This is a genomic window from Mycobacterium sp. 4858, from assembly GCF_900240975.1.
Taxonomy (GTDB): domain Bacteria; phylum Actinomycetota; class Actinomycetes; order Mycobacteriales; family Mycobacteriaceae; genus Mycobacterium.
The window spans coordinates 2,425,644-2,477,080 of the sequence record NZ_LT968776.1 but is presented as its reverse complement, the minus strand read 5'-3'; the positions used below and the strand labels follow the sequence as shown (position 1 = coordinate 2,477,080).

Here is a 51,437-nt window from a genome sequence, read left to right as displayed (position 1 = left end):
GCGCGGGGGGGAGGGGGCCCCAGCACGGGGCCGGCCCGCCCCCCGCCCCGCGGGGCCCCCCAACCCCCCCCCGCCCAAGGGGCCCGGCCGCGCCCCCAACCCCCGCGGGCTCGCGGGGGGGCCCCCCGCGGGCCCCCGCGCCAGAACCCCCGCCGATGCCGGTCGACTTGGCCGCCCCGCCACCCGCGGCGGCGACCCGACCGCCCATTCCCGTCGACTATGACCGGCTTTTCGAGTCGCCCGCCGACACCGACACATCGGACGGGCTCGGTGCGGACACTGCCTACGACCCCGATATCCCGGCGCCGACCCCGCCCATGCCGACGGACGCGCCGAAGCCCAACGGGCAGGCACCGCCGCCGATGCCCGTCCACTGGCCCGAGCAATCCCCAGCCGAGCACCCGCCGATGCCGGCCGACCTGACCGCCGCGCCACCCCCACCGGTACGGCCTCAACCACGCGGGCCCAAGGAACGCAACCGGGTCGCCAAACAGCCTCCGCGGCATGCGCGTCAAGACCCGGCCGAAGGGCCCAACCCGCAACTCGGCCGCGCCAAGTCGCAAAACAGCCACCGTGCCGGACCCCAATCCACCAAGGGCAACGCGCCCGGCCCCTCCCTTCCGTTGCGCCCATCCACCGCACCACCCAACGGCGGACCGCCGGAAACGCGGGGGCGAGGCGAACCAGCGGCACCCGCCGCGTCGGCGTCCGCCCCGGCCCGCGCGACGCCCGAACCCGCGGCGAGGCCGACGGCCGGCAAACCAGCCGCGCGACCGGTGTCGCGGCGGGGCTGGCGGCGCTGGGGCCATATCCTGACCCGGATCAACCTCGGGCTGTCGCGCGACGAAAAATACGAGCTCGAACTCCAGAACCGAATCCGCCGCCCCATTCACGGTTCGTACGAGATCGGAGTGCTGGGTCTCAAGGGTGGCGCCGGTCGGACGTCCGTGACGGCCGCGCTGGGTTCAGCGTTCGCTCAGTTACGCGGCGACAGGATCCTGGCTGTCGACGCGGACCCCGTTTCGGGAGACCTCGTGAACCGGGTCGGACGTCAGACCGCCGCGACCGTCGCGGACCTGGTGGCGAATCGAGCGCTGTCGCACTACAACGACGTCCGCGCCCACACCAGCATGAACGCCGTCAGCCTCGAAGTGCTCTCTGCCCCCGACTACAACGGGACGCGGCCGTTATTGAGCGCCGAGGAGTGGAAACGCGCTCTCGGGATGGTGCCCAGGTATTACAACCTGGTGGTGTCCGACTGCGGAGCCGACCTGTTCAGCCCGGCGGCGCATGGCGTGCTTGCGGTGGCGTCGGGGTTGGTCGTTCTGTCCACCGCCTCAGTCGATGGCGTCCGGCAGGCCGCGGTCGCGCTCGACTGGTTGCGCAACAACGGCTACGGCGATCTGCTCGATCGTGCATGTGTCGTCATCAATCACGTCGTGCCGGGAGACTCCACAACCGCGGACAGCGACGTGGTGCGACAGTTCCAGCAGCACGTCCACCCGGGCCGCGTTATCGTGCTGCCGTGGGACGAGCACATCGCCGCAGGCACGGAGGTGCAATTCGCCCTGCTCAGCCCGCCCTACCAGCGTAAGATCATCGAACTAGCCGCAGCACTGTCCGACGATTTCGACAGGAGTGAACGTCGTTGACCGCGTCGACCGCCAGCGCCGCTGCCGCGGCCCCGGCGACCGCCGCGGCACCCCCGCCGAAGCCGGCAACCACCCGGGTCACCATCCTCACCGGGAAGCGGATGACGGACGTCGTGCTGCCCTCGGTGGCGCCGATCGAGACCTACGTCGATGACACCGTCGCGGTGCTCGCCGAATTGCTCGAGGACACACCGGCGGACGTGCTGGCCGGCTTCGAGTTCACCGCGCAGGGTTCATGGACGTTCGCCCGCCCGGGGGCCCCGCCGCTGCCGGTTGACCAGTCACTGGACGACGCCGGAGTCGTCGACGGGTCACTGCTGACGCTGGTGTCGGTGAGCAGGACGGAGCGGTACCGGCCGCTTGTCGAGGACGTCATCGACGCGATCGCGGTCCTCGACGAATCGCCGCAGTTCGATCGGCCCGCGCTGAATCGCCTCATCGCGGTGGCGATCCCGGCTGTGGCGCTGGTGGTCGTCGTGCTGGCGACGCTGACCTGGGAGCACACCGGACGTCACCTGTGGTGGGCGCTGGGAATCGGCGTCGGGGGACTCCTCGCGCTGATCGGCGGCTGGGCCGCCAACCGGTTCTACCGGAGCGCGAACCTGTCGGAGGGTTTGCTGGCGGCGGCGTACCCCCTGATAGCGGTCGCCGTGGCGCTGGCCATCCCCCGGCCGCACCGGGTCGACTCGCTGGGCGCACCCCAACTCGCCGGTGCCGCTGCCACCGTCCTGTTCTTGACGCTGATGGTGCGCGGCGGCCCCCGGCGGCGGTTCGAACTTGCATCGTTCATCGAGGTCACGGCGATCGCGGTGACCGCGGCGGCCATCTGCTATGGCTACGGCTGGCAACAGTGGGTGCCTGCGGGTGCCATCGTGTTCGGCCTGTTCACCATCACGAACGCGGCCAAGCTCACTGTCGCGGTCGCGCGCATTGCGCTGCCACCCATCCCCGCGCCCGGCGAGGCCGTCGACCATGACGAACTGCTCGACGCGGTCAAGGGCGACGAGGCCGGCGATCAGGGCGAAAACCGGACCTGGCAAGCGATCATCGCGTCGGTTCCCGACTCCGCCGTGCGCCTCACCGAACGAAGCCACCTGGCCAAGCAACTGCTCACCGGGTTCGTGTTGGCCGGCACCCTGGTGTTGACAGTCGGGACGATCGCGCTGGTCGTGCGCGGCCACTTTTTCGTCCACAGTCTCGCCGTTGCCGGCCTCGTCGCGGCGGCGTGCGGGTTCAGGTCCCGACTCTATGCAGAACGCTGGTGCGCGTGGGCCCTGCTGACCGCCGCCATCGCCGTGCCGACCGGAGTGATGGTCCGGCTAAGCCTCTGGTATCCGGCCAAGGCGTGGCTTTTCCTGACGATGTACCTGGCGGTGTGCCTGGTCGCGGTGGCGATCGTCGCGGCGACGGTTGCCGTCCGCCGCATTTCGCCCGTCACGAAGCGGATTCTGGAATTGTTGGACGGCACCATTGTCGCCGCCATCATCCCCATGCTGCTATGGATCGCCGGCGTCTACGACACCGTTCGCAATATTCGCTTCTGAGCCACTCGGGCGACACCCCAATATCTCCGAAAAACTGGCGCAGTTCGGATGCGGCCCATTCACTAGGATTGTTGTAACACCGTCGACAGAGGATTGGGCAATGACTGAGCCACTGGTGGTCGATCCCTCGCGTTTGAAGGCTGCGGGTGCGACGTTGCGGGCGCTTGTTTTCCCGTCGGTGCCACCACCCATATCCGTGCCGGGTGCGGACGCGATATCGGCGGCGATCAACGAAACTCTTCCCGTGATTGAATCGCCCGTTATCAAAGGATTACCCGCCGTTGAATCGGCGGTCGTCAGAACCGGCTCGAGCATCGTCTCGGCGGCCGGAATGTATGCCGAGACGGATCAGGCCCTGGGCGAGCATGTAGGCGGCGCCCGGTTCCTCGCCGCCGTGCAAGCGCCGGCCGCCGGCCCGCCGACCGGTCAGCAATTGCGTGCCACCGCAGACGAATCGAAAGACAAAGACGGTCAAAAGCCCAAACCCGAGCCGAAACCACAGCCCGACAAGAAGGGTCAGCCGACAGACATCGCTGCACCGATGGCACAGCTCAGCGGAATGGGGCAGGCCCTCGGGCCTGTCACGCAAGGCATGCAGACCATCATGTCGAGCGTCCAGCAGGCCACGGGCAACATGGGCGGGGCTGCGGCGGCACCGGCGCAGCTCGCCGACGACACCACGAAGAAGGACCAGCCGGCCGACGGCCAAACGCAACTGGTCGACCAGACGAAGCCCGACGGGGACCAATCGCTGGGCACCGGCGCCGCGCCCGGTGACCGGGCGTCGGGGACCGCCCCGGTGCGGCCCACGACTGCGCACCGCGCAGAGCCGTCGGAGGTTGGGCTCTGAGCCGGCCGCGGTGACGTCGGCTCGCTTGTGGTGCAAGCGATTTCGAAGCGGGGCCGGGATGTCCGGCCCGTTCTAGGATGCGTCGGCCAGGGCTTCGTCGAGTAACGCGGTGATGCGCTTCCAGTACAGCCAGTCGGCGACCGCGGAGCGCTGGACATCGAGGTCGACTTCGGTACGCGCCTCGGCGAGCAGCGCTTCTTGAGCGTACGCAGCGTAAGTGCGGAATGCGCGCAGGTGGGCGGCTGAGCGGCCAGAGGCCTTGCTGGCCAACGGCTTTACCACGTCAAACCACAACATCGGGCGCTCGTCCACCGGCGGACTCGGTTCCGCCGGCGCCGCCGGCAACGTCGTCAGAAGTTGCTGCGCGTCGACCGTCCCCGCGTCGACCGAGGCCGCCAACTCAGCGGCCCCCGCGGGATCCACCACTTCGGAAGTGGGGTGTTGCCCGGCCGGCTCGGCCCCCGCCGGCGCTGCCGGCATCAGGTCGACCAATCGCGCGTCGCTGGTCGCCGCCAACTGTTCCGCCGCCGAGGGATCCACCACTTCCAGCCGGGATCGGCCGACCATGGCACCGCTGTCTGGGATGTCCTCCGGCGTCAACACAATCTTGGCGGCGCCGGGATCGGACTTCGCGAACTGCTCCTCGGTGGCGATCACCGCTCGCAGCTTCTTGTCATGGTGGTTCGCCCAACCTTGCACGGCCATCACGGGATAGGTGGCCCACCGCGCCCGCTCGTCAGCCGGGATCGCGTCGTCGGCGCTGGCCATGTGCACCTGTTCGGGCAACTGCACGCCGTCGGGTATGTAGGCCACCCCATAGCTGTTGGCCACCACGATCGAACCGTCGGTGGTCACCGCGGTCACCCAGAAGAAGTTGAGATTGGCCATCCCGCCGCTGCCGGGGGCGTTGAGCGCCGCCCCTATCCGCCGCGCCAACTGCAGCGGGTCGGTCCCGCCGCGCCGGGCCGCGTCGGCGGTCGCGGCATCGGCGATGGCGTCACGTTCCGCTCGCGCCGCTGAAACCGGGATGATCGGCAGTGGCACAACAACATCCGCCGTTTCCGCCGGGTCGGGGGACTGCACCTGCGCGGCGGCCGCCGCCCGCGGCGTCGTCCGCGCGGCCGAGGCCGGTCGCATCGTGGGNGGAGTCGTCGACGACGGCCGCACCCGCGGGAGCGACCGGCATGCCGGTCGCTCCCGCGGGTGCGGCCGTCGTCGACGACTCCTCCGCACGAGCCGCCGTCGAGGACGACGTCGCCGACGCGGGGGCCATGCCCTTGCTGCCCCCACCCGCGGTGGGTTGAGCCGCGGCCGCCGGACCCAGCGGAGCGGCGGGAGCCGCCGGACCCAGCGGGGCCGCGGGAGCCGACGGTCCACCACCAGGCCCCCCCGGGGCGCCCGGCGTCGCGGGGCCGGGCGCCCCGGGGGCTGGGGCACCGGGAGCGGGCGCCCCGGGCACAGGCGGCCGGTCGGTGGCGGGCGGCGCTACCGGAGTGGGCTGAGGACCGCCGCCGACGCCGGCGCCACCGCCCGGCGTCGGCATCCCGGGCAGCGAGGGCGCGGGCGTCATCGGTGGCGCCGGCGCCGGCGGTACCGTGCTCGGTTGCTCGGGGACGGGCCGCGGTCGATCTTCCTCGACCGGCGGGGTCTGCGGCGTCGCGTCGGGAAGCGTGAGGGGGGGCGGCGTCTTCTGGTCGAGCAGGTCGTCCAGGGCGTTAGGCGGTGGCTTCCACGCCTTGCTCGCCAGGATTCGCTCCGCCGTGCCTTCCATCGTGCTGACGTTGGCCCCGAGCGTCGTTGCGACCACGTTGTTGATGGCCGTGGTGCGCTCGGCGGCGTCCAGGCCGGAATCGCTTTCCAGAATGCTGATCTGCTGCTGCGCGGTTTCGACGTTCTCGGTGATGTCCGACTTGGCCTGCTCGATCGACTGGGCGGTATACCGATCCCAGGTGATGATGGTGGCCAGGCCGTTTTGCAGCGTCATCAACTCGTTGATGTTCGTCCCCAGCTCGCCGTCCGCGGCGCTCGCCGCGCCGCCCGACCAGACACCGCCACCGAAGATCTCGTTCCGTTGATACCGGCAGGTGTCCAAGACGTCTGTGACTTCCCGCAACACCTGGGTGTACTCCACGGCCCGGTCGTAGAGGGCATCCTCATCGACTTCCGGCCACCCGCCCGGCTCGAGCATCTGCTCGGAGTATGCACCGGTCGGCTTGGCAATACCCATCGCCTACTCCTCTCCCCTCTCCGAACATGCCGCCGGCATGGGCGAACCCGGGAGTTGGCGGGTGCCGAAGCTCATGGGTAATAAGCGTAATCGACGTGGGGACAGGCTAACTGCGGCAAAATGACCGACCGGCCGGGCGTTGATTACTTGTCAGGGCCACCGGCCTTGCGCGGTCGATTGCCGATGACGCCCTCCGTCCATTGCCGCTCCTCGGTGTACATCGACTCGTCCTCGGACTGCACGCGCTTGCCCTTGCCGGCATTTTGTTGGCCTTGACCGCCCATGGGCGCCATGCCGCCCATGCCCCCGCGCGGCCCCCGGGGCCGCCGACGCGGGACCGGCGGCCGCGCCGGTTTCCGTCGCGGGCTGTAACGGCATCGAGGGCATGCCGGCGCCGCCACCCCCGAGCGACGCCGGTTTGACCCCCCCTTTCATGCCGGCGGCCCCCTTCTTCAAGTCCTTCACGGCCTGGTCCAGCTTCGCGGTGTCCGCCCCCGGCGGCGCCGTGGGCATGCCGGGAACCGACGGGACGGTGGGCGCGGCGGCCGGCGGAGAGCCCCCGTCGTTGAGGGGGTTGTTCGGGTCGAATGGGTTGTTGGGGTCGAACGGGTTGTCGGGATCGAACGGGTTGTCGGGCTTGCTGGGGTCGTCGGTGCCGTCGTCGGTCTTCGGGGCGTCAATGCGTGTGGCCGGCACCGGGTTGTCGGGAACGATCTGCGCCAGCGGTATCTGTCCGCTCGAAACGTATTGGGCCAGCGCCGATTCGGACTGTGCCTGCAGCTTCTCGTACCATTCGATGGCGAGCGATATGTACCACTGGCTGTATTGTGTGTAGCGCTTGTACCAATAATCGCACTGCGACACTTCGTATGTGGTGGGATGCGCGCCTTCCTGCGCGTGCTGGTTTTGGTAGCCGGTCGTGAGGGTGGCCTTTTTGTGGGCGTCCACGACGATGTTGGCCTGTTTGGCAAGCTGGCGGCACTTCGCGACCATCGAAGATATCCATTGCCGCTGTTGGGCGAAGTTCGTCTCAACGGCGGTCCTGGCGTCGCCCTCCCACGAGACAAAGGGGCGGAACCGGTCGCTGGTCTCCCGCTGGAAAGTCAGCTGGAACGTATCCCATTCGGTCGCGAATGCCCGGAAGGCTCTGCCCTGGTCGCCGGCTTCGATATCCTTCGCGGCCTGGCGGACCTCGTAATAGGGATATTGGAACGCCGGTGGCGGTGGCGGCGGCGGTGGCAGATATCCGCTGTAATCCTCGTCCGGATCGCACAGGGCCGAGACTTGTTCGCTTGCGCCCGCGGAAGCCGACGTCCCTCCCGAGCCGTCGTTCATGGTCTTGTCGATGGCCGCCGCGGATCCCTCGTCGGCCTCTTCGTACGCCTTGGCCGCATTCCGCAGCGATTTCGCCAGGGTCCGCCATTCCCGTTGGCACGCCTTGAGGTACGTCCGCATCTGGTCCGCGTTTTGCGCGAGCTGTACGGCGGCATCCTTGACGAAAGAGATCTCGCACGGTCCCGGTGGGTTGGTGGAAGGGATTGCGGGAAGGGGTCGCTCGATTTCGTCCGCGCGCGCCATGAGCTCTTGGTATTCCACGTTCAGCGTCTGCGTCATGTCGGCTCATTCTCCTTGTGCTGAGGCCAGCATCCTCGGTTGCTCATGTCCTGGGTACGCCATCGAGGGAACGGTCGTGCGCGGGTCCGGAAAACGGGCGATCCCGCAATCGGCGGTGCGACACAGCGCCGGTGTCGCCGAGGAGCACGCCCGCTCCGGCGACACCGGTAGGCAGAGATGGCGTAACCACCGACCACCACCCCTCTCGTCTTGCCGGCCATGCGGGCGGTGCAGTGACGCCGCAGCCACTACCGTGTGCCATCCTATTCCACCGAACAGGGCCCACGCGCGGCGATTTTTTGCCTGATGACGCCGGTTGGTGCGGCTTTGCGGTGCACCGAATCGGGTGCCGGAGCGCACCGGGAATTCGGATTACGGCAACCGCGGACCGAGGTGGAACGCCGTGTGACGGACCGGTTCTCGCCGTTCGGCCCGAGCGGGGGGCGCGCTCGACCGGCCGCCGCAGGTCAGCGGGCCGCGAACCGGTTCCCCGACCATTTCGGATCATTCGCCGCCACGGAGAAAGACCCCGTCGGCCTGCAATACTCGGCCATCGCGTACGTCGATAAAGAATGGTAGATACCCCCTCAGGGTGAGACCCAGGGATTGCACCAGATCAAGGGCCTCTTGGGCGAGCATGCCACCTTCGTACAACGGCACGAAGGTCAATTCGAGTTGCACCCCCGCGCAATGGCGATTGACCGTTGACTCGCCCCCGGCGATCACCTGTTTCTCAAAGCCCTGCACGTCGATCTTGAGAAAGGCCACGTCGCCCGGCCCCAGCAGAGCCGGTGCGACGGAATCGAGTCGGCATATCGCCACGTCCTCGGTCCCGACATAGTTCGCCTGAGGATAGACATCCCGGTGGCTCTCCAGCATGGGTAACACCGAACTACTGGCACCCGAGTTGCCTGCGACGTTCATCTCGATCGTCCCGTCATGATCGCCGAGCGCACACTGCCGGCAATCCCAAAGCGGATCGCCCGATGCCGCGCGTTCCAACACGGAGAACGGCCCGGACAGCGGCTCGAAAGAGATTATGCGGCCCTCGAAGCCGGCCGAACGGAGCCCGGCAGCGTATTGTCCTGAATTCGCGCCGACATCAAAAACGGTGTTCACCCGGCGGGATTGGAGTTCTCTGACCAGAGTGCGGTTCCAATCGGATTCGGTAAAATGGCGTCTCACCGCGATGTCGGGACCATTCGCGATCCAATACACCGCGTTACGCTAACACGCTGTCAGTGCCTCCCCGGAGCATCCGGCACAAGACAGGCTGGGCCCGAAATCGGCTACGCTAGCCGGCAGTGAAACTCGACATACACCTTCAGACCCATTCCGACATAAGCGTGCACGGGGCGCACCGATACGTCGGCGCCCCGAAAAGCGAAATCATGCTGCGCTGCGCGCGGTCGCTCGTGACATCGATCAATCAAGCCGACGGCGACATCGTCTTGCGGGTCTTCGATGACCACTCGTCGGCCGAGACCGTCTCGATTCTGCGGCGGATACTTTCGACATGCAGCTATCCGGTTGAATTCGTCGCACTCGAGGACAGGGGCTACAACGCATCCTGCCTGGCATCGTTTTCCCGTGCGCGCGACGATGCTCGCGAGGTGGTCTATTTCGTCGAGGACGATTATCTGCATACGCCTTCGGCCATCGAGGAGATGCTGGCAGCGCACGCGTTGTTCAAGGACAAGCTCGGCGGGCGGGAAGTGGCCCTGCATCCGTACGACGATCCCAAAAATTATTGGAGCATGATATTCAGTCGTGAGGATTGTCGCGTGGTGTACGGCACGAAAAGGCATTGGCGCACCAATACACATACCACGAATACCTGCTGGGTCGAAGTGGGCACGTTACGGAGGAATTGGGAGCTTTTCGACCGGCTCGCGCGATACTCGAGCACTCCCTACGGCGTGGCGAATCACATCTTCGAAGCGTCGACGATCAACGAGATCTGGCGGGAGCAGGTGACACTTTTCACCCCGATACCGTCGCTGGGGCTGCACCTTCAATACGAAGAGCACAAGGACCCGTATCTGGACTGGGAAGAATGGTGGAACTCGGCGGCCTATTGATCCGGGCCGTCACGCGTCGCGGGACTCGAACAGCGCACAGTAACCTCGCTGATCTGCCGACTTGAATTGCCTGTACAGCTTGAATCTGAGGTCGCCGTCTCGCATCCGGGTGAGGAACCGCTCGAGCCCGCGTAGGAGGTCGTCGTACTGCTCCTCGAGCACTCCGAGGTGCGAGGCGCCGTGTTCCGATCGGTTCGTGTGCAAGATCCGCAGCGTCAGGACGGAAAGTCGGTCGACGATTGTGCCGGGGGTTTCCGTGTGCAGCGCGGCGCTCGGGCTGGGATTGAGACGAGCGAGCAGGGCGGCGTCGATGTCTTCGATGGCGGCGTTGCGCCGGGCGTTGAGGTCGTCGATGCAACGTTTCCTGCGAGCCACCTCGTTGTCGCCGGCACCGGGCCTGCGAACTGCGTCTTCGTGATGCCACAAGCCGAAGTTCATCGCGTGCAGGTGCAGGGCTTTGGCGGCGATGCTGCCGTCATCGGCGGCGCTGGCGGGCTCGGCGCCATGCCAGGACAGCGCGGTGTCGTGGAACTGCCGCACCGCGGACAGCAGCTCCGCGTCGGGCGAATCGTCTTGTGCGCCAGCGGGTGCATCATCCCGAAGTCGCGCCGCGGTATGGACGTGCTCTTCGGCGAGCTCCTCCATCGCGCTGAGGACCCGCTCCACGGTGATGTCCAGCATGCTGTCCGCATCGATGTGCCGGTGCGGCGCGAACCGAAACCCCCACGTCGCCGACTGCGTCGGGCCGAAGAGCCCGACCCCCGGCACGCGCGCCAAATCGGCGGCATGGAGCATCGAGGAGTCGATCCCCACGAAAAGATCGGCCTCGGCGACCAGGCCCATCGTGAGGTCAAGCGGCGCCCCGAGATAGGGAAATACGCGGTCGCGCTCGCGCCCCACGTTGAGCTCCTCGTGTCCCATCCCGACGACCCAGGCCACGAAATCGCGATGGCGTGACAAGAACCGGTCCAGCAGTTCGACGAACCTGCCGACCGGCCACCGCTTCTTCGCCCAACCGGTATCGGCGTGCACGACAAGCGCTTTCGTCCCCGAGGGTAAAGCGGCACGGATCGATCGAACGTCCTGCTGAACCGGCGTTGGGATGGGCACCGGCTGCGCGTAGGCCTCGATCCGCGCCGAAGGATCGAACAGCAACGCCAACTTGAACGCCAGGTCGGCCGAGTGCGGCACATCGCGCGGCAGCACAACGTCGTACGCAACGCCGGTCGGGAAGCCAATGCTTGTCGCGGGTGCGAGACGTTCCAGCAGAGGTCGCAGGAAAGCGTTCGAAGGCACCTCCCACGGCACGGCATCGATGAACAGGTCGACAGGGCCGATCTCGGACACCACGGCGTCATAGTCGAGGATTCGGTTTGAGGGTGGCCCCAACGAGGGCCCGACCGGCGGCGAGCCCGTGATGTCGACAAGGCGGGAATCCACTTCGCGGAAGCACAGGTCGTGGGCGATCTTCGGGCAAACCAGCGTGAGCGGGGCGGTGAACATCTCGCCCAACGCGCGCAAAGTCGGCAGCGTCAGCACCGAGTCACCGATGAGCGTGGAGAAATAGATTGTGGGCGTACGCGCGTGCAGCAACTGGCCCAGCATGCCACGCTCAACCGTGACCGCGTGACCGCCCTGCAGCACCGTCATTTCGCGCAATCCGACCATCCTTCGCAGAGCTTAGAACCATAAACCGACCGTGTCGCGTCGCGTTAGCCGGCGGCTTCGGGCCATCGTCCTGGGTGTACCGGCGAAACCGGTTCGGCGGCCATGGCTCACACGCGCTCTCCGGCCAGATCCTCCATCGCATCGAGCGCCGCCTCCACGGCGATATCCGCCATCAGCGGCATGTCGAGGTGCCGGTGTGGCCCAAACCGGAAGCCCCAGGTCTCGGACCGCGTCACACCGAACAACCCAACGCCCGGGACCCGGGCCAGGTCGGCGGCATGCAACATGCACGAATCGATCCCCACGAAAAGGTCCGCGCTGGCCACCATGCTCATGGTCAGGTCGAGCGGGAGCCCAAGCCGGGGAATCACCCGGTCACGCTCACGCCCGACGTTGAGCTCCTCATGCCCCATCCCCACGACCCAGGCCACGAAATCGGGGCGGCGCGACAAGAACCGGTCCAGCAGGTCGATGAACCTGGTAGTGGGCCAACGTTTTTCCGCCCAATCGGTGTCGGCGTGCACGACGAGCACCTTGACCCCCGCGGGTACGCCGGCGCGGATCGCCCGCGCCTGTTCCTGCACCGCTGGTGGAATGGGTAGCGGCTGGGCGTAGCTCTCGATACGTAGCGAAGGATCGAACAGGCGCGGCAACTTGAACATCAAGTCGGCGTAGTGGATCTGTTCCCTGGGGACCACGTAGTCATAACCGTAGTCGGTCGAGAAGCCGATGGTCGTCGTCGGCGCGAGGCGTTCAACCAGAGGTCGAATGACGGTGCTGGACAAGGCGCTCCACGTCAGGGTGTCGATAAAGACATCGACGGCGCCGATCTCCGCCGCCAGGGTTTCGTAATCGCGGGCCCGGGGCAGCGATCCCGGTAAGGGGTGCGGTCCCGCCAGGGGCAATCCCGTGGTGTCCACATGCCGGTCGCTGATCTCCCGGAAGCACAGGTCGAACACCACCTTGGGGCAGATCAGCGTGAGCGGGGAGGTGAACATTTCGGCCATCGCTCTCAGCGCCGGCAACGTCAACAGGGAGTCCCCGATATTGGAGACGAAACATGCCGCGGGCGTGTCCGCCCGCAACAGATCCCTTGGCAGGCCGCGCTCGGCGGCTACCGAGTCCCGCCCGGGGAAACTGGGGTTTCGCTCAGAACCGACCATCCTCCGGCAAAGCTTAGACTCTGCCGGTGTCCGCGGGACCCGTTCAGTCGTAACCGAACCGCCGCGCAAGGGTTTCAACCTGGCCCCAGACCCGATCGCCGGCGTCGACCCGGCCCCGGATGGGGGGCGCTTGGCGCAAGGGCGAAAGGTTGCCGACCTTCCACGGCAGCGGAACGCCGTCGCGCAAGAACTGATGGTCGCCGACGGTCTCGGGCGCTGAATGGGCGAGCGCGACGGCGCTGTCGGAAAAGGTGAGACCCCACCGGCCCAGGGCCGCGTCGAGCGTCGCCGTCGGTCGCCGCGCGAAGTCCTCGTAGCGCAGGACGACCAACTCGGCGTCGGCGGTCTCGAGCGGCTCCAGGCTGCTATCCACCAGCGCCAGCGCTTCGGCAACCGAATCCTTGATCCAGAAGTCCATCGGTGTCCGGTGGGGCGATTCCCGATGCACCAGACAGGAATTCACCACCTCTCGGGGATCGCGCAGGACGAAGAGCACCGCGGCCTCCGGAAAGCTGCGCCTGAGGGCCGCCAGCTGGGTCGCATACCTGGGGTTCTTTTCGCCCCAGATGACGCCGGGGCCGGCGATCTCGCCCATCAACGTACGCAGGACCAGTGCCGGGTCGGCCGTTTCCCGTGCGCGGCGCCGGTAGTCCAGATAGACGCCTCGCTCCAGCAGAAACGCTTGCAGCGTGCCGATCACCGACTCGCCGTACCTGCCGACCTGGATCAGATCGATCTCGTCGAAAATCCTGATGTTGTCATGGTGATTGAGGAACTGGGTGACCATGGTCATCCCGGATCGTGGTGGCCCCGTGACGAAAAGCTGCACGGCCGTCTCCCGCGCGGCTGTCAGGCGGGCATCACAAGACCTGGCCGGTCGTGGAGCTACTCAGCTCATGCCCACGGTGTTTTGCAGGGAACCGAGAATGTCGGTGAGGTTGGCGACCAGCTGCGCTTGCTGAGCTTGGATGGCTTCGGTCGCGCCGGCTTGCGCGTTGGCCAGCGCCTCGTTGATGCGCCGCTGCACCGTGTCGGCGCCCAGCCGCAGCAGCCCGTCTTCGATATGCAGGTCGACGAGGCACCGATGCCCGTTGATGGTCACTTCGACGGTTTCCGTCTCGTCCGATGCCGTGAACGATTCAGTGTTCGTATGGTGCATCTGGTCCTCGAGGGCCTTGTTGAACCGCTCGAACTGCGCCAACGTCTCAGTAACCTGCGGGTGTGGTTCCCTGCTAGTCATGTGCGAGGTTCCTTCAATCTCGGGGACGCCTGGCTGCGTGGCCGATTACCGGTATGGCCTCGCTCCACGGCAGACCCTCAGTCTAGGGTGACCCGACGCCGGTCAGTGACGGCTTTTTTGCTTGTTGCCCGCCGCACACCCTGGCCGTTTGTGCGATGACACCCGGAGTTTGCCGGCCGTTTCCCTAGCGCGGCAGCGCGCTCTGGTAGCGACTCTCCTCGGGCGGCGATACCGGTCGGATGGGTAGCTGGCGATGCCTCGGAGTGCTGATCACGTTGTGGCGCAGCGTCACCCGTGCCACCCCCGGGTGACGTCCGAGATAGGTGGTCGCGTGGGGCCACGCCACCTTCGATTCCGGCCCTACGTGCGCACCGATCAACTCGGCGAACTCGGTGAAACGCGGCCCGAGCGTGACGTTGCCGCCCGAGGCGGTGGCCCGCACCGCAAATTGCATGAATGCGCGGGCATCACCGAAGTTGATACTCGTGTCGATGTCGTCGAACGGCATGTACACCGGGTACTGGTTCGCCGTCTCGCCCACCAGCACGCCCGCCGACCCGATCGGGAGCTGGTAGTGCCGGTCGGGGACCAGGGACTGGCCGTGCAGCGCGGCGCGCTGGCTCCCGGACAGGCGGGTGAAACCCCGTGGCTTCTTCGGCGACTCCGAGGTGGTCAGCAGCACCGTCGACTGCGGCGTCCTGCCGGGCACCACCCGGACCCGGGTAATGGTGTGGTCGGCGTGCACCGACCACCATACGTCCGGCCCTCCGATCGCGGTGTAGGCCGCGGTGAAGTTGTTGCCGCCCTTGATCTTTGACCAGCGTTCCCGCTCGAAGCTGATCTCGGTGGCGTGGTCGTAATCATCGAAGCTGCGTCCACAGACGGCGTCGACGCCGTGCCCGGCGAGCTGGTCGGCGATACGCGTCGCCGACGACACCAGGTAGCGGATCAACCCAGCCACTCCATGGTCGCGCCGCTGCGCCGAGCGGCGGGTGCGCTGCGGCTCGGCGCGCAGCATGATCCAGGTCCGCCGGTGCGCTGGAGCCGGGTCGGTGCCGGTCACCTGCTGGTAGAGGCTGAGCAGCTCGGCCGACGCCGGCTTACCGGTCCGGTAGCCGGCCGAGACGATGTCGGCCTCCAGGTCGGGGCAGTTGATCTCCAACAGTTGCTCGAGCAGCCGGGTGTCCACGACGTCGTCGGTATGCGCATGCCCGTCGACGATGACCGTCGGTGTGAACGGTCGGGGGATGAGTTCGATGACGGCGACCAGGACTTCGCCCTCCCAGCGCACGGCCACATGCTCTCCCGGCTGCACGGTGGCGCCGACGGCCGGCTCGGAGGGAACGTCGGGCTGCCTGCGGCGCCGCACCAGCCAGGCGCACGCGGTACCGATCCAACCGGTCAGCCGGCGACCGCGGAACGTCACCAAGGCAAGTACCGCGGCCACCGCCACCAGAGTGGGTCCCGCCCATTGGTAGCGGGTTCTCATGAACAAGAGGATGCACAGCGGCGCGATCGCCGCGACCCACAACGCGTGGCCGCTGGAGAACCGTAACCGGAAGGCCCTCATGCGATTCAGCGCCTTCGCAGAGCTTGTCTGGTCAGGGTGGCCAGCCCCAACGCGACCAGCAGGCCGAAGATGCCCGCGGCGACAACGGTGATGGGCCCGTGATCAGGCGGCGGCACGGGGGCCGGGGGCTGAATCCGGTTGACAATCAACGGTGTAGCCGCCGGGGCGCCGGCCGGAATAGCCCATGTGAGTGCCGCGAACGCATCGACTGTGCCCGCCCCGACAGCGTCGTCGACGCCGCCGCCGGGGTGGCGCGCGCTGGCCGTGATCCGGTTGATGACCTGCGCCGGCGCCAAGTCCGGGAACTTCTGCCGAAGCAGCGCCGCGAGCCCGGAGACGTACGCGGCGGCGAACGAAGTGCCGGCGATCGGCACCGGGCCGTCCTTGCCGGGCAGGGCGTCCACCGGCTCGCCGTCGGGACCGAGCGCGACGATGTTCTCCGCCGGCGCCGCCGCACCCACCCACGGGCCGTGCATCGAGAAGGGGCTCGGCGCCCCGTTCTGGCCGACACCGCCCACGGCCAACACCAACGGTGCGTACCACGCCGGCGTGACGATCGTTTGCACCTGCTGCCACCCGCGGGGGTCGTTCGGCATGGACGGGTCGGGCGGCGGGTTCTGCGCGCAGTCGCCACCGGTGTTGCCGGCCGCGACGACGACCACGATGTTCTTGACGTTGACCGCGTAATTGAGGGCCGCTCCCAACGTGGATTCGTCGACCGGCTTTCTCACCTTGAAACATGCCGCTTCGCTGATGTTGATCACGTTGGCGCCCAAGTTGGCGGCATGCACCACCGCGCGGGCCAGGCTGCGGACGGATCCGGCCGCGGGCGACGCGTTGGGGTCGTTCTGGTTGGCCTGGTTGTCCTTCGGCTCGTACGCCTCCGACGTCTGGCGCAGCGAGATCACCCGGGCGTCCGGTGCGACGCCGACGAATCCGTCGGTCAGCGCGGGCCGGCCGGCGATGATCGACGCGATCAGCGTCCCGTGCGCATCGCAGTCGGACAGGCCGTCGCCGTCGGCAACGACGAAGTCGCCACCCGGCTCGGCGGGGACCCGAGGCGAGGGATCCACCCCGGTGTCGATGACGGCCACCGTGACGCCGGCGCCCGTCGCGAACCGGTGTGCCGCGCCGACGCCCAGGTACGCGTCGGCCCACGGTGGATCGTGAAAGTTGGTTCCCGGCAACGTCAATGGGGCCTTGCAGACGCGGCGCTGTTCGAGCGGTTGGTCAGGTCCCGTTGTGTCGGGCGGCATCGCGGCCGGGTCGATCGAGGGCGGGGCGACCGCCGACGCGGGGGGCGCGGTGAACAGCACGATCGTCAGCGTCACCGTGATCAGCCAGATACGGTGCACCGCCGGACACTCCATTTCGATCAGCCGCGGCGCTGGTCCTGCCCGCCGACCATTCGGGAGCAGTATTCGCGGACGTGGCGCCGCCTGCATCTTAAGCATGCCCGGCCGCATCGATGACGCGTTTCCTCGAGAGTGCGCCGGGTTACGCCCGGCGGCGCCTGGAGCCCCCAAAGAGCCGTCGCGGCACGCTTTTCCCCGCGCGGGTGGAATATGAACGCCACCGGAACGGCGGGTGTCCGCCGGCCGTCCAATGGATGGCGACTACCAGACGATGGCCGCCATGTCACGGTTGTCCGAACACACGCTGCGCACCGCGGCCTCGATGTCGGGGGCGGTGATGATCTGCAGGTCCTCGACGGTCACCGCCTGGCCGGCACGCTTCTGCGCGACCACGCGGGTGTCCCGGAAGCCCTCCGCGCGCTCGATGACGTTGCGGGCGAACCGGCCGTTCTGCATGGCGTCGATGCCGTGCCGCCCCCCGGGCGTCGTGTAATTGCGGATGGTGGTGGCCGCGTCCAGGAACGCCTCGCGCGCGGCGTCGTCGAGCTTGCTGGCGCGCGGTGCCGCGTAGCGCTGACCGATCTCGACGATCTCGGCCGGCGAATACGACTCGAACCGCAGCTTGCGGTTGAATCGGCCCGCCAAACCGGGGTTCACGGTGAGGAATTCGTCCACCTGGTCCTCGTATCCCGCACCGATGAAACAGAAGTCGAAGCGGTGCGTTTCCAGCGCGACGAGCAGCTGGTTGACGGCCTCCATGCCGATCATGTCGGGTGTGCCGTCTTGGTGCCGCTCGACCAGGGTATAGAACTCGTCCATGAAAATGATTCGGCCCAGCGACTTTTCGATCAGCTCGTTGGTCTTGGGCCCCGACTCCCCGATGTAGTGGCCGCAGAAGTCCGACCGGCGGACCTCGCGGATTTCGGGATGCCGCACGATCCCCATGCCGGCGTAGATCTTGCCCAGCGCCTCGGCGGTGGTGGTTTTACCGGTACCGGGCGGACCCACCAGCAGCATGTGGTTGGTCTGCCCCTCCACCGGCAGGCCGTGCTCGAGGCGCATCATCCGCACCTCCAGCTGGTCTTCGAGCGCCGACACGGCCTGCTTGACCGCCGCCAGCCCGACCTGCTTGGCCAGCAGAGCGCGGCCCTCGGCGAGCAGCTCGGCGCGCCGCTCGGCGGTGGCGTCGTCGTCGAGCTCATCGCGGCTCTTGGCCGTCGACGCGTCCCACCGGTCGGTGCGGCTGGCGATGGTTTCCTCGTCGGTGACGACCAAGTGCAGGTTGGGGTCGGCCAGAGCCGCCTTCGCGGCCTCGGTCAGGACGCCGTTGATGGTCGCCTTGGACAGCCAGACCTGAGCCTTGTCCTCCTCACGCAGCTGGCGGTGCACCATCCCGCGGACATAGGCCAGGTCGGCGACCAGCAGCGGGATATCGGCCGGCCCGATCGAGGCGGTCAGCACGTCGGCGTCGAAGCGGCCCGACGCGTTGGTTTGCCCGATCACGTCGACGCGGTCCAGCCAGTCCAGGGCGACCCTGCCCTGCCCCAGGTGGGCGGCGGCGTGGGCCGCCAGCGCGCAGATCGACGCCGTCACGGCCGACATGATGATGGCCTGCGGCGGCAGCTCCTCGGCGGCCGTCAGCAGCACGTCCGACCAGCGTTGCGTGGTGTACATCAAGAACGCCCGGGCCAGCTGGTGCCATTGGTAATTGGCCCAGGCATCCAGCAGGTCGCGATTGGCGAGCAGCCGGTCGGCCTCGGCGTACTCCCCGGCGATGGTCAGCGCCGACGACAACGCGAGCCCCACCTGCGACGCGTCGGTCACCGTGATCCCGATGTAGGGGCCCAGCTGGATCTCCGCGGCCAGCGTCTGCCCGATGCGGGTCGTCTCGCGGTGCAGCCATTCGCTGGTGGCGTAGAGCTTCTTCAGCGAGGCCAGGTCGTTGTCGCCGCACGCGATGCGGCCCAGCCACGCGTCGGCCATCGACGGGTCGGCATCGGTGGCGGCGACGAACTCGGGCAGCGCGGCCGCCCGGCCCTGCCTGTTCTTGACGGTCATGGCCCGGTCGAAATGCCTACGGGCGGTTTGCAGATCACCCATCGTGTGCGCTCATCGAACTATGCCTCAAACTCTTTGACGTCCTATGTGACCGACATGGTGACCGGCTCGAGACTCACGTAGCGGTTCTCGGCGCGGAACATGTCCATCTCGACCAGCCAGTCCTCGCCCGCCGCGCTGACCCGCACCATTGCGGGACCAACCTGTTCGATGATCACCTCGAAGTTGTGCCGGTGCCCTTCGGGCAGCCTGGTGCCCGAAGGCGCGACGGTGATCACGGTCGCGGGTCGCGGGGTGGGCGAGATCGAAGCGACGTGCTCCACGACGCTGACGGTGGTGCGCGGCGCGGGGCGGACGGTGCTGACGACGCTGATCTCGGGCATTCGCACGGTGGCCCAGCGCGTCATGTCGCGGGTGTGCACGCAGACCCGCTCGCCGGCGCCGGCGGTGCGGATCACGATGCGCTTGGCGATCGGGTCGTCAGCCGCCACGAAAACCCTTGACAGTTCACCGGCGTCGGTGACGGGGATCATGAGCCGGTCCCCGTTGCTCAGCTTCCCGATCAGCACGCCCGACGGGCCGATCTCGGTGAGCAGATGCTCCGGCAGCGGGCTGGGACGCAGCGCCCGCAGGTGGGGCCGCGGGCCGCACATGTTGGCCGCCGCGGCGGCGGCCTGTTCCCCGTTGAGCCGGCGCAGGATCACGCTGGGCGGGGTGGGAGCCGGTGTCGGTGTGCGCACGGTGATGGTCGCCGTGCAGGTCGCGTCCGGGTACACGGTCACATTCTGGATGACCTCGTCGACGCGCAGTGTCCACGCCTGCGACAGCACGCGCGAGTTGATCGCCTCGGCCGGATACGCGTAGGTCGTCATCCAGCCACCCTCGCCGCGGATGGCCTTCCAGCGCTGCACGTCCCCCTCGATCGCGTCACACCCCAGCCGGCGATCCAGCTCCGCCAGGTCGGTGGCGTTGGCCACCTTGGCCCGCAACCCCTGGCAGCGCAGCAGGCCCGCGATACGCTGCGCCACCGAAATGGCCGCGGCGCCAACGGTTGTCCGCCAACGCAGCGCTTGCGTGTTGTCGATGATCGACAGCCGCATGATCAACCAGGTTTCGCGCCGGCCAGCATATGGCGGGGTACCGATCTCCGAGTCATACACCCGCGGGTAGTCCCCGACGGTGCCGTGCCGGGAGCCGAGTGAAACGACGCTGATCGAGTCGAGCATCAAACCCAGCGCCTGGTGCATCATCGGCACCAATTCGACGACGTCGATGACGTTGTCGGTCTCGACGGTCACCGAGCCGGTCACCGTGGTGGCTTGGTGGGCCCTGCCCAGCAATTGCACCGCCACCACCGCGACGCCGTCCTGCACCCGGACGCCACCGCCGGAACGGTTGTTGGCCACGGTCAGTGGGGCGTCCCAGCTGATCGGCCGCCGGCCGTGGCGCCACAACACCAGCCACGACCACGCGGGCTGACCCCACCACCGGACGAAGACCAGGGCGATGCCAACCGCCGCGGCGACCGCGGCGCCGATGTAGCCGGCCGCCGCCCAACTCGCCACCGCGAGCAGGAACACGACCCACACCCCGACGACCCGTCGGTTGCTGCCCGGGCTGAACCCGGTCAGCGTGGACCTCACCGCGCCCTCCTCAGCCGCGCCGCAATGGCGGCCACGAGCACGCCGGCGGCCACCGCCCCGACGAACCCGATCGCGATGTTGCGGGGGTTCGTCGGGGCGGGCCGGATGATCCGGGTCTGCGCACCGGGGGGCATCCGATCACCCGGCGGGATGTTGAACGTCAGCGCCGCAACGGGATCGACCAACCCATATCCGACTTTGTTGTCGACTCCAGCGGGCGGGTTGTGCGCCGACTGCACGATCCTGTTGATCACCTGATGCGCGCTGAGACCCGGGTATTTCGCCCGCACCAGGGCCGCGACGCCGCTGACGTAGGCGGCCGAGAAGCTGGTGCCCCAGAACGGCATGTTCTTTTCGCCCGGCCTCGACGGCGGGTAGGCGTTGACCGGTCCGCCCCCCTGGGGTGAGAGGCCCATGATGTGGGTGCCCGGCGCCGCGACACCCACCCAAGGTCCCGACATGCTCTTGTCGAGCGCGGCGCCCGTGGCATCGACCGCACCGACCGACAGGACGTAGTCGGAAAACCAGGACGGCGACGAGACGACCTTGACCTGATGCCAATCCCGGGGATCCGACGGATCCAGCGGGTCGTACATCGGGTTGTTGTTGCAGCCGGCTTCCCCGTCGTTTCCGGCCGCGGCCACCACGACCGCGTCCTTGACCGTGGCGGCATACCACAGCGCCGCGCCGAGCGCGCGTTGGTCGGCGGGGGCCGAGGCCGGCAGGCAGGCGGTCACCGAGATGTTGATCACCTTGGCACCCATGTTGGCCGCGTGGACCACTGCGCGGGCGACCGTGTTGAGCGTGCCGGCTTTGACCTTCTCGTCGGAATTGGGATCTCCGGGCGGGGGGTTGACCGGCTCAAAAGCCCTGGACGACTGGCGGATTGAGATGATGGTGGCGTTCGGGGCGACCCCGACCACCCCGTCGGGCGCTCCCGGCGGCAGCGGCGGCACGGCGGGTTCGTCCTCGGTCTGCGGGTCCCGCGGCCCCGTCTTTTATAAACAATACCGAGCACACGACACGGCGGACTTACTCGTATTCCGCCTTTTTTTTGGAAAAAAAAAAACAGCGCACCTCCACGGGCGGCGGAGGTGCGCCGATGGCCGGTGGCGGTCCGGCCGGTGGGGGGAAGGCGGGCGTCGAGGGCATCGGCCGTGGCATGGGCAGAACCCCTTGCGGCGCGGCGGCGATGATCGAGCCCACGATCGTGCCGTGCGCGTCGCAGTCGGACAGGCCGTCCTCGCCCATGATGTAGTCGCCGCCGGGCACGGCGGGCAGCCGCGGGTTGGGCGAAATACCGGTGTCGATGACCGCCACCGGTACACCGTTGCCGGTGCTGTATTGCCATGCCTTGCTGATGTTGAGCAGGTTGAAGCCGGGCGCCAGCTGCGCGACGTCGGGGTTGCGCACGGTGATGGGCGTCGAGCAGCTGTTGGCGCGCCGCATCGGCTGGTCCGATCGGGGCGGTCCGTCCGGCGGCACCAATCCCGGATCCACTTGTGGAGGCGTGATCGCCTGTGCGGCAGGGACATTCGCCGCAAGCGCAACAAGGGTGACGGCGGCGGTCATCGCCGCCACCCGCTTCAGTGGCGAATCCACGTGAAGAGCCCTCCCAGGGCCGCCGCCGCCGGCAGCAAGACGATGAACGCGAGCACTTCCACCCATTCCACGGTCAACCGGATGAAGGGCCTGAACCGCACCGTGGGCACCAAAAGGGCCGCGGCCAGGCCGAGCGCGGCGAAGGCTGCGACGGCCGTCGCGGGCCAAAGCAGGCCGTTCACAACGTCTTTCGGCTCGGCGAGCGCATATTTCACCACTCCCGCGCACACCGCGGCCGAGGCGCCGCAGGCGAGCGCCACGGCCTGATACTTGGCGGCGAATCCGCGGCCCTGGGTGATGAAGATGCCCACCACCAGGCCCGCCACCACCAGCGCCAACCAGGCCCATTGGCGTCCCGGCGCCAGCACTCCCCACACGGCGGCGGGCAGGACGATCGACACCCCCACGCACACCCCGACCTGGACGGCGTTGACCAGCCGGGCCGAGGCGGCGATCGCCGCGCCCCGCGCGGTGATGTCGGTCAGCTCGTTGTCTTCGTCCTCGGACTCGTCCTCGCTGACCGGGGCGACCGTGTCGACGGGCATGCCCTCGCGGCGCGCGAACAGGTCACGCCCGGTGATCGATCCGAAGTGCGGCGGCCGCACGCGGGCCACCCACAACGCGATCAGCGGCGTCATCCTGACCAGGATCAGCAATCCCACCAGCACGCAGATGGCCAGCACCTGCGGCGAGGCCGGCCGGAACATCCGCACGACGCCCACCGCGGCGAGGATCCCGCACACCGTCACCACCGCCGTGACGACCGCCGTCTGCCACCGCTTGCGGGTCAGCACACCGATGGCGATCGCCCCCAGGATCACGATCACGAGTCCGATCACCGCGTGGGCTGCGCCGAGGGAGCCCGGCGGCGCGCAGGCGCCCGCGACGGCCAGCAACACGACCGCCAGCCAGCCGAACCCGCTGAACATGTCGCGCCGCTCCCGCCAGCCCCACCAGACGACGAACGTTGCGATCATCAGCAAGACGCCGACGGCGCCGGCCACCGCGGCCGGGACTGGGCTGTCGGTGAACGTCCGCGCGCGCAGCGCGAGGGCGACGACCACCGCGGCCGCCATCGCGATGATGGCGATGGCGGTGTGGGCGGCGGTCAGGGGCGTCACCGGGGCGAACATCCGGTCACCGCCGTCGCGGCCCAGCCACTTGCCCATGGCGGCCAGACCGGTCGACAGCGACTCGTACTGCGGTTCGAAGGACTCGCCGGCGACCCGGGGCACCAACACCAGGGTGTCGCCGTCCTGCACGCCCAGCTCGTCGAGGCTCTTGTTGATGTCGAGCCGGACCCCGTTGATCTTGTGGAGTTCGTAGCTGCCGGCCGGCAACGTTATGCCTTCAAACCCTTTCCGCTTCAAGTCCGCGTCGAAGAGCTCGACCATTCCTTCGAAGAATCCCTCCACCGGAATTCCGGCGGGGAACACTTGCGAGCACAGATGCCTCTCGTAGGAAATATTGACCGCACAGCGCGCCGGGAAGGCGACCTTATGCGCTGATGTCACGGCGCCGTCCGCTCCGCATCCGGAATGTATTTGTCGGCCAGGCCGGCGGTAATTTCAAAAAGCCGCAACCGCGTCTTTTTCTTCAATTCATGAACCGTGTCGATGAGCCCACCTTTGGCCAGGTGCGGATCGAAAGGCATCTCTTCGACGGTCGCGCCGACTTTGCTGAACCGCTCGGTCAGGTACGCCAGCGCATCCTTGTCGGTGATCTGATCGGTGTGGTTGATGATCACGGTGCTGCGCGAGACCAGCTCGTGGTAGCCCTGCGACCTGAGGTAGTCCACGGCCCGCAGCACCGGCCGAGACCGGTCCGCGGTGATGCCGGAGACGAACACCAGGGTGTCGGTGTTCTCCAAGACCGGCTTCATCACCTCGTGTTCCAGATCCGGAGAGGTGTCGACGATCATCACGGTGTGGGTTCGCCGCAGCCTCGACAAAACGCCGGAGAACATCGCCGGCACCAGCGGCCGGGGCTGGTCCGAGGTGCGGTTTCCGGCCAGCACATCGAGGCCTATCGGGTTCTGTCCCAAGTGTTCACGGATGTCCGCGTAGCCTTGCACGTCGGTGTCGTTGATGATGGCGGTGTAGTCACCCGGCGGTGACTCATCGATCCGGTCGGCCAGCGTGCCGAAACCCGGGACCGCGTCGATCGCAATCACGTTCTGCGGCCGGCATTCTCGGAACACCCCACCGATGCAGGCGACCATCGTCGAAACGCCGACGCCGCCCTTGCCGGAGACCACCGTGATGACGTACTGCCGACGGATGTGCCGCCGGATGCGGTTCTGCAAGTCCCGGTAGTGCCGCTCGCTGGGCGATTCTCCGGGGTTAATTTTTTTAAAAGAGATGACGTAGATGAATTTCCGCCAACCCGAGCCTGGGGGAATCTTTCGAGGCGCGGCCAGATCGGTAATGCGCATGGTGTCGGATACCGAATCCGGGAAGTTGCGGCCCCCTGACGGTTCCCCCCGTCTGAGCGCCCCTTCGTCCGACATATTCGGGTCATTCCAAGGGCTCGTCACGTCGCGATGCTAACACGCTTGGCGATACCGCGTTTACCGATCAACAAACCCCTTCAAGTGCGTAAGAGGTTGCTATTCCACGGCATTGGTTAACCGACTTATCTTGGGTCAGTTGAGAATCCGGCTCCGGTCAGACCACCCGACGATACGAGTACCACTCCTCACCGGCGGGCAGGCGGCGGATGAGCCGCTGCACCGCGCCGCTGATGTCGCTGCGCGAACCGGGCGAGACGATCTGATAGCGCCGTTGCCCCGAGATCACGTTCTCCACGCAGACGCGGCCCGCCGGGGTGTCGATGATGGAGACGGTCGAGTCGCCGACGGCGATGCGCGCCATCTCGTCCGGTCCCACCCCGGCCTGCAGCCCCACGATGGCCGCGTGCGCGGAACGCGCCGGATCGGCCGCCATCGTGACGATCTGCAGCTGGTCGACGTCCAGGTTCTGACTGAGCAGAAACGTCCGCAGGCTGGCGGCGTCGCGCACCGAGGCGAGCAAGTGCTCGGTGTCCAAGGTGACCGGCTTGAGGGGCGCCACCTCGGCCACCCCGCACAGCCGCTCGACCTGCCCGACCACCAGATCACTGGCCCCGGTTTCGTTGCTGGCGGTGCCGGCGGGATAGAGGCGCACCAGCTCCTCGTGGCGTTCCAAAACCACCCACCAGGAAGCGAACCGGCAAATGGACGCGCGCGTGGCGTCGCGCCCGGGGACCGAGATGGTCACGAGCAGCGCCAAGTCGCGCCGCAACAACACAGTGAGCCACTCGCGGATCATCGGGTCGACGTGGCCGGCATCGTCGAGGGCGCCGGCGGCCTTCAGCTCGGCCGCCACCGGGTGTCGCAGTGCCCGCTCAGGCGTGTCGAGCCGCGGGAGTAGCGGGCGCAGGCCGAGCTCGGGGCAGGTCTGCTCCACCCCGGTGACCGCCTGCAGCACCCACAGTCCGTCGACCGTCGTTGTCAGCATGTCTCTCTCCTCGGTGGCAAGACACCAAAGGTGGGGCACACACGCTCGGGCGCGCCTGCCCCACCTTCACCGGCCCTCGGGCGGAGTCAGAACAAGCCGGCGATGTGCTGGTCGGTGCTCAGCGCGCCGTCGAGCACGTGCGACGTGGTCTGGCCGTGCTGGCGGATCGTGTCGATGAGGCCCTGCAACCCCGAGAGCATCTGCGCCTGCGCCTCGAAGAAGCCCGACGCACCGTGGCCGGCGAAGAATTCCTGCAACGCGTTGGTCCGGTTCGAGGTGTCATCGAAAATGCCCTGCAACTGACCGGCGCGAGAAGCGACATCGCTGGCGAAGTCTGCCACGGCTCCGGGGTTGTAAGTAATTGGATCAGACATTGTTAACTTCCTTTCAAAAACCGATTGTGGAATTAGGAGCGAGGCAGGCGGAAGTCAGGATCCGCCGTGGCCGAACAGAGCGCTGAAAGCGTGCGACGAATCCGCCTCGTGACCTTCCATCAGGGCCGCCGCCTGCTTGAGGCCCTCGGCCAGCCGGGTGCCGCCGTTCAGCACCTTGTTCAGGTCGTTTTGGACCTCGATGGCCGTCGCGTGCGACGCGACCACCGCGTCACCGGACCAGGTCGACGGGTTCATCACGTTCTCTTGGTTGGCCACGTATCCCTGGCCGATCCCAATTGCGTGTTCCATGTTCGCCTGAATGGCGTTGGACGTATCGCGCAGCATTTGCGGTGTCACCTTGATTGTCACTGAATTCTCCTTCTCCGGTTGGCCGCCCCCCGTAAATGCCTGGGGCATGGAGCGAAGTGTATGGCGGCTATTTATACCTGTCGATTCACCCTTGGCCGGGCCGGCTTCACACTCTGGTGTCCACTACCCGCACGGTCGCGGGCTGTTCGGATTTGTCTCGAGATCCGCGTTCTCCTCCCGCCCCATGCCCCACCGGCATGCCGCCCATCGGTGTGCCACCGCCGACCGTCGTGGTCTGCGGACGCATGGCCTCGGCGCCCAGCGCCCCGCTCGGCCGCAACCCAACCGGCCGTCCGCTGCCGGCCGGTTCGAAAGCACTGACGGGACGGGTGAAACTGGTCGCGGGCATGCCCGCGCTGCCCAGGGAGGCGGCCCCGCCGCCGCCCGATGCGCCGACCGCCGACACCTCCGTCGCCGAGACCGCCGAGACGCCCGGCGCAGCCCCACCCATGGCGCCCGGATTGGCGAACATGCCCATCATCGATTGCAGCGGCTGCATCATCTGCATGGGCGCCTGCATCATCTGCATGGGCGCCTGCATCGCCTGGGGGACGGCCCCCATCATCGACTGCACCGGCTCCATGAACGAGCCGGCCTGACTCATGAAGTCCTGGCCGCCCGATGCCGCCTGACCGGCGCTCGAGGTGCCCTGCTGCGCCCCCTGCAGGGCCGAGCGCATGCCGTCACCGGCCCCGACCTGGGCGGCCGCCTCGCCCACCGCGGCGGCCGCCTGTGCCGGTGCCGCCGGCGACGCGCCCATGGTCGCCACGGGTGGCGCAATCGCGAGGCTTTCGCTCAGCGACGTCAGGATGGCCCCGTAGCTCGCCCCGACGGCAGAGTTGTTGGGCCACATCACCCCGAAATACTGGACATCAAGCGACACGATTCGGGGGGTCAGGGCCCCCAGCACCAGGGGGTTGATCCCGTTGTCGACCCCCCACTCATCGCGATTGGCGATGCATTCGGGAGCGGGACGCATCGTGCCGTATGCCATTTGGTACGCGGAGACCGCGGTGGCAACGACCGGTGCCTTCATGTCGACCCAGCCGGCCAGCCCGTGCAGCGACGCGTTGAGCATCGTGACGTTGGCCGCCGACGCCGCCGAGCCGGCACCCAGCCAGCTGGCTGATGTCGTAGCCGTGTTGACCGCAGACGCGATACCTGAGGCGTGGTGGGTGGCTGCCAGAGCCATCCAGGCGGCCTCGTTGGCCAGGTGAGTGACCACCCCGGCGCCGCCCTTGAGCAGTAGATCGTTTTCCTCAGGTGTACGCGCAGCCCACCCCGGATCGGCCATGCGTACCTTCCCCTTTTAGAGGCTGGTGGCCGCGGTTGTCAGCAGGGCCGCCTGGCGAGCGGTTTCCGTCGCGACGGTCGTGCCCGAGGCCAGCCCCTGCGCCCCGGCGAACAGCCCGCGCTGCGCCGCGTGCTCGGACACCACCCCCAAATAGCTGGCGCCGCAAGCGTTCAGCGCCGCCGCGAACATCGCCGAGTCCGGATCGCCGCCCATCGGCATCGCCCCCAGCAGGGCCGGCGCCGCCGCCGACGCCGCCGATTCCGTTTCGGCGCTGATGGCCGACTCCGCGCTTGCCGACGCCAGAACCGCCTCTGGCTGCATCGACATCGTCATGATTTCCCTCCGATTGCTCAGCGTCATAAAGACGGGCTTGGCGCATCAGTCTAGTGCGATCCGACCGTTCGTGTTATTCACTCGATCCTCCCGGGCTGCCGACCGGCAAATTACGCGTTTGTTCTGGTCGGCGGTATTCCCGCTATGAGTCATCCGTCAAACAACCTCTTATGCCACTGCAGACACTGTGGTCACCAGCTCATGCGAATACGTCGCAGTTATGGCGGACGTAAACCGCCGTCGAACAACGGATCGACGCCGCGCTTATTTTTGCCGACTCACGGCGAATTGGGCGCCCAGGGGCCCGATTTTCCGGTGCGTTAATAGCGGGCGAAATCTACCCGGGGCCGCGTCCATCGCCGGCCAGGTTGAGCAGCAGCCGGGTGCCACCCAGCGGGCTGGTCTGCAATGCCGCTGTGCCGCCGTGCAATTCGGCCTGCTGGGCGACCAACGCCAGCCCCAGCCCCGAGCCCGAGCGCGACGCCGTCGACCCGCGGGTGAAGCGCTCGAACACCGTTGCCCGCTCGGATTCCGGGACGCCGGTTCCGTCGTCGTCGATCGCGATCTGGACACCCTCGCTGGAGCTGCTCACGGTGAGCTGGATCTTGCCGGCGTTGCCGTGCTTGACGGCGTTGGCGATGGCGTTGTCGATCACCAGCCGCAGCCCCGTGGGCAGCCCCACCATCAGCACGGTCGGCGAGGGCACCAGCGACACCTCCACGTCGGGATAGATCCTCAGCGCATCGTGCGCGGCGCGGTCCAACAGCTCGGTGATGTCGAACGGGACGAAGTCGTCGACGGTGGTCAGCTCGCCCTGCGCCAGCCGCTCCAGCGCCGTGAGCGTCGCCTCGATGCGGCTCTGGGTGCGGATGACGTCGCCGATGACCTCCTCGCGCTGCTCCGGGGGCAGGTCGAGGGTGGACAACACCTCGAGGTTGGTGCGCATGGCCGTCAACGGGGTGCGCAGTTCGTGGGAGGCGACCGCGGCGAAGTCGCGAGCCGACTCGAGCGCGGCCTTGGTGCGCTGCTGTTCGTTACCGATGCGCGCGAGCATGCCCTCGACGGCCTCGGCGATCTCCACGGCCTCGCGCACCCCGCGCACCTGGACCTCGTCGGGGCTGGACTGGGCGTTGATGGCGCGGGCCTGCTGCGCCAGCAGCAGGAACGGGTTCACCATGATCAGCGAGATCACCCAGCCGACGACCACGGTGCCCCCGATGACGCTGGCGCAGATCAGCAGCACCCGCAGGTGCAGCTCGTTGATCCGGTGCTGGGCCTCGGCCAGCGGCGCGGCCAGCGCGATCGAGGCGGGGCCGGCGGAGAAGGTGCGGACGCGGTACTGCACCCCGTCGATGGTGGTGTTCGCGTACCCGTTGGGCAGCTTCGGCAGCACGATGTTGCTGGGCACCGAAACCGTCTGATCGCCGATGCGAGCGGTGCGGACCAGGTTGCCGTCCGGCATGGGCTGGTCGGGGCTGGCGTGCTCCACGTTGTTGAGCAGCGAGTTGATGTCGCCGAGGCTGCTGACCGAATCGAGCCGGCGGTCGAGCTGGCTGTACTGGTCGTTGGTCACACCCACCCACACCCAGGTGCCCAACAGGACGACGAGGGTGATGACCGACAGCGCGGCCACGACAACGATCGTGCGCAGCGACAACACCCGCATCGGCAGCTGTACGTGCGGTAACACGCGACTGTCACGCTCCTCTTGTGCGGTTCGTGGCACCGGGCCGGCGACGCGCCGACTCCTCGACCACCACCCTCACACCGATACCGAGTCGCCGCGTCCTGGCGCCGTGGCGTTTCGCAGAGAATCTAGCGCCCCTCATTGAACTCGCGTCCCGCCGACCGCGACAATTTGGCCGAATGGCGGTGAGTGAGTACTCTCTCACCATGCTCGCCTCCGGACGCGATCGCCTGCTGGCCGCGGCGCTCAGGCTCTTCGCTGACAAGGGCTACGCGGCGACGTCGGTGGCCGACATCCAGCGGGCATCGGGCCTGGCACCCGGATCGGGCGCGTTGTACAAGCACTTCGGCTCCAAACGCGAACTGCTCGAGGCCGCCGTCGCGTACCGGATCGACAGGATCGTGGCGGCGCGCGAGCAATACGACGCCGGGCAGCCGGGCAGTGTCGAACAGGCCGTGCGCACCGCCGGCCAGCTGATCTGGAGCAACCTCAAGCAGAGCGAGGACCTGCTCAAGGTCATGCTGCGGGAACCCGACGAGCTCGGTGACCTGGACGAGAAGACCTGGCAGGTCATCACCGACAACGCCTACCAGCGGTTCGCCGACGAGCTCGCCGCGTCGAATCGCGCCGGCCGTACCCGCATCCCCGACCCGGAGGCGGCCGCCGCGGTCGCGATCGGGTCGTTGTCCTACGCCGCGACGCTGCAGGCGCTGACCGGCCGGCTGCCCGGCAACATCGACGAGGAGCGCTACTTCGAGGCGTGGGTCAGCCAGACCGTCAGCGTCCTCGCCCAATACGGAACCCCCAAAAAACCGTTGAACGACAAACCATCTCAGGAGTGAAGCCGTGACTTTCTCGCTGCAACTGACGGACGACGTGATCGAGGTGCGCGACTGGGTGCACAAGTTCGCCGCCGACGTCATCCGGCCCGCCGCGTCCGAATGGGACGAACGGGAGGAAACCCCGTGGCCGGTGATCCAGGAGGCCGCGAAGGTGGGCCTGTACTCCCCCGACTTCTTCGCGCAGCAGGCGGCCGAGCCCACGGGCCTGGGCATGCTGACCGCGTTCGAGGAGATGTTCTGGGGCGATGCGGGCATCGCGCTGTCCATCATGGGCACCGGGCTGGCCGCTGCGGCCTTGGCGGGCAATGGAACTCCCGAACAGCTGGGTCGCTGGCTGCCCGAGATGTTCGGTACGGCGGACGAGCCCAAGCTGGGCGCGTTCTGCTCATCCGAGCCCGACGCCGGGTCCGACGTCGGCGCGATCCGTACCCGGGCGCGCTACGACGAGGCCACCGGGGAATGGGTGCTCAACGGCACCAAGACGTGGGCGACCAACGGCGGCATCGCCAACGTGCACATCGTCGTGGCGTCGGTCTATCCCGAGCTGGGGACCCGGGGGCAGGCCACGTTCGTCGTCCCGGCGGGTGTCAGCGGGCTGGCGCAGGGCCAGAAGTTCAAGAAGCACGGAATTCGGGCGTCCCACACCGCGGAGGTGATGCTGGACAACGTCCGCCTGCCCGAGGACCACATCCTGGGCGGCCGCGAGAAGTTCGAGGCGCGGATCGCCCGCGTCAAGTCGGGCGCGTCGGCGCGCAGTCAGGCGGCGATGAAGACCTTCGAGCGCACCCGCCCCACGGTCGGCGCGATGGCGGTCGGTGTCGCCCGGGCCGCCTACGAGTACGCCCTCGACTATGCCTGCCAGCGTGAGCAATTCGGCCGCAAGATCGGCGAATTCCAGGCGGTGGCGTTCAAGCTGGCGGACATGAGAAGCCGCATCGACGCCGCCCGCCTGTTGGTGTGGCGGGCCGGATGGATGGCCCGCAACAACCAGTCCTTCGACGCGGCGGAGGGGTCGATGGCCAAACTGGTGGCCAGCGAGACGGCCGTCTACGTCACCGACGAGGCGATCCAGATCCTGGGCGGCAACGGCTACACCCGCGACTATCCCGTAGAGCGAATGCACCGCGACGCCAAGATCTTCACCATCTTCGAGGGGACCAGCGAGATCCAGCGGCTGGTGATCTCCCGGGCGTTGACCGGCTTGCAGATTCGTTAGCGGCCGCATCCCGCGGTCCACGCGCCGGCGGGCACCAGAGATGATGGCCGGATGACCATCGAGATCCGGGTGCTCGACAGCGAGGAGGATCTGCTCGCCGCCGCCAACGTGTTCCGCGTCGCGATGATCGGCTTCCCGCCACTGCCGGACCTGCCGCCCGGGCGGATCGCCAAACTGCTCGAGCCCGGCCGTACCGTCGGGGCGTTCGTCGCCGACCAGCTCGTGGGCACCGCGGACGCCGTGACGAGTCGAATGACGCTTCCCGGCGGGACGACGGTGGGCCACGCCGCCGTCACCCACATCGGGGTGCTGCCGTCGTTCACCCGGCGGGGCGTCGCCACCGAACTGATCGGTCATCAGTTGCGCGACATCGCCGACCGCGGTGAGGTGGTCGCGTCGTTGCGGGCATCGGAGGCCACGATCTATGGCCGGTACGGCTACGGAGTCGCCAGTTCATCGCAGACGGTGGAGGTGCATACCGCGCGGGCCGCACTGCGTCGCGACGTCGGGTCCGGCGGCCCGGTGCGGCTGATCGACGCCGCGCAAGGCTGGGAGCTGTTGCCCCGCATCTATTCAGAGCATCGTCCGTCTCGTCCGGGGACTATCGACCGCCGGGACCTGTGGTGGCAGAGCCTGCGTCTGCGCACCGAACACAGCCCTGGCCCTGTGTATTTCGCGGTGCACGGCGAGCCGGGGTCCGAATCGGGCTTCGCCCGCTACCGCCCCGTCGACACCGAAAGGTGGTTCGTCAGCGACCAGCGGGCGATCGCGGTGGAGGACTTCTTCGCGCCCACCACGGACGCCTATCTCGGGCTGCTGCGATTCCTGCTGGGTCTGGATCTCATTGACCGCGTGGTGTTTTGGATGTTGCCGATGGACGACCCGCTGCCCTGGTTGCTGGCCGATCGGCGGGCGGCGCGGGTGACCGCGGTACGCGACGAAACGTGGTTGCGGGTCATCGACGTGCCGCGGGCGCTGGCCGCACGCCGCTACGCCGGCGACGGCACCGTCACCATCGCGGTCGATGACGCCTTGCTGCCGCGCAATTCGGCTCGATTCACGGTCGCCGGCAGCGGTGCCGAACCAACCGGGCGACGAGCGGATGTCGAGGTCGACGTCGAGGGGCTGGCCGCGGTCCTGCTCGGCGGCGCGACGTGGCGCGACCTGGCCGCCGCCGGACTGGCCAACACCGATGACCCGTCGGTGCTTGCCGTGGCCGATCGGCTGTTCGCGGTGCCGGACGCCCCGCACGCCGGGTTCTTCTTCTAATCCCATGGGTATGGCCGACGGGTGATCGTGATCGTCGGCTCGCCCGGATCCGGTTCACCAACCCGCCCTGGCAGACCGGTGTGCTGGATCCGCTCAGTGGACCGACACGGTCCGAGATCAGATCGAGCATGGGATAGTGCGTCACCCGCGCTAGCGGTGTACTTGCCGAATCACGGCCAATAACGTTGCAGCAGAGATGAATTCGTCTGGCCACGGCTTCATGCCGACCCGCCATCGGTCCCGACGTCGCCCGCGCCGTGTGGACCTTCCTCACCGGCGACACGGATGCTGGACCACCCGACCCGCCTCCCGGCGTGGTCTGCTAGCCACCGGGTGGCTCGAGGGGCGGAAGACGATCGCAGTTGGGTGTGGTCGGCAGGCCGTTGAAGCGGTCGGTGATCCACCGTATTCCGCGCTCGCCGTCGACGAAGTATGTCGAGAGAGTGTTCACTGCGACTTTGTTGAGGAAGGGCGGTTGCTCATTAGTCCAGAACTCAACATCGGCGTTCTGCGCACACCAGTCTGCGGCGAGTTGTCTGGCGCCGACCCAGGGGATGAGGGGGTCGAACCTGTTGACGTCGAGGTTCACCGGCGCGGCGGGTCTGAGTGAGCCGAGCCGCTGTGCGCCCAACACGGACTTGATTGGTTCCGCGCTGAACAACTGGCGGACGTCTTGATTGAAGTAGGGCTGCAAGTGGCGGAAGGCGAATTTGACCACCACTTCGTCGACACACTCGTAACGGGTCTTCTGCAGGAAGTCCAGTCCCCGGGGCGTCAGAGCTTGTTTCAATCCCGGCTCGGCTTCAGGGAATGCCGCGATGAAGGCGTTGAGCGCGTACCCGATGATCGATACCAGCAGTGACCCGTCGGCGTAATCCAGGCCGAGGGCGGGATCAGCGACTGGTGCTCCTACCCAGGCGCCCACGACATCCAATTCCGGAGCATAGGTCGGCGCTAATTCGACGGCGGCGCCGGCGGCGGTGCCGCCCGGTCCGTAGCCCCAGAAGGCGACGGGCCCCGCCGGATCTAGGGATGCTCCAGGCAGCCGCTTGGCTGCTCGCGCGGAATCGATGACGGCGTGGGCGGTGGGCACGCGGATACCGGCCGTCGGCGGACCATAGGTGCCTGTGCCCTGGTAATCGGTTATCACCAAGGCGAACCCGCGGTCGAGCATCGTCGCGATGAACCCTTCCTCGAAGTAGAACACGAAGTCGAGGAAGCCGCCGTAATGAAAGCCGCCTTCACTGATCAGTCGTGAGATGGCGCATTGATCGCCGAGTCCTTGGAGAAAGGGCGCGAATGCGATCAGCGGACGCGGGCCGCGTCCGGGCCAGGGGCGTTGGGGCTCGATGTAAGTGCCAGACACTACGACCGGCTGGCCACGTCCATCGGTGCTCCGATACATGAGGCGGGTTGCCGACCCCGAGTACGCGCCGTGGCCAGCCGGGTCGAGCGCGATTCGCGACGGTTCGGTGCGGATGACGTCGCCGGCCGTCCCGTCTGGCAACGGGTCAGGCGGCGTATAAAAGGGGCGGTACTGGCATTCCGGCTGATAGCCACTGTTCGGCGGGCACAGCGGGTCAGCGCTAGCGGCGGGTGCCGGTGTCATCGGAACGCATGTTCCAAGAACGAGGAAGCAGACCAGCAGCAGTCGTAGGCCGAAACCAACGCCCGCGCTACCGCTTTCGTTTCCGCGTACCGTTGTCGTGTTCAGTGCATCGAGCGCGGGGGGGTGCGGCCCGGTAGCTGGCGCATGCGGGGTGGATCCTGACGACATGGCAGTTCCTCTGGTGGGTAATGATGCGGTTAGTGCTGCACCCGCCACACGCCTTTCAACGGTGCCGGACAACGGGCCGGACGGCCCGGGAGGAAGAACGGGGTGCGAGGCAGAGCTGATGGTCAGCAGCTATCTCGTCGCATACGCAGGCTCGGTGACATCACCACGCCACGGGAAACCGGTGTGTGATGTGGAACTCAGCCATGCAGTCATAGTGACTCACGTCGCAGTACCACGAAAGGCGTTGTGCCGTCAGGTGGAACGGGAAATCGTGGGGAGGATCCGGGCACCTGCCGGTGGCATCAATGGGCCGCTTGCGGGCTTTGCGTCAACGCGGGCGGTACCGCATGCTCGGAGCCGCGTACTCGGACAGGGGCGGGTCAGCAGCAGATCGCACGCCCAGTCGTGCCTAGCCGCGAATGAGGCGCGGCCTGACAGGTGGTCCTACGGCACAGCGCCGCTGGAAGATTCGACCGTTGAGCTACGTTCGGTCAGCCTTCTGTGTCGCGCGACGGCCTCAATAACCGGGGGAGCGTACGGCTTTGGTGAGGTCAACTGCGCGAAAATTACAGGTGTGAGGATCGACTGTGCGCTGTCGTGCGATCAGCCTCTCGACGCGGCAGTCACATGACGAAGATGCAGGGATGCGGTGCGCGCGATCCGCTCGAGCACATTGGCGATGGCGTCCAGGTTCGTGCCGCACGGGGCGCAGATCGACAGTGCTGCCAGCGGTTCTCCGGTGGCAGCCGTGATCGGCGCGGCGACGCAGCACGCTCCTACAGTTGTGCAGCCCCTGTCGAAAGCGATTCCCCGGCGCCGGATCTCGAACAGGTCCGCCTGGACCGGGGACGGCATGTGTTCGAACATCGCCGCGTTCTGGGGCCGGGGAACGGTCACGATGCTCGGCGCGGGCGCCGCCAGGTAGGCAAGCAGGAGCTTGCCCCCTGCGGTCCGTTGGGCAGGTATTCGGCCGTCCAAATTCGACGGCGCCTGCAGCGTGCGGTGTCCTCGGACTGTTCTCAGATAGATGATGTCCGTTCCGTCCAGAACGCCCAATTGAACTGTCTGACGGGTAATTTCAAATGCTTCGACGAGATAGGGCATCAGCGTGTCGGCTAACCTGACGTGCTCTCTGTCGGTTACGCCTCGGGCCAGTGCTCTGAGGCTTCGCCCGATGCGGTAGCCGCGCCCGCTGCGTTCGACCATGGCGGCGCGTTCGAGGATGCAGAGTTGGCGGAACGTAGTGGATTTCGTCAAGCCGGCGCTTCTTGCGAGTTCACTGACACCGACCGCTCGGTCGAAGTAGCGTTCGAATGCGGAGAGCAAGACACATGCCTTTTCCACCGCAGTCCGGGTGTCGCGATCGCCCCCTGCGGTTTGTGTGGAAGCGTCGCGGTGGTCGGTTGCGTCGAATTCATCGCCGGTGGGTGCTGTTCGCGTGAAGCGTGGCACGGCGTCGACCTCCTTTACGACGCCGCATGGCGTCGTGTGCAGTTCGGTGATGGTTCGCCCGGTCACGGCCTTGAGGGGATGTCGTCAATCCTCCGCGCCCGCGGTGCGCAGTGCGGCGTCCTCGTTATCGCCATGCCGGGTCAGCTTCTACGGTGATGCGCGCGGCTAACGCTGTACCGGTGGAACGCCGTAGGAGAGCATCGTTTCGGGTGACAGCCCGTCCCATTGGCTGAGCCAGCCGGGGTCGCCGAAGTCCCACACGATCGCGTCGCGCTCTTTGTCATAGATCATCTCCATGTCGGTGTAAAGCTCGATGAGTCCCGCACCGGGTTCGACGAAGTAGGCAGCGATGTTGTGGCCTGCCCCGTGCCGCACGGGTCCCCAGAACAGTCGTGATCCCGCCTTGGCAAGACGGTCGGCGAGGCGCCCGAGGTCGACGATGCTCTGCGCCTGCCAGGCGTGGTGATGCATCGAGGGGTCTTGGTCGGGCGCTTTGACTACGGCGATCCCGTGATGCTCGGGGTTACACCTGAGGAAGAAGGCGAAGTCGTCGCCGATCTGGTCGGACACCCGGAAGTCGAACACCTCGACGAGAAACTTCGTCATCGCGACCGAGTCGTGGACCTTGAGATTGATGTGACCGTAGCGGTCTGGGCCGATGCCACCGTCACGGGTGTCCAAGAGAGACATTCCGGTGTAGATGTGCCAGGTGAACCCTTCCGGTCCGACGAAGGCGAAGCCGTCGTCGATGTGGACTTCGATGGGTTGTTCGGCAAGGACAGGCCATCCACCGCGCCGCACCCGTTCACGGATCGCTGCGAGGTCAGTCGCGGTGGCGGCGACGAGCCCGATGTGGTCGAGTCCGTCGGTGTCGGAGGCGATGTAGACCAGTTCGTGATGGGTGTCGGCGGCAGCGAGATAGGCCTTGGTGGAAGAATTTTCGATCGATCTCAGGCCCAGCACGTCGGTAGCCAGCTTCGTTGACGCAGTCAGATTTCGGGTGCGGAGAGCGACATAGCCCATCGCGGATATTGAACCTGTGGGAGTCATTTCGGTACCTTTCGCTCAATGGCTCAGTGGCTCAATGGCTCAGTGGGTGTTGGTCGGTGGTCACCGTCGATGTTGGGATCACGTGCTTTGGTGTCGTAACGATTTCTTGTCGACCTTGCCCAATGCGGTCGCCGGCAATGTCTCGACTTCGACGATGCTCTTGGGCCGCTTGTAGGCCGCCAGATGTCGACGGCACGCGTCGCGGACGGTCGCTTCTCGGTAATCGCTCGTCGGCACGATGAATGCGGTGACTGCTTCACCCCAGTCGGGGTGGGGCACCCCCACGACGGCTACTTGTGACACGCCGGCGCAGGCGCCGATGACCTGTTCGACTTCGGTGGTGTAGACGTTCATCCCGCCGGTGATCACCATGTCGTTCTTTCGGTCCAGCAGGTAGACATAGCCGTCGGCGTCGACGTTGCCGATGTCGCCGGTGTGCAGCCACCCATCGGCGAGGGTTTCGGCGGTCTTGTCCGACAACCCCAAGTAACCCTCCATCAGGTAGGGAGCTTGGGCGCAGATCTCTCCGACGGTTCCTGGTTCGGCAGGGTGGCCGTTCCCGTCGAGGACTGCGATGCGGACCATGGCAGCGGGCCGCCCGCAGCTGGTGAGACGTCCGGGGTCGGCGTTCTCGTGGTCTTCACGGGTGAGCCTGGTCAGGAAGTTCGGGGCCTCGGATTGACCGTAGAGCTGCATGAATACGGGGCCGAATCGGGCAATGCCTTGCTTGAGCCGTTCGGGGGTGATGGGCGCGGCGCCGTAGAGGATCGTGCGCAACGAGGACACCTGCGATTCCTGGGTTTCGGCAACATCGAGGAGTCGGTAGACCATGGTGGGCACCAGGAACAGGAAGGTGATGGAGGCGGTCTCGATGCGGTGCAGCACGTCGTAGGCGTTGAACTTGCGGTCGAGATGGATCCTGGCGCCCTTGCTCAAGCCGGCCTGAAGTAAGAACCCGGCGGAGTGTGCCAACGGCGCCGTCAACAGGAGTCGCTCGTCGTCCTGGAAGCCGAGTTCGATTTGGTGGGCGAGCAAGTTGGCGGCGAGTCCCCGTTGGGTGTGTACGACTCCTTTCTGACGCCCGGTAGTACCACCTGTGTAGAGGATCAGTGCGGTGTCGTGTGGGGTGACCACGACATGGGGGCGTTGGCTCTCGGTGCTCTCGGCGGCTTCGGTCATAGATCCGGGCGCCAGTTCGATGACGTTGCTGATCGTCGCGGCGTGGGCCTGTGCTGTGAAGTGGCCGTTGGTGATTGCGACCCGTGCGCCGCAGTCGCGCAGGATGTAGTCGACTTCACCGGTGGTGAGCATGTCGTTGATCGGCACCTTGGCTGCCCCTGCGCGGATGATCGCTTGATCGGCGATCACCCATTCCGCGCTGTTGTCCAGCATCAGCGCGACGGGTTCCCCGGGCTGGACTCCTAGACTGATGAGATTGTGCGCCAGGCGATTGGCCTGCTCGGTGATCTGCCGGTAGGTCCAGGTCTGCTCGGGTGTGGTGATCGCCGGTTGGTCGGTGAAACGGTCGACTGCGGTGGTGATCAGTGAGTGAAGGGTAGGCTCCATATCAGTATCCGCTGCTGAGTCGAGGCACCGCGACCGGCGCCGGCGCGATGCGGTGGCGCAGCTCACCGATATGCTCCACCGCGAGTCGAACGACGTCACCGGGCTGCAACCATCCGCGGAAACCCTGAGGGTTCAAGACGAAGTGTTCGAACAGGCAGCCGGATTCGACTGTGCCCGAACCGATGACATCGCCGGGCCGCAATTCGGTGCCACGTGAGGCGTAGGCGATCATGTCGGGAAAGCCCCAGTCGATGGTGTTCATCCGACCCCGACTAACGAGGTCGTCATTGACATACGCCGTCATCTCCAGATCGAAGGCGTTGGCAGATCGGTAAGGTTCGAGCTCGTCCGGGGTAACAAGGTAGGGCCCGATCGTGTTGGCGGTGTCCTTGCCCTTCGCAGGACCCAGCCGCAAGGGCATCTCGTTGACTTGGAGGTCGCGGGCGCTCCAATCGCACAGCACCATGTAACCGGCGATGTGGGACTCAGCGTCAGCTGGGTCTATGTCCGACCCGGCAGTGCCGATGACGGCCGCCACTTCGAGTTCGAAGTCGAACTGGGTGCTATCGGGTGCCATTGGTATATCGTCGTAGGGGCCGAGCCGGGTATTGGGGTTGGTGAAGTAGAACGGCGGAAACTGTTGGTGCCGTTCGTCGACCGGCATGCCGACAGCGTCGGAGAGATTACGTAGGTGCTGGAGGAATCCGGCGCAGTCGCGAATCGAGCGCGGCTGCAACGGGCTACGGACGTCGACGTCGACCACGGCAATCGTGTCGTGCGGCGATTGCGCCAGTCGGCGGCCCTGTTCATTCAAGTCACCGTGCTCAAGCAGGTCAATCATGGTGACCCCGGCCGCGAAGGCGTGGACATGGGATCCGTCGACGATGCCGACACGATCCCCGCCGTTACCGGTTCGGTAGGTGGTGAACTTCATGTCACTGCACCGCCCACGACGCGAGGGCGGCGTCGGTTTCGGCTTCGGCTTCGGGTTCGCCTTCGGGACCGACGATGTCGTGCAAACGACTCGAAAGGTCGTCGAGCTGACCGGAATCGGCGGCTCCGCCGAAGACGTAGCGGTCAGGGCGGACGACGACCGCGTGCACGTTGTGCTGATTGAGCCAACGCCGCGTCGCGAGGTCCAGGTCGGTGATGGTGACGGCGCCGAGGCGTTTCCACGTGCGCCGGGTGAACTCTTCGACGCCGTTGACCACTGACGGGTCACCGACCACTGCGAAGCGGTATCCGACGACGTCATCGAGACGCCGGCCGTTGGGTAGCCGCGGTTGGATGCTGAGAACGCCGGCGACACCACGGGTCTCGCCGTGTACCCCTGCGCCCAGGGTTGGCGTAGGAAAGGGCGCTTCGATGAGCGAGGGTACGTCGTTGAGATCTCCGGGCTGTTCGGCCAGGTGCTCGACGGCATTGGCCGCCGCAGCGGCGGCCTCGGCATAGACGCGGACATGCGGCTTGCGCTCGCTTTCGTACGTGTCGAGCAGTGAATCAGGTGCGCCGCGCAGCCGCGCGGTGATCTTCCACGCCAAATTCATGGCATCGCGGATTCCGGAGCACATGCCCTGCCCGAGGTGGGGTGTCATCTGATGGGCGGCATCGCCGGCGAGAAAGAGTCTGCGGTCGCGCCAACGCCGGGGCAACAGGGACTCCCACCGGTAGACGTCGGCGCGCAGAATGCGATAGGACCCGGCTTCGTAGTAGGGCTGCAGCAGGTCGTACCAGCGATTGGGCTCTTCGAAGTCGGCGGTGCGGTCACGGGCGTTGAGCAGGAATTCGAATCGGACCATGCCTCCAGCGCCGGGCACGACAGTGATCGGATTGGGTGCCGTCGCGCGCGTATAGGTGAAGATTGCGGGATTTTCGGTGCGTTCGGTCGGCAGGATGTCCAAGATCAGGGAGCGATGAGTGGCGTGGAGATCTTCGACGTCGGGGCTCACCAGTGTCCGCACCATGGAGCGGGCGCCGTCGGCGCCGATCACATACCGAGCGGTCAGGGTGTGGTCGACGTCTCGCCGGTCGTTGCGGAGCACCACCTCTACTCGGGCATCTGTCTGGCTCAGAGAGCGTGCTCGCCAGCCGTACCATGAACTTGCAGTGCCGAGGGTGTGCAGGTTACCTCGGAGGAAGTTTTCGAGGTCTGGCTGGAAGAACTGGTAGTCGCCGAACCATCCTTGTTCGGTCGGCCGAGTACGCCAGGCGAAACTCTGCACGAGTTGTCCAAAGGCGTTGAAGAATTGGTAATTTCCGGTGTCTTGACGGTGCCATGCCGGTTCGAGATGGGCGGCGCCCAGCGTTTGGAACGTTCGCATCGTCTCGTCGTCGATGTGAGTTGCCCGAGGATGCTGTGCCGGCAGTCGGAACGGATCCACCACCGCCACGGATGTTCCGCTGCGGGCAAGTAATGTGGCTGCGGTGAGGCCCGTTGGACCCGCTCCGAGGACGATGACGTCAGTGGTTTGCGCGGTCATGGTTACCGCCTCCTGATGTGACGGGGCGGACCGTGGCTACGGCGGCACGCGTGATCTTTCCGCGGATCTTCCTCTGAGCCAAAGCTTCTGTGAGAAGGTCGAGTGCGGGATCGGTGGTCTGTGAGGTGGAGTAGTAGAGCGTCGAATCGTTCAGGCAGCACGCGACGGCGAATTGGCCGGGGGTGTCGATCTGATCGAGAACGTCGTTGCCGCGGACGCGGACGAACCGTTCCCCGGTGGTGGTGGCGACCCATATCGAGCCGTCAGGTGCGGGCCAGATGCCGTCGGGCCGGTGACGCTGGTCGAACAGGTGGGCCAGATCGGTCCACACCCGCCTGTCGATTAGTTGTCCCTGTGCGCCGATGTCAAAGGCGGTCAACCGGTTTCCGTGTGTTTCGGCGACGATGAGGGTGGAGTCGACGATGGCCAAACCGTTGGGGAACTGGAGTTGGTCAGCGGCGACGGCCACCGTGGCGTCGGGACCCACGGTCAGCAATCTGCCGACAGGCCTGCCGCTGTGCGGGTCGGGGCCCATGTCATCGACGTACAGTCGGCCGTCGGGTCCGCCGACCATGTCGCCGAGCCGGTCGCGAGCGAAGGCGGACAGGTCGGCATAGACCGAGAACGTCTCGTCGACGAAGACGTCGATGCGTTTGTCGCACCACCGGGCGGCCGCCAGTCGGCCATCGGGCAGAAACCACAATCCGTTGGTGGGGCTGTCCAGGTCGCGACGTGTGACAGCGTGTGACACGGTGTCGATGGTGACCAGCTGCCCAGCCTGCGTGTCGGAGATCCACAGTTCGTTGCCGAAGACGCGAGGCGACTCGCCCCATCGCAGGTCGTCGTGGAGGATGTCGGTGCCCATCAGACAGCGCCCTAAGCACCGGCCGCGGGAGTGGTTGCCGCGGCGGCGAGTTGGGTGCGCAGTGTGCCGACCCCTTCGATCTGACTGACGATCCGCTGGCCCGGGGAGAGGAAGCGTTTGGGGGAGCGCGCGAACCCCACGCCGGAGGACGTGCCCGTGAAAATGAGATCTCCAGGTCGCAGCTCGACCACTGTCGAAAGGTGGGCGACCAGTTGGGGAACGGTGAAGATCATCTTCGAGGACCGGAAGTCTTGGACCACCTCGTCGTCGACCGTGCATCGCAGCGCGAGGTCGTCGCGATCTTCCAGTTCGTCTGGTGTGACCAGCCACGGCCCGGTGGGTCCGTACCCGGGATAGGACTTGCCGAGGCTGAACTGTGGGTAGGGCATTCCTGCCAATTGCCGGGTGCGATCCGAGAGGTCCTGACCGATCGTGACGCCGGCAACATAATCCCAGCCGTCGGCGGGTGACACTTGGTGAGCGGCGCGACCGATCACGAGGACGAGTTCCACCTCCCAGTCGGTCGTGGTTTGCGCCAGCTGCACTTCGACGTCGGGGCCGACGATGCAGGAGGGGAACTTGGTGAACACCGAGGGAAAGTCGGGAATCTCGAGATTGGCTTCTTCGGCGTGATCGAGGTAGTTCAGCGAAATTGCGAACACTTGAGACGGCCGGGGGGAGGGGGCATTCAGACGCTCGGCGGAAACGTCCCCGCCGCCGTAGGCGCCGTAGGACCGGCCCCACTCGGTGAAGTCATCCCAGACGCGATAGATCTCGGCGACGTCAGAGCCAAACCGCCCGTGGCTGGCTTCTTCGACGTCGACGGCCTTCCCGTCGACGAAGGTCGTCAAGCGGTTCTGCATCGATGCTACGAACATAAGAGTCCTTCCTGCTGATGTGTGGAATGTGCGGGTGACGGGATCGCCGGACTCGAATCTCCCCCGGCGCGGGAATGTCAGGTTCGTGTCACGGTCACGGGCAGGGACGCCAACCCGCGGACAGTGTTGTTGAGGTGGCGGCTCACAGGTCCGTCGACGGTGAATCTCTCGACGCGACCGGCCAGGGCGGCGAGCAGTGCATGGGCTTCCATCCGGGCGAAGGCTTGTCCGGCGCAGGCATGCAACCCGTATCCGAAGGCGACGTGGTCTCGCGCGTCGCGACCAATGTCGAATGTTGCGGCCGTGTCGCCGAAATGGCGTTCGTCGCGGTTGGCTGAGCCGTACATGATGAGTACTCGATCACCGGCCGCAATCTGCACACCGTCCACCTGTGTGGCGGCCGGTGCGACGCGCGTGAAGTATTGCACGGGGCTTTCGAAGCGCAGCACCTCGTTGAACGCGGCGGGGATCAGTGCGTGGTCGTTTCGGACTGCGTCCCACTGTTGCGGGTGCCGGGAGAATAGCCACACGGCGGACCCGATCGAGTTGACGGTGGTGTCCATGGCCGCTGCGGTGTATGCCGCCAGGAGTTGCGGTGCGTGCGCGCGGTCGATCTTGCCGGCATCGGCTGCCTCGTAGACGGCACGGCCCATGCTGCCTTCGGCGAGTTCTGCCGGTTGAACGGTGTGGGCCCACTGGAACATCTCGCCGAGTGCGGGGAGCGATGAACGCATCCGATGATTGGCCGGTCCAAGCGAGTTGAACATCGCGTCGCCCCAGGGCAGAAGCCGCGGACGCACGTCGAGGGGGATGCCGAGGAGGTCGGCGACAATCGACGGAGGAAAGACCTGGGCCAGGTCGGTGACGGCATCGAAACTGCCTTTTGCCACCAGCGCGGTGACGAGTTCTTCTGCTTGAACCCGGATGTGATCGGTCAGCGATCGGATGGCACGGGGACTCAAGCTCTCGGTAAGAACACCGCGCAGCGCGTCGTGCAGCGGAGGATCTGACGCAAGGACGGTGTCGACCGACATCGTGTTGACCTCGCTGTTGAGACCCACTCCCTGAGCGGCGCTGAACCGTTTCCAGTCGTAAAGGACCTCGCGCACGCCGGCGTAGCGCGGTATCGCCCAACAGTCGATTCGCTTGAGCCACAGCGCCGGTGCTTTATCGCGGAGCGCCCGGAACGTCTCGTAGGGATCGTCGAGATTCTGTTCGGAGAACAAGTCGACGTCGGAGAGGCTCGCGAGTGTCATTGAGTGGCTCCTGAAAAGACGGTGGGTAGGGGGTTGCCGGCGACGCGGTGCAGTCGTGAGATGGGGATGCGCTTGTTGATGGCCAGCGCTCCGTTGGGATTGCCGCCCTGAGTCCAGTGGACGAGGGCGTCGAGTTTTGCGACGGATCCCTCGACGACCAGCGGTTCACCTCGAAAAGGCATGCGTCCGCCCATTTTCATGGCCAGGGAGAACTGGTCGGTCCAGAAGTACGGCCGCGGAACATGGGGGATGGCCGCGTCCCCCAGCAGCAGCGCCGCGGCAGCCACGCGGGCTTGATCGATGGCATTCGACCAGTGCGGAGTGCGACGCGGTGGCTCGCCGAAGGCGGCGACGTCACCGGCGGCGACGATGCGATCGCTGACGCGACACCGCGAGTCGATCACGACTCCTGGGCGGCACCTCAAAGGTGATGACTGCAACCATTCGACGTTGGGGACATCCCCGACGGCAGACACCACGATGTCAGCTTCGAGAACGGTGTCCGCGATGTGGACCGCGAGACGTCCTGCACGGTCGACTAAGCGGGCGCCGTCGGGATGGATCCGAATACTCACGCCGTGCGCTTCAGCTTGCTGTGCGACGAGTCGGGATACGAACGTGCCACAGTGGCTGAGCAGCGGCGGCTCATCCGTCGCGACGGTGGTGTGCAAGCCCAGGCCGGCTGCGACGGAGGCGATCTCCATACCCAGTACGCCGCCACCGACGATGACGATGGACTTTGCTTCCTGCAACACGGCACGCAACTGGCATGCGTCGTCTAGTGAGCGGACGACGCGTTCCTTGATCCCGGTCGCATTCCTGCCAAGATCGACGAGGGTCCGGGCGCGCGATCCCGTCGCGATCACCAGCCCGCCGTAGGCGACTGCACGGCCACTGGCCAGCTTTATCTCGCGCTTTTCCACATTCAGCTCCGCTGCGGCGTCGCCGCGCAGGTATTGGACGCGTGGGCAATCCAGTTCCGGCAACAGCGTCGACTCTGGGGAAGCAGCACCGGTCAACACCGCCTTTGACAGCGGTGGACGTGCGTAGGAGGCGCCGTCCTCGGCGTCGATGAGAATGACCGGCCCGCGGTGGCCGAGTCGCGATAGCTCCTCCACGGCGGTGATGCCGGCGACCGACGCCCCTACGACCACGACGGTTTCTTCGAGCTCAATCATTCTGGGCCTCAACGAGAGTCAATGCCGCGACGGGACAGCTGCGCACAGCCTGCCGGGCCATGTCCTCCTGCCCGGCAGGAACTTCGTCGCCGAGGACTTCCAACACGCCGTCCTCCGAGAGTCGGAGCAAGTCAGCCGCACGCTCCTCGCAGAAGCCATAGCCCTCACATCTGATCCGATCCACGGCGACCTTCACTGTTGAACTCCTCACTTCTTTCGCGCTTGGTGAGCAGCTTCACAGCCGCTACCGCCACCTGTCAAGAAGAATTAGAATTTTGATTCTTGTTTCTGGAGCCGGTCGGCGCGCTGGCCGGTCTTACGATGGGGGTCATGACCGCTACCCGCACCACGGTGAGCCCGCCAAAACAGGCTCGATCACGCAAAGCGTGGGCCCGCGTGCTCGAAGCCGGCGTCGGCATTCTCGAAACCACGAGCCTCGAAGAGTTCACCATCGCAGCCGTCTGCGAACGAGCGGGAGTGTCGGTGGCCGCGATCTATTCGCGGGTGCCGAACAAGGACGCGTTATTCCTGGCGGTCTACGAGTACGCGCTCGCCCAAATGGCCTCTGAGAGAGCAGTTCTGGAACGTGAGGCGGCGTCTTACGACGAGCTGTCGACCGAGGACTTGGTCTGCCTGGCAGTCACCACCGTCGCCGATCTGTTTCTGTCGCGCACAGGGCTCATACGATCCATCATCTGGCTGTCCGCTTCGCATTCGGAGGTCCGGGCCCGTGGATCACAATGGATGACCGAACTAGGCAATGTGGTCACCACTTTGCTCGCGCCTCGGATCGACGAGTTTCCGGGCGCAGACCCTCACCACATGCTCGACACTTGTTACCGCACGATCTGGGCGTCGGTCGCCATGCACGTCGCATACGGGGCAAACTTTGCCGCAGAGCGACGCCTCACCGATGAAGACTTCAAGGCCGACCTACGCGAACTCGCCCTCAGGTACTTGCTCTGTCGGCCATCAACGTGATGCTGCTCCGACACTGCTGCCACCGCTGACAACCAATCGTCAACCCGCCGGAGCACGCGCCGCAGCACACATCTCGTGTTGCGGCCGCCTACGAGGGCTGCTGTCGCGTTGTTCCCCGCATTGCGTCCCGTCGGGCGAGTAGACCGTGTGAAGGTCCGCGCGCCGTGCTCGACGCGGGCGGTGACGGCTGGACCGTTGCGCGACGCGGCCGAGTCATCGCGTTCGTCGGCAGCAACCTGATGAAGTTCGGCCCGGTGCTGGGCGAGCTGCTCGCGCGGGCGGCGCTGGAAGACGAGCTGCCCGACGAGTTGACCGTTACGTGAGTCGGCCCGAATTCACTTCAGCGAGTAGCGGATCGGCAGGTGCTTGAGGCCGCCGACGAATGTCGTGGCCATCAGCTCCGGCGCGCCGGCCAGCTCAATCGACCTGATCCGCGGGACCAGCTCGGAGAAGAAGCTGTTGATCTCCATCCGGGCCAACGCGGCGCCCAGGCAGAAGTGCACGCCATAGCCGAACGACAGGTGTTTGTTGGGGTCGCGCGCGACGTCGAATCGGAACGGGTCCGTGAACACGTCCTCGTCGCGGTTGGCCGAAACATAGGACAGCAGTACCGATTCACCCTTCGCGATCGGCACCCCGCGCACCGCGGTGTCGGCCTGCGCGGTGCGCATGAACTCCTTGACCGGCACCACCCAGCGGATCATCTCCTCGACCGCGGTGCCCATCAGTCCCATGTCCTTTTGCAGCCGCGCCAGCTCACCGGGGTTCTCCAGCAGCGCCAGCATGCCGCCGGCGATGCCCGCGCTGGTGGTGTCGTGGCCGGCGCTGGCCACGATCACGTAGTACGACGCCGTGTCCATGTCCGACAACGGTGCGCCGTTGATCGTGGCGTTGGCGATCGCCGAGGCCAGGTCCTCGGTCGGGCGCTCGCGGCGTGACGCGGTGAGCGCGGCGAAGTAGTTGAAGAAGTCCAGCAGCACGGCGAGCATGTCCTCGGTCGTGCCACCCCGCTGGAACTCGGTGTCGTCACCGCCGAACATCTCCTGGGTGAGCTTGAGCATCCGCGGGAAGTCGGATTCCGGCAGCCCCAGCAGCGACAGGATCACATACAGCGGGTAATTGACGGCGACCTCCTGGACGAAGTCGCACTCGGGCCCCTTCTCGACCATTTTGTCGACGTAGATCCTGGCCAGCTCGTCGACGCGACACTTCAAGTCCCGCATCACCTTCGGCCTGAACCAGTCGGCGCCGATCTTCCGCATGTCGCGGTGGTGGGGGTCGTCCATGTGGATCAGCGTGCGCAGGCCGATGCCCGCCTCCATCTGGGCGCGCAGCACGTCTTCGCCCTCGGAAACCATCAACAGTGGGCGCGGATCGTTGGTGAACAGGTCATTCTGCCGTTCGATGTCCATCACGTCGGCATGCTTGGTGATCGCCCAAAACGGTTTGTAGCCTTCGACATCGACCCAGGAGACCGGGGCGTGGGCCCGCAGGTAGGTCAGCGCCTGGTGCAACCGCTTCTCGTCGGCGTAGGCCGACGGGTCGGCCAGAACCCGCGCGGCCTCGTCCATGATCCGGGTGCTCATACGGTTCTCCTCAGGTGCTGTTGCCGAGTCGGGGCTTCGCCCCTCCGGGCCGGCGGCGATCGCCGCGTTGCGTTGATGTTCGTCGCTCGGGGGGCACCGGTCAACACCACATTTCACGGTCGGCCCGCGGCCGGCCGCCAGCGTTGGAAAGGCTTTCCTTCCTGCGCCGCATCACCCAGGATTCGCCCGAATTTAGGGACGTTTGGCCCTAGGTCCGCGCAGTGGGGTCTCGGAATACTTGGGCGGCTTGATGATTACCGTCCGGCTTCTGGACGTGTGGAGGTAATGCATGACTGCTGAGGCGCCGCCCACCCCTGCCCTCGAGGCCCGTCGGCCTTTTCCCGCCCGGATGGGGCCCAAGGGCAACCTGATCTACAAGGTCATCAGCACGACCGATCACAAGATGATCGGCATCATGTACATGGTCGCGTGCTTCATCTTCTTCTTCATCGGCGGCCTGATGGCGTTACTGCTGCGCCTCGAACTGGCACGGCCCGGGCTGCAATTCTTGTCCAACGAGCAGTACAACCAGCTGTTCACCATGCACGGCACGGCGATGTTGCTCTTCTATGCGACTCCGATCGTCTTCGGATTCGCCAATCTGGTGCTGCCCCTACAGATCGGTGCGCCCGACGTGGCGTTTCCACGGCTGAACGCGTTGTCGTTCTGGCTGTTCGTCTGCGGGGCGCTGATCGCGCTGGGCGGCTTCATCGTTCCCGGGGGTGCGGCCGATTTCGGGTGGACCGCCTACACGCCGCTGTCCGATGCGGTGCACAGCCCCGGCGTGGGCGGGGACCTGTGGATCCTGGGGGTGGGCGTCGGCGGTCTGGGCACCATTCTGGGGGCGGTCAACATGATCACCACCGTCGTGTGCATGCGCGCGCCCGGCATGACGATGTTCCGGATGCCCATCTTCACCTGGAACATCCTGGTCACCAGTGTGCTTGTCCTGGTGGTCTTCCCACTGCTGACGGCCGCGTTGTTCGGGCTGGAGGCCGACCGCCGCATCGGCGCTCACATCTACGACCCGGCCAACGGCGGGGTGATCCTGTTCCAGCATTTGTTCTGGTTCTTCGGCCATCCCGAGGTGTACGTCATCGCGCTGCCCTTCTTCGGGATCATCTCCGAGATCATCCCGGTGTTCTCCCGCAAGCCGCTGTTCGGCTACACCACTTTGGTGTACGCGACGCTGGCAATCGCCGCGCTGTCGGTCGCGGTGTGGGCCCATCACATGTATGCCACCGGAGCGGTACTGCTGCCGTTCTTCTCGTTCATGACATTCCTGATCGCGGTACCGACGGGGATCAAGTTCTTCAATTGGATCGGCACCATGTGGAAGGGGCAACTCACCTTCGAGACCCCGATGCTGTTCTCGCTGGGCTTCCTGGTCACCTTCCTGCTGGGCGGCCTGACCGGGGTGATGCTGGCCAGCCCGCCGCTGGACTTTCACATCAGCGACACCTACTTCGTGGTGGCGCACTTCCACTACACGCTGTTCGGCACCATCGTGTTCGCCACCTACGCCGGCATCTACTTCTGGTTCCCGAAGATGACCGGCCGGTTGCTCGACGAGCGGCTGGGCAAGCTGCACTTCTGGCTGACCCTCATCGGCTTTCACACCACGTTCCTGGTGCAGCACTGGCTGGGCAACTCCGGGATGCCGCGCCGCTACGCCGACTACCTGCCCACCGACGGGTTCGCGACGCTCAACTTCGTCTCCACGGTGGGCGCGTTCATCCTTGCCGCCTCGGTGTTGCCGTTCGTGTGGAACGTGTTCAAGAGCTGGCGCTACGGCGAGCCGGTCTTGGTGGACGACCCGTGGGGACACGGCAACTCGCTGGAGTGGGCGACGAGTTGCCCACCGCCGCGGCACAACTTCACCGAGCTGCCCCGGATCCGTTCGGAGCGCCCGGCTTTCGAGCTGCACTACCCGCACATGGTGGAGCGGATGCGCGCCGAGGCGCACGTCGGCCGCGAGCATGTCGCGAGCGTGGCGGTCGACACGGACACCGCCACAGCGGGCGAGCTCCGCTGACGGGCTAGTCGCCGGGCTGACCGCGGTCCCCGCCAATGGTGTCGCGGACCGCGGTCAGCCGTGCGGCGCGTCGGAGATCTTGGTGTCGGGCTTGCCCAGCGTCTGGCAGTACGTCAACGCCGAGAGTCGAGTGGCCGAGATCTCGGCATTGGACGGGTCGGTGCCGTTCTTGTCCTTCAGCATCTTGCTGACCTCGTCGTTCTGCTTCTTCTCGTCCTGCGTGGTGAAGTCCTTGCACTTGGTGTCGCCGCCGGTGTTGATGACCTGCGACGCCGAACACGCGCTGGACAGCAGTACGGCCATCGCGAACATGGCGGCCGCGATTTGCTTCATCGTTTGCCTTCCTCGAGCCGAGTAGTGGTATCTGTACACCAAATCAAGCGATTTGAAACCCCTACATCCGATTTGCCCTGCGGCTTTCCCGGTTTGCGCCGAGTGCATTTCGCGCGTGAGTGGGAATAACTGCCTCGCCCGCATCGTCGTTGAGGCGGTCGACCGGGGTCCACCCGCCGCGCGCGCCCAGATTCGAGGAAAGGAAACGACAGTGTCCCCGTCCGACGGTCCAGCGCAGTCGACATTGGTCACGACGAGGGCCGGCGGCCCGCTCGCGGCGCGGGGCGTGTTCGCCGGAGTGCTGGTGCTGTTGTTGTCCGTCGGCTGGGTCGCCAACCACTTCGTCGCATTGATGCCGTTGCTGAGCGTTCGCCGGCATCTGAGCGCGGCCACGCTCGACGCGATCTTCGGTGTCTATGCGCTGGGATTGCTGCCCGGTCTGCTCGTCGGCGGGCGCGCGTCGGACGCGTTCGGGCGGCGATCGGTGGCGCTGGCGGGCTCGGCGACCGCGGTGGCGGGGACGATTGCGATGCTGTGCTCACAGCAGTACGACACGCTGCTGATCGGGCGCCTGATCGTCGGGCTCGGGGTCGGGCTGGCCATGAGTTCCTGCACGGCCTGGGCGTCGGATATCAAAGGTCCCGCCGGGGCGGCCGCCGCCGGGGCGGTGTTGATGGCCGGTTTCGCGATCGGCCCGTTCGCGGGAGCGGTGATCGCGGGAATCGGGCCCGCCGGCATCCAGTTGTCGTTCGGCGTCGCGGCCGCCATCGGTGTGGCGGCGATGCTCGTTGTGGTCGTCACTGGACGGCGCCCGGAGGGCGCCGCCAGGTCGAGCGCCGAGGTATGGGAGCC

At 66.6% G+C, this 51,437-nt stretch carries 41 protein-coding genes and 4 pseudogenes (1 of these 45 only partly in view); 11 read left to right on the top strand and 34 right to left on the bottom strand.

Annotated features, from left to right (window positions below; genetic code table 11):
• Positions 1–776 precede the first annotated feature (776 nt).
• The 3 genes from C1737_RS20125 to C1737_RS20115 all read left to right on the top strand — a co-directional run bounded on the left by C1737_RS20125 (position 777) and on the right by C1737_RS20115 (position 4,046).
• A complete protein-coding gene (locus tag C1737_RS20125) occupies positions 777–1,652 on the top strand; it encodes a MinD/ParA family protein (protein ID WP_233214799.1) in 876 nt (291 codons plus the stop codon).
• Positions 1,649–3,196, top strand: a complete 1,548-nt coding sequence (gene eccD / locus C1737_RS20120; RefSeq protein WP_102419289.1) for a type VII secretion integral membrane protein EccD — start codon at positions 1,649–1,651, stop codon at positions 3,194–3,196. Before C1737_RS20125 ends, eccD (C1737_RS20120) begins: the two co-directional genes overlap by 4 nt.
• A 100-nt stretch (positions 3,197–3,296) precedes the next feature.
• Positions 3,297–4,046 carry a hypothetical protein gene (locus C1737_RS20115; RefSeq protein WP_142393476.1) on the top strand — a complete coding sequence of 250 codons (750 nt, stop codon included), beginning with the start codon at positions 3,297–3,299 and terminating at the stop codon, positions 4,044–4,046.
• A 72-nt stretch (positions 4,047–4,118) separates the two neighbouring features.
• On the opposite strand, the pseudogene C1737_RS27535 reads toward C1737_RS20115, so the two are convergent.
• From C1737_RS27535 to C1737_RS20095, 3 genes and pseudogenes are all read right to left on the bottom strand, one after another.
• Positions 4,119–4,391 (bottom strand): annotated as a pseudogene (locus tag C1737_RS27535) (secretion protein EspK); the annotation flags it as partial.
• Between the two features lie 2,032 nt (positions 4,392–6,423).
• A complete protein-coding gene (locus C1737_RS26765) occupies positions 6,424–7,887 on the bottom strand; it encodes a hypothetical protein (RefSeq protein ID WP_158243987.1) in 1,464 nt (487 codons plus the stop codon).
• A 504-nt stretch (positions 7,888–8,391) separates the two neighbouring features.
• The gene (locus tag C1737_RS20095; RefSeq protein WP_233214842.1) at positions 8,392–9,078 is read right to left on the bottom strand and encodes an FkbM family methyltransferase; all 687 of its coding nucleotides are present in this window, start codon (positions 9,076–9,078) and stop codon (positions 8,392–8,394) included.
• Positions 9,079–9,191: 113 nt separating this feature from the next.
• Here C1737_RS20095 and C1737_RS20090 point away from each other — a divergent pair, with 113 nt between their 5' ends.
• The gene (locus C1737_RS20090) at positions 9,192–9,968 is read left to right on the top strand and encodes a glycosyltransferase family A protein (RefSeq protein WP_102419284.1); all 777 of its coding nucleotides are present in this window, start codon (positions 9,192–9,194) and stop codon (positions 9,966–9,968) included.
• Between the two features lie 9 nt (positions 9,969–9,977).
• On the opposite strand, the gene C1737_RS20085 is transcribed toward C1737_RS20090, so the two are convergent.
• The 18 genes and pseudogenes from C1737_RS20085 to C1737_RS20005 form a co-directional block, all read right to left on the bottom strand.
• Complete coding sequence (locus C1737_RS20085; protein ID WP_233214841.1) at positions 9,978–11,618, bottom strand: DUF4254 domain-containing protein; 1,641 nt, start codon at positions 11,616–11,618, stop codon at positions 9,978–9,980.
• Positions 11,619–11,743: 125 nt separating this feature from the next.
• Positions 11,744–12,799 (bottom strand): glycosyltransferase family 9 protein, encoded by a 1,056-nt coding sequence (locus tag C1737_RS20080; RefSeq protein WP_142393475.1) that lies wholly within the window; start codon positions 12,797–12,799, stop codon positions 11,744–11,746.
• A gap of 43 nt (positions 12,800–12,842) precedes the next feature.
• A complete protein-coding gene (locus tag C1737_RS20075; RefSeq protein ID WP_156751720.1) occupies positions 12,843–13,628 on the bottom strand; it encodes a sulfotransferase in 786 nt (261 codons plus the stop codon).
• A gap of 60 nt (positions 13,629–13,688) precedes the next feature.
• Entirely contained in the window at positions 13,689–14,039 is a 351-nt protein-coding gene (locus C1737_RS20070) for a YbaB/EbfC family nucleoid-associated protein (protein ID WP_102419281.1), read from the bottom strand.
• 184 nt (positions 14,040–14,223) lie between these two features.
• Positions 14,224–15,609, bottom strand: a complete 1,386-nt coding sequence (gene eccE, locus C1737_RS20065; RefSeq protein WP_068092235.1) for a type VII secretion protein EccE — start codon at positions 15,607–15,609, stop codon at positions 14,224–14,226.
• Between the two features lie 5 nt (positions 15,610–15,614).
• Complete coding sequence (gene mycP / locus C1737_RS20060; protein ID WP_067922115.1) at positions 15,615–16,964, bottom strand: type VII secretion-associated serine protease mycosin; 1,350 nt, start codon at positions 16,962–16,964, stop codon at positions 15,615–15,617.
• 261 nt (positions 16,965–17,225) lie between these two features.
• Entirely contained in the window at positions 17,226–19,064 is a 1,839-nt protein-coding gene (gene eccA, locus C1737_RS20055; RefSeq protein ID WP_067922084.1) for a type VII secretion AAA-ATPase EccA, read from the bottom strand.
• A gap of 41 nt (positions 19,065–19,105) precedes the next feature.
• The gene (eccE, locus tag C1737_RS20050; protein ID WP_102419280.1) at positions 19,106–20,665 is read right to left on the bottom strand and encodes a type VII secretion protein EccE; all 1,560 of its coding nucleotides are present in this window, start codon (positions 20,663–20,665) and stop codon (positions 19,106–19,108) included.
• Positions 20,662–21,657: pseudogene (mycP, locus tag C1737_RS27530) on the bottom strand (type VII secretion-associated serine protease mycosin); the annotation flags it as partial. The gene eccE (C1737_RS20050) and the pseudogene mycP (C1737_RS27530), both read right to left, overlap by 4 nt.
• Before the next feature lie 78 nt (positions 21,658–21,735).
• A pseudogene (locus tag C1737_RS27525) lies at positions 21,736–22,237 on the bottom strand (type VII secretion-associated serine protease); the annotation flags it as partial.
• 14 nt (positions 22,238–22,251) lie between these two features.
• The gene (eccD, locus tag C1737_RS20040; RefSeq protein ID WP_082973047.1) at positions 22,252–23,781 is read right to left on the bottom strand and encodes a type VII secretion integral membrane protein EccD; all 1,530 of its coding nucleotides are present in this window, start codon (positions 23,779–23,781) and stop codon (positions 22,252–22,254) included.
• The gene (locus C1737_RS20035; RefSeq protein WP_090419175.1) at positions 23,778–24,803 is read right to left on the bottom strand and encodes a MinD/ParA family protein; all 1,026 of its coding nucleotides are present in this window, start codon (positions 24,801–24,803) and stop codon (positions 23,778–23,780) included. The genes eccD (C1737_RS20040) and C1737_RS20035 overlap by 4 nt, the downstream gene beginning before the upstream one ends.
• A 130-nt stretch (positions 24,804–24,933) precedes the next feature.
• Entirely contained in the window at positions 24,934–25,764 is an 831-nt protein-coding gene (locus C1737_RS20030; protein WP_067920543.1) for an ESX secretion-associated protein EspG, read from the bottom strand.
• Positions 25,765–25,850: 86 nt separating this feature from the next.
• On the bottom strand, positions 25,851–26,138 hold the full coding sequence (locus C1737_RS20025) for a WXG100 family type VII secretion target (protein ID WP_067920541.1): 288 nt from the start codon (positions 26,136–26,138) through the stop codon (positions 25,851–25,853).
• A 54-nt stretch (positions 26,139–26,192) separates the two neighbouring features.
• Positions 26,193–26,555, bottom strand: a complete 363-nt coding sequence (locus C1737_RS20020; protein ID WP_090419178.1) for a WXG100 family type VII secretion target — start codon at positions 26,553–26,555, stop codon at positions 26,193–26,195.
• 58 nt (positions 26,556–26,613) lie between these two features.
• Positions 26,614–27,801 (bottom strand): PPE family protein, encoded by a 1,188-nt coding sequence (locus C1737_RS20015; RefSeq protein ID WP_067920538.1) that lies wholly within the window; start codon positions 27,799–27,801, stop codon positions 26,614–26,616.
• 15 nt (positions 27,802–27,816) lie between these two features.
• Positions 27,817–28,134: a PE domain-containing protein gene (locus tag C1737_RS20010; protein ID WP_067920549.1), complete on the bottom strand. Its 318-nt coding sequence runs from the start codon at positions 28,132–28,134 to the stop codon at positions 27,817–27,819.
• A 337-nt stretch (positions 28,135–28,471) separates the two neighbouring features.
• Positions 28,472–29,800 carry a HAMP domain-containing sensor histidine kinase gene (locus C1737_RS20005; RefSeq protein WP_068098072.1) on the bottom strand — a complete coding sequence of 443 codons (1,329 nt, stop codon included), beginning with the start codon at positions 29,798–29,800 and terminating at the stop codon, positions 28,472–28,474.
• A 227-nt stretch (positions 29,801–30,027) separates the two neighbouring features.
• Here C1737_RS20005 and C1737_RS20000 point away from each other — a divergent pair, with 227 nt between their 5' ends.
• Genes C1737_RS20000 through C1737_RS19990 form a run of 3 tightly spaced genes read left to right on the top strand, consistent with a single transcriptional unit; the run spans position 30,028 to position 33,148 of the window.
• Positions 30,028–30,663: a TetR/AcrR family transcriptional regulator gene (locus C1737_RS20000; protein WP_067920547.1), complete on the top strand. Its 636-nt coding sequence runs from the start codon at positions 30,028–30,030 to the stop codon at positions 30,661–30,663.
• 4 nt (positions 30,664–30,667) lie between these two features.
• Positions 30,668–31,879, top strand: a complete 1,212-nt coding sequence (locus tag C1737_RS19995; protein ID WP_102419279.1) for an acyl-CoA dehydrogenase family protein — start codon at positions 30,668–30,670, stop codon at positions 31,877–31,879.
• A gap of 51 nt (positions 31,880–31,930) precedes the next feature.
• On the top strand, positions 31,931–33,148 hold the full coding sequence (locus C1737_RS19990; protein WP_102419278.1) for a GNAT family N-acetyltransferase: 1,218 nt from the start codon (positions 31,931–31,933) through the stop codon (positions 33,146–33,148).
• A gap of 322 nt (positions 33,149–33,470) precedes the next feature.
• Here C1737_RS19990 and C1737_RS19985 read toward each other — a convergent pair whose 3' ends face one another.
• From C1737_RS19985 to C1737_RS19935, 11 genes are all read right to left on the bottom strand, one after another.
• Positions 33,471–34,757, bottom strand: coding sequence for a lipase family protein (locus tag C1737_RS19985; RefSeq protein WP_102419277.1), 1,287 nt, complete (start codon positions 34,755–34,757; stop codon positions 33,471–33,473).
• Positions 34,758–35,528: 771 nt separating this feature from the next.
• Entirely contained in the window at positions 35,529–36,443 is a 915-nt protein-coding gene (locus C1737_RS19980; RefSeq protein ID WP_102419276.1) for an IclR family transcriptional regulator, read from the bottom strand.
• 99 nt (positions 36,444–36,542) lie between these two features.
• The gene (locus C1737_RS19975; RefSeq protein WP_158243986.1) at positions 36,543–37,400 is read right to left on the bottom strand and encodes a VOC family protein; all 858 of its coding nucleotides are present in this window, start codon (positions 37,398–37,400) and stop codon (positions 36,543–36,545) included.
• Between the two features lie 105 nt (positions 37,401–37,505).
• A complete protein-coding gene (locus C1737_RS19970) occupies positions 37,506–38,993 on the bottom strand; it encodes an AMP-binding protein (RefSeq protein WP_102419274.1) in 1,488 nt (495 codons plus the stop codon).
• Between the two features lies 1 nt (position 38,994).
• Positions 38,995–39,927, bottom strand: a complete 933-nt coding sequence (locus tag C1737_RS19965; RefSeq protein WP_102419273.1) for a fumarylacetoacetate hydrolase family protein — start codon at positions 39,925–39,927, stop codon at positions 38,995–38,997.
• A gap of 1 nt (position 39,928) precedes the next feature.
• Positions 39,929–41,473: a bifunctional 3-(3-hydroxy-phenyl)propionate/3-hydroxycinnamic acid hydroxylase gene (locus C1737_RS19960; protein ID WP_102419272.1), complete on the bottom strand. Its 1,545-nt coding sequence runs from the start codon at positions 41,471–41,473 to the stop codon at positions 39,929–39,931.
• Positions 41,454–42,338, bottom strand: a complete 885-nt coding sequence (locus C1737_RS19955; protein ID WP_102419271.1) for an SMP-30/gluconolactonase/LRE family protein — start codon at positions 42,336–42,338, stop codon at positions 41,454–41,456. The genes C1737_RS19960 and C1737_RS19955 overlap by 20 nt, the downstream gene beginning before the upstream one ends.
• Before the next feature lie 11 nt (positions 42,339–42,349).
• Positions 42,350–43,216, bottom strand: coding sequence for a fumarylacetoacetate hydrolase family protein (locus C1737_RS19950; protein ID WP_102419270.1), 867 nt, complete (start codon positions 43,214–43,216; stop codon positions 42,350–42,352).
• A 77-nt stretch (positions 43,217–43,293) separates the two neighbouring features.
• The gene (locus C1737_RS19945; protein WP_158243985.1) at positions 43,294–44,442 is read right to left on the bottom strand and encodes a cytochrome P450; all 1,149 of its coding nucleotides are present in this window, start codon (positions 44,440–44,442) and stop codon (positions 43,294–43,296) included.
• 26 nt (positions 44,443–44,468) lie between these two features.
• The gene (locus C1737_RS19940) at positions 44,469–45,650 is read right to left on the bottom strand and encodes an NAD(P)/FAD-dependent oxidoreductase (RefSeq protein ID WP_102419268.1); all 1,182 of its coding nucleotides are present in this window, start codon (positions 45,648–45,650) and stop codon (positions 44,469–44,471) included.
• Entirely contained in the window at positions 45,643–45,846 is a 204-nt protein-coding gene (locus C1737_RS19935) for a ferredoxin (protein ID WP_102419267.1), read from the bottom strand. The genes C1737_RS19940 and C1737_RS19935 overlap by 8 nt, the downstream gene beginning before the upstream one ends.
• A gap of 134 nt (positions 45,847–45,980) precedes the next feature.
• Here C1737_RS19935 and C1737_RS19930 point away from each other — a divergent pair, with 134 nt between their 5' ends.
• Both C1737_RS19930 and C1737_RS19925 read left to right on the top strand, forming a co-directional pair.
• The gene (locus C1737_RS19930) at positions 45,981–46,631 is read left to right on the top strand and encodes a TetR/AcrR family transcriptional regulator (RefSeq protein ID WP_158243984.1); all 651 of its coding nucleotides are present in this window, start codon (positions 45,981–45,983) and stop codon (positions 46,629–46,631) included.
• Between the two features lie 105 nt (positions 46,632–46,736).
• Positions 46,737–46,954: pseudogene (locus C1737_RS19925) on the top strand (FAD-binding oxidoreductase); the annotation flags it as partial.
• 12 nt (positions 46,955–46,966) lie between these two features.
• On the opposite strand, the gene C1737_RS19920 reads toward C1737_RS19925, so the two are convergent.
• Positions 46,967–48,217, bottom strand: coding sequence for a cytochrome P450 (locus tag C1737_RS19920; RefSeq protein WP_102419265.1), 1,251 nt, complete (start codon positions 48,215–48,217; stop codon positions 46,967–46,969).
• 289 nt (positions 48,218–48,506) lie between these two features.
• Here C1737_RS19920 and ctaD point away from each other — a divergent pair, with 289 nt between their 5' ends.
• On the top strand, positions 48,507–50,252 hold the full coding sequence (ctaD, locus tag C1737_RS19915; protein ID WP_102419264.1) for a cytochrome c oxidase subunit I: 1,746 nt from the start codon (positions 48,507–48,509) through the stop codon (positions 50,250–50,252).
• A 54-nt stretch (positions 50,253–50,306) separates the two neighbouring features.
• Here ctaD and C1737_RS19910 read toward each other — a convergent pair whose 3' ends face one another.
• Positions 50,307–50,585 carry a hypothetical protein gene (locus C1737_RS19910; protein ID WP_067926345.1) on the bottom strand — a complete coding sequence of 93 codons (279 nt, stop codon included), beginning with the start codon at positions 50,583–50,585 and terminating at the stop codon, positions 50,307–50,309.
• Between the two features lie 244 nt (positions 50,586–50,829).
• Between C1737_RS19910 and C1737_RS19905 the strand changes: the two genes are divergently transcribed.
• Positions 50,830–51,437, top strand: partial view of an MFS transporter gene (locus tag C1737_RS19905; protein WP_369807567.1) — the 5' portion only. Its footprint extends 577 nt past the window's final position; the window shows 608 of its 1,185 coding nt (coding positions 1–608); it begins with the start codon at positions 50,830–50,832; its stop codon lies off the right edge, out of view.

Coding starts and splice junctions, on each gene's coding strand:
- C1737_RS20115 (WP_142393476.1), top strand. CDS start 3,297: ATGACTGAGCCACTGGTGGTCGATCCCTCGCGTTTGAAGGCTGCGGGT.
- C1737_RS26765 (WP_158243987.1), bottom strand. CDS start 7,887: ATGACGCAGACGCTGAACGTGGAATACCAAGAGCTCATGGCGCGCGCG.
- C1737_RS20085 (WP_233214841.1), bottom strand. CDS start 11,618: ATGACGGTGCTGCAGGGCGGTCACGCGGTCACGGTTGAGCGTGGCATG.
- C1737_RS20080 (WP_142393475.1), bottom strand. CDS start 12,799: ATGGTCGGTTCTGAGCGAAACCCCAGTTTCCCCGGGCGGGACTCGGTA.
- C1737_RS20070 (WP_102419281.1), bottom strand. CDS start 14,039: ATGACTAGCAGGGAACCACACCCGCAGGTTACTGAGACGTTGGCGCAG.
- eccE (WP_068092235.1), bottom strand. CDS start 15,609: ATGAGGGCCTTCCGGTTACGGTTCTCCAGCGGCCACGCGTTGTGGGTC.
- eccA (WP_067922084.1), bottom strand. CDS start 19,064: ATGGGTGATCTGCAAACCGCCCGTAGGCATTTCGACCGGGCCATGACC.
- C1737_RS20030 (WP_067920543.1), bottom strand. CDS start 25,764: ATGCTGACAACGACGGTCGACGGACTGTGGGTGCTGCAGGCGGTCACC.
- C1737_RS20025 (WP_067920541.1), bottom strand. CDS start 26,138: ATGTCTGATCCAATTACTTACAACCCCGGAGCCGTGGCAGACTTCGCC.
- C1737_RS20020 (WP_090419178.1), bottom strand. CDS start 26,555: ATGCCCCAGGCATTTACGGGGGGCGGCCAACCGGAGAAGGAGAATTCA.
- C1737_RS20015 (WP_067920538.1), bottom strand. CDS start 27,801: ATGGCCGATCCGGGGTGGGCTGCGCGTACACCTGAGGAAAACGATCTA.
- C1737_RS20010 (WP_067920549.1), bottom strand. CDS start 28,134: ATGACGATGTCGATGCAGCCAGAGGCGGTTCTGGCGTCGGCAAGCGCG.
- C1737_RS20005 (WP_068098072.1), bottom strand. CDS start 29,800: ATGCGGGTGTTGTCGCTGCGCACGATCGTTGTCGTGGCCGCGCTGTCG.
- C1737_RS20000 (WP_067920547.1), top strand. CDS start 30,028: ATGCTCGCCTCCGGACGCGATCGCCTGCTGGCCGCGGCGCTCAGGCTC.
- C1737_RS19990 (WP_102419278.1), top strand. CDS start 31,931: ATGACCATCGAGATCCGGGTGCTCGACAGCGAGGAGGATCTGCTCGCC.
- C1737_RS19985 (WP_102419277.1), bottom strand. CDS start 34,757: ATGACACCGGCACCCGCCGCTAGCGCTGACCCGCTGTGCCCGCCGAAC.
- C1737_RS19975 (WP_158243986.1), bottom strand. CDS start 37,400: ATGGGCTATGTCGCTCTCCGCACCCGAAATCTGACTGCGTCAACGAAG.
- C1737_RS19970 (WP_102419274.1), bottom strand. CDS start 38,993: ATGGAGCCTACCCTTCACTCACTGATCACCACCGCAGTCGACCGTTTC.
- C1737_RS19965 (WP_102419273.1), bottom strand. CDS start 39,927: ATGAAGTTCACCACCTACCGAACCGGTAACGGCGGGGATCGTGTCGGC.
- C1737_RS19960 (WP_102419272.1), bottom strand. CDS start 41,473: ATGACCGCGCAAACCACTGACGTCATCGTCCTCGGAGCGGGTCCAACG.
- C1737_RS19955 (WP_102419271.1), bottom strand. CDS start 42,338: ATGGGCACCGACATCCTCCACGACGACCTGCGATGGGGCGAGTCGCCT.
- C1737_RS19950 (WP_102419270.1), bottom strand. CDS start 43,216: ATGTTCGTAGCATCGATGCAGAACCGCTTGACGACCTTCGTCGACGGG.
- C1737_RS19940 (WP_102419268.1), bottom strand. CDS start 45,650: ATGATTGAGCTCGAAGAAACCGTCGTGGTCGTAGGGGCGTCGGTCGCC.
- C1737_RS19930 (WP_158243984.1), top strand. CDS start 45,981: ATGACCGCTACCCGCACCACGGTGAGCCCGCCAAAACAGGCTCGATCA.
- C1737_RS19920 (WP_102419265.1), bottom strand. CDS start 48,217: ATGAGCACCCGGATCATGGACGAGGCCGCGCGGGTTCTGGCCGACCCG.
- ctaD (WP_102419264.1), top strand. CDS start 48,507: ATGACTGCTGAGGCGCCGCCCACCCCTGCCCTCGAGGCCCGTCGGCCT.
- C1737_RS19910 (WP_067926345.1), bottom strand. CDS start 50,585: ATGAAGCAAATCGCGGCCGCCATGTTCGCGATGGCCGTACTGCTGTCC.